General features: G+C 47.4%; 46 protein-coding genes and 1 tRNA gene (2 of these 47 cut by a window edge). 27 read left to right on the top strand and 20 right to left on the bottom strand.

The features are described 5' to 3' along the window. Nucleotides 1–2,428 carry the 3' portion of a caspase family protein gene (locus tag RIF36_RS09745; RefSeq protein WP_350120550.1) on the top strand. 1,136 nt of this gene lie to the left of the window's left edge, so the window shows 2,428 of its 3,564 coding nt (coding positions 1,137–3,564); its start codon lies off the left edge, out of view; its stop codon occupies nucleotides 2,426–2,428. A gap of 6 nt (nucleotides 2,429–2,434) precedes the next feature. Here RIF36_RS09745 and RIF36_RS09740 read toward each other — a convergent pair whose 3' ends face one another. Further along, the gene (locus tag RIF36_RS09740) at nucleotides 2,435–2,662 is read right to left on the bottom strand and encodes a hypothetical protein (RefSeq protein ID WP_350095721.1); all 228 of its coding nucleotides are present in this window, start codon (nucleotides 2,660–2,662) and stop codon (nucleotides 2,435–2,437) included. Nucleotides 2,663–2,993: 331 nt separating this feature from the next. On the opposite strand from RIF36_RS09740, the gene RIF36_RS09735 reads away from it, so the two are divergent. From RIF36_RS09735 to RIF36_RS09720, 4 genes are all read left to right on the top strand, one after another. Continuing rightward, complete coding sequence (locus RIF36_RS09735; protein WP_350095719.1) at nucleotides 2,994–3,713, top strand: orotidine 5'-phosphate decarboxylase / HUMPS family protein; 720 nt, start codon at nucleotides 2,994–2,996, stop codon at nucleotides 3,711–3,713. A gap of 89 nt (nucleotides 3,714–3,802) precedes the next feature. After that, nucleotides 3,803–4,837 (top strand): zinc-binding dehydrogenase, encoded by a 1,035-nt coding sequence (locus RIF36_RS09730; protein WP_350120553.1) that lies wholly within the window; start codon nucleotides 3,803–3,805, stop codon nucleotides 4,835–4,837. Between the two features lie 2 nt (nucleotides 4,838–4,839). Further along, entirely contained in the window at nucleotides 4,840–5,643 is an 804-nt protein-coding gene (locus RIF36_RS09725; RefSeq protein WP_350095715.1) for an SDR family NAD(P)-dependent oxidoreductase, read from the top strand. 3 nt (nucleotides 5,644–5,646) lie between these two features. Further along, nucleotides 5,647–6,534, top strand: coding sequence for a sugar phosphate isomerase/epimerase family protein (locus RIF36_RS09720; RefSeq protein ID WP_350120556.1), 888 nt, complete (start codon nucleotides 5,647–5,649; stop codon nucleotides 6,532–6,534). Nucleotides 6,535–6,561: 27 nt separating this feature from the next. Here the strand turns inward: RIF36_RS09720 and RIF36_RS09715 are convergent, their stop codons facing one another. The 6 genes from RIF36_RS09715 to RIF36_RS09690 form a co-directional block, all read right to left on the bottom strand. Then, nucleotides 6,562–7,683, bottom strand: a complete 1,122-nt coding sequence (locus RIF36_RS09715) for an AAA family ATPase (protein ID WP_350120559.1) — start codon at nucleotides 7,681–7,683, stop codon at nucleotides 6,562–6,564. A 580-nt stretch (nucleotides 7,684–8,263) separates the two neighbouring features. After that, nucleotides 8,264–8,962 carry a LytR/AlgR family response regulator transcription factor gene (locus RIF36_RS09710; RefSeq protein WP_350120562.1) on the bottom strand — a complete coding sequence of 233 codons (699 nt, stop codon included), beginning with the start codon at nucleotides 8,960–8,962 and terminating at the stop codon, nucleotides 8,264–8,266. A gap of 6 nt (nucleotides 8,963–8,968) precedes the next feature. Next, nucleotides 8,969–10,804, bottom strand: a complete 1,836-nt coding sequence (locus RIF36_RS09705; RefSeq protein WP_350120565.1) for a tetratricopeptide repeat-containing sensor histidine kinase — start codon at nucleotides 10,802–10,804, stop codon at nucleotides 8,969–8,971. A 370-nt stretch (nucleotides 10,805–11,174) separates the two neighbouring features. Continuing rightward, nucleotides 11,175–11,699, bottom strand: a complete 525-nt coding sequence (locus RIF36_RS09700) for a nucleotidyltransferase (protein WP_350120568.1) — start codon at nucleotides 11,697–11,699, stop codon at nucleotides 11,175–11,177. Continuing rightward, nucleotides 11,690–11,914 carry a hypothetical protein gene (locus tag RIF36_RS09695; RefSeq protein WP_350073743.1) on the bottom strand — a complete coding sequence of 75 codons (225 nt, stop codon included), beginning with the start codon at nucleotides 11,912–11,914 and terminating at the stop codon, nucleotides 11,690–11,692. Before RIF36_RS09695 ends, RIF36_RS09700 begins: the two co-directional genes overlap by 10 nt. A 390-nt stretch (nucleotides 11,915–12,304) precedes the next feature. Then, nucleotides 12,305–12,379 (bottom strand) — tRNA-Val (locus RIF36_RS09690). A gap of 256 nt (nucleotides 12,380–12,635) precedes the next feature. Between RIF36_RS09690 and RIF36_RS09685 the strand changes: the two genes are divergently transcribed. Further along, nucleotides 12,636–15,101 carry an AsmA family protein gene (locus tag RIF36_RS09685; RefSeq protein WP_350120571.1) on the top strand — a complete coding sequence of 822 codons (2,466 nt, stop codon included), beginning with the start codon at nucleotides 12,636–12,638 and terminating at the stop codon, nucleotides 15,099–15,101. Between the two features lie 46 nt (nucleotides 15,102–15,147). Here the strand turns inward: RIF36_RS09685 and RIF36_RS09680 are convergent, their stop codons facing one another. The 3 genes from RIF36_RS09680 to RIF36_RS09670 form a co-directional block, all read right to left on the bottom strand. Next, entirely contained in the window at nucleotides 15,148–16,692 is a 1,545-nt protein-coding gene (locus RIF36_RS09680; RefSeq protein WP_350120574.1) for an N-acyl-D-amino-acid deacylase family protein, read from the bottom strand. A gap of 44 nt (nucleotides 16,693–16,736) precedes the next feature. After that, nucleotides 16,737–17,189 (bottom strand): hypothetical protein, encoded by a 453-nt coding sequence (locus RIF36_RS09675; protein ID WP_350097148.1) that lies wholly within the window; start codon nucleotides 17,187–17,189, stop codon nucleotides 16,737–16,739. A gap of 104 nt (nucleotides 17,190–17,293) precedes the next feature. Further along, nucleotides 17,294–19,885: a tetratricopeptide repeat-containing sensor histidine kinase gene (locus tag RIF36_RS09670; RefSeq protein WP_350120577.1), complete on the bottom strand. Its 2,592-nt coding sequence runs from the start codon at nucleotides 19,883–19,885 to the stop codon at nucleotides 17,294–17,296. Between the two features lie 191 nt (nucleotides 19,886–20,076). Between RIF36_RS09670 and RIF36_RS09665 the strand changes: the two genes are divergently transcribed. The 6 genes from RIF36_RS09665 to RIF36_RS09640 all read left to right on the top strand — a co-directional run bounded on the left by RIF36_RS09665 (nucleotide 20,077) and on the right by RIF36_RS09640 (nucleotide 27,350). Then, nucleotides 20,077–21,492, top strand: coding sequence for a sugar MFS transporter (locus tag RIF36_RS09665; RefSeq protein ID WP_350120580.1), 1,416 nt, complete (start codon nucleotides 20,077–20,079; stop codon nucleotides 21,490–21,492). A 92-nt stretch (nucleotides 21,493–21,584) separates the two neighbouring features. Beyond that, nucleotides 21,585–22,919, top strand: a complete 1,335-nt coding sequence (locus RIF36_RS09660) for a Gfo/Idh/MocA family protein (RefSeq protein ID WP_350120583.1) — start codon at nucleotides 21,585–21,587, stop codon at nucleotides 22,917–22,919. Nucleotides 22,920–22,942: 23 nt separating this feature from the next. Further along, nucleotides 22,943–23,962 (top strand): Gfo/Idh/MocA family protein, encoded by a 1,020-nt coding sequence (locus RIF36_RS09655; protein ID WP_350120585.1) that lies wholly within the window; start codon nucleotides 22,943–22,945, stop codon nucleotides 23,960–23,962. A 37-nt stretch (nucleotides 23,963–23,999) separates the two neighbouring features. After that, the gene (locus RIF36_RS09650) at nucleotides 24,000–25,472 is read left to right on the top strand and encodes a sodium:solute symporter family protein (RefSeq protein ID WP_350120587.1); all 1,473 of its coding nucleotides are present in this window, start codon (nucleotides 24,000–24,002) and stop codon (nucleotides 25,470–25,472) included. Further along, complete coding sequence (locus RIF36_RS09645) at nucleotides 25,462–26,208, top strand: glucosamine-6-phosphate deaminase (RefSeq protein ID WP_350120589.1); 747 nt, start codon at nucleotides 25,462–25,464, stop codon at nucleotides 26,206–26,208. The genes RIF36_RS09650 and RIF36_RS09645 overlap by 11 nt, the downstream gene beginning before the upstream one ends. Further along, nucleotides 26,205–27,350 carry an N-acetylglucosamine-6-phosphate deacetylase gene (locus RIF36_RS09640; RefSeq protein ID WP_350120592.1) on the top strand — a complete coding sequence of 382 codons (1,146 nt, stop codon included), beginning with the start codon at nucleotides 26,205–26,207 and terminating at the stop codon, nucleotides 27,348–27,350. Before RIF36_RS09645 ends, RIF36_RS09640 begins: the two co-directional genes overlap by 4 nt. Before the next feature lie 53 nt (nucleotides 27,351–27,403). On the opposite strand, the gene RIF36_RS09635 is transcribed toward RIF36_RS09640, so the two are convergent. Beyond that, nucleotides 27,404–30,370, bottom strand: a complete 2,967-nt coding sequence (locus RIF36_RS09635; RefSeq protein ID WP_350120595.1) for a M16 family metallopeptidase — start codon at nucleotides 30,368–30,370, stop codon at nucleotides 27,404–27,406. A 234-nt stretch (nucleotides 30,371–30,604) separates the two neighbouring features. Here RIF36_RS09635 and trkA point away from each other — a divergent pair, with 234 nt between their 5' ends. The 4 genes from trkA to RIF36_RS09615 all read left to right on the top strand — a co-directional run bounded on the left by trkA (nucleotide 30,605) and on the right by RIF36_RS09615 (nucleotide 36,009). After that, nucleotides 30,605–31,945 (top strand): Trk system potassium transporter TrkA, encoded by a 1,341-nt coding sequence (trkA, locus tag RIF36_RS09630; RefSeq protein WP_350073720.1) that lies wholly within the window; start codon nucleotides 30,605–30,607, stop codon nucleotides 31,943–31,945. Next, complete coding sequence (locus tag RIF36_RS09625; protein ID WP_350120598.1) at nucleotides 31,942–33,402, top strand: TrkH family potassium uptake protein; 1,461 nt, start codon at nucleotides 31,942–31,944, stop codon at nucleotides 33,400–33,402. The genes trkA and RIF36_RS09625 overlap by 4 nt, the downstream gene beginning before the upstream one ends. A gap of 15 nt (nucleotides 33,403–33,417) precedes the next feature. Further along, nucleotides 33,418–34,497 (top strand): prolipoprotein diacylglyceryl transferase, encoded by a 1,080-nt coding sequence (locus RIF36_RS09620; protein ID WP_350120601.1) that lies wholly within the window; start codon nucleotides 33,418–33,420, stop codon nucleotides 34,495–34,497. Nucleotides 34,498–34,632: 135 nt separating this feature from the next. Then, nucleotides 34,633–36,009: an AGE family epimerase/isomerase gene (locus RIF36_RS09615; protein WP_350120604.1), complete on the top strand. Its 1,377-nt coding sequence runs from the start codon at nucleotides 34,633–34,635 to the stop codon at nucleotides 36,007–36,009. Between the two features lie 67 nt (nucleotides 36,010–36,076). Here RIF36_RS09615 and RIF36_RS09610 read toward each other — a convergent pair whose 3' ends face one another. Beyond that, nucleotides 36,077–36,844, bottom strand: a complete 768-nt coding sequence (locus tag RIF36_RS09610; protein ID WP_350120607.1) for a DUF6503 family protein — start codon at nucleotides 36,842–36,844, stop codon at nucleotides 36,077–36,079. Nucleotides 36,845–36,930: 86 nt separating this feature from the next. On the opposite strand from RIF36_RS09610, the gene RIF36_RS09605 reads away from it, so the two are divergent. Continuing rightward, nucleotides 36,931–37,746, top strand: a complete 816-nt coding sequence (locus tag RIF36_RS09605; protein ID WP_350120609.1) for a sterol desaturase family protein — start codon at nucleotides 36,931–36,933, stop codon at nucleotides 37,744–37,746. Here the strand turns inward: RIF36_RS09605 and RIF36_RS09600 are convergent. The 3 genes from RIF36_RS09600 to RIF36_RS09590 form a co-directional block, all read right to left on the bottom strand. Next, a complete protein-coding gene (locus RIF36_RS09600) occupies nucleotides 37,724–38,269 on the bottom strand; it encodes a hypothetical protein (protein WP_350120611.1) in 546 nt (181 codons plus the stop codon). The two genes, RIF36_RS09605 and RIF36_RS09600, sit on opposite strands and share 23 nt — an antisense overlap. A 27-nt stretch (nucleotides 38,270–38,296) precedes the next feature. Next, a complete protein-coding gene (corA, locus tag RIF36_RS09595; protein WP_193217723.1) occupies nucleotides 38,297–39,271 on the bottom strand; it encodes a magnesium/cobalt transporter CorA in 975 nt (324 codons plus the stop codon). Nucleotides 39,272–39,346: 75 nt separating this feature from the next. After that, entirely contained in the window at nucleotides 39,347–39,856 is a 510-nt protein-coding gene (locus RIF36_RS09590; RefSeq protein ID WP_350120614.1) for a YybH family protein, read from the bottom strand. 567 nt (nucleotides 39,857–40,423) lie between these two features. Between RIF36_RS09590 and RIF36_RS09585 the strand changes: the two genes are divergently transcribed. The 6 genes from RIF36_RS09585 to RIF36_RS09560 all read left to right on the top strand — a co-directional run bounded on the left by RIF36_RS09585 (nucleotide 40,424) and on the right by RIF36_RS09560 (nucleotide 46,880). After that, complete coding sequence (locus RIF36_RS09585) at nucleotides 40,424–42,601, top strand: T9SS type A sorting domain-containing protein (protein ID WP_350120617.1); 2,178 nt, start codon at nucleotides 40,424–40,426, stop codon at nucleotides 42,599–42,601. After that, entirely contained in the window at nucleotides 42,598–42,996 is a 399-nt protein-coding gene (locus RIF36_RS09580; RefSeq protein ID WP_350120619.1) for a hypothetical protein, read from the top strand. Before RIF36_RS09585 ends, RIF36_RS09580 begins: the two co-directional genes overlap by 4 nt. A gap of 126 nt (nucleotides 42,997–43,122) precedes the next feature. Next, a complete protein-coding gene (locus RIF36_RS09575) occupies nucleotides 43,123–43,452 on the top strand; it encodes a hypothetical protein (protein WP_350120622.1) in 330 nt (109 codons plus the stop codon). A 720-nt stretch (nucleotides 43,453–44,172) separates the two neighbouring features. Next, nucleotides 44,173–44,502, top strand: a complete 330-nt coding sequence (locus RIF36_RS09570; RefSeq protein ID WP_350073700.1) for a nucleotide pyrophosphohydrolase — start codon at nucleotides 44,173–44,175, stop codon at nucleotides 44,500–44,502. Continuing rightward, a complete protein-coding gene (locus RIF36_RS09565) occupies nucleotides 44,499–46,700 on the top strand; it encodes a DNA/RNA helicase domain-containing protein (RefSeq protein WP_350120625.1) in 2,202 nt (733 codons plus the stop codon). Before RIF36_RS09570 ends, RIF36_RS09565 begins: the two co-directional genes overlap by 4 nt. Next, entirely contained in the window at nucleotides 46,701–46,880 is a 180-nt protein-coding gene (locus RIF36_RS09560; protein ID WP_350120628.1) for an HU family DNA-binding protein, read from the top strand. 98 nt (nucleotides 46,881–46,978) lie between these two features. Here the strand turns inward: RIF36_RS09560 and RIF36_RS09555 are convergent, their stop codons facing one another. From RIF36_RS09555 to RIF36_RS09540, 4 genes are all read right to left on the bottom strand, one after another. Then, nucleotides 46,979–47,986: a hypothetical protein gene (locus tag RIF36_RS09555; RefSeq protein ID WP_350120631.1), complete on the bottom strand. Its 1,008-nt coding sequence runs from the start codon at nucleotides 47,984–47,986 to the stop codon at nucleotides 46,979–46,981. Nucleotides 47,987–48,362: 376 nt separating this feature from the next. Then, complete coding sequence (locus tag RIF36_RS09550; RefSeq protein ID WP_350149340.1) at nucleotides 48,363–48,548, bottom strand: hypothetical protein; 186 nt, start codon at nucleotides 48,546–48,548, stop codon at nucleotides 48,363–48,365. A gap of 2 nt (nucleotides 48,549–48,550) precedes the next feature. Beyond that, nucleotides 48,551–49,306, bottom strand: a complete 756-nt coding sequence (locus tag RIF36_RS09545) for a hypothetical protein (RefSeq protein ID WP_350120636.1) — start codon at nucleotides 49,304–49,306, stop codon at nucleotides 48,551–48,553. Then, a complete protein-coding gene (locus RIF36_RS09540) occupies nucleotides 49,306–50,865 on the bottom strand; it encodes a hypothetical protein (RefSeq protein WP_350120639.1) in 1,560 nt (519 codons plus the stop codon). The genes RIF36_RS09545 and RIF36_RS09540 overlap by 1 nt, the downstream gene beginning before the upstream one ends. A 568-nt stretch (nucleotides 50,866–51,433) precedes the next feature. On the opposite strand from RIF36_RS09540, the gene RIF36_RS09535 reads away from it, so the two are divergent. The 4 genes from RIF36_RS09535 to RIF36_RS09520 all read left to right on the top strand — a co-directional run bounded on the left by RIF36_RS09535 (nucleotide 51,434) and on the right by RIF36_RS09520 (nucleotide 55,917). After that, nucleotides 51,434–51,679, top strand: coding sequence for a hypothetical protein (locus tag RIF36_RS09535; protein ID WP_350120642.1), 246 nt, complete (start codon nucleotides 51,434–51,436; stop codon nucleotides 51,677–51,679). 7 nt (nucleotides 51,680–51,686) lie between these two features. Next, the gene (locus RIF36_RS09530) at nucleotides 51,687–52,406 is read left to right on the top strand and encodes a hypothetical protein (RefSeq protein ID WP_350120645.1); all 720 of its coding nucleotides are present in this window, start codon (nucleotides 51,687–51,689) and stop codon (nucleotides 52,404–52,406) included. 61 nt (nucleotides 52,407–52,467) lie between these two features. Then, entirely contained in the window at nucleotides 52,468–54,333 is a 1,866-nt protein-coding gene (locus RIF36_RS09525; protein ID WP_350120648.1) for a hypothetical protein, read from the top strand. A 99-nt stretch (nucleotides 54,334–54,432) separates the two neighbouring features. Then, nucleotides 54,433–55,917 (top strand): CehA/McbA family metallohydrolase, encoded by a 1,485-nt coding sequence (locus tag RIF36_RS09520; RefSeq protein ID WP_350120651.1) that lies wholly within the window; start codon nucleotides 54,433–54,435, stop codon nucleotides 55,915–55,917. Between the two features lie 454 nt (nucleotides 55,918–56,371). Here the strand turns inward: RIF36_RS09520 and RIF36_RS09515 are convergent, their stop codons facing one another. Further along, nucleotides 56,372–57,671 carry the 3' portion of a M48 family metalloprotease gene (locus RIF36_RS09515; protein ID WP_350120654.1) on the bottom strand. Its footprint extends 752 nt past the window's final position, so only the last 1,300 of its 2,052 coding nucleotides appear in the window; its start codon lies beyond the right edge, outside the window — the gene reads right to left on this strand; its stop codon occupies nucleotides 56,372–56,374.

The raw sequence follows: 57,671 nt of genomic DNA, 5'->3' as shown, positions 1-57,671 counted from the left end.
AACCAACCAATATCTGCTGGTCGGCGTGCAACAAAATGGAACTGTATCTGCCTGGGACACCAAATATGATGCAGTAGTATATAGCAGAGCTACGGGTGAGCAACTGACCTACCCCTACCTGGAAGTGACGTCCGACGACCAACGCATTATCAAAAAAGTAGACAATGGGACAGGCATTTTTTCAATTAAAAGTGGGAAGAAGCCTAAAGTCGTCAAGCTGAAAGAAAGCTTTGACCAACGGCTAACGCCCGACGGGAAGCTGTTACTGGCTCAGGACGCTTCAGCCGGCATCACCTTCTATGACACGGAGAACTTCAAAAAGCAGAATGTTATTAAAATTGAGGGTCTTCAATATTTCGAAGTAAGCGCCGACAGAAAATGGATTGGGGCCGTTGTTAAAAACAAAGGAACCAGCCTCCAGCTTTTCGATATGGCCAGTGGTAAGGCGGTGAAAAAGATTGCCGTACCTGATGGCAAAACAATTACAAGGTTGAAGTTTGATCCGACCGGCAGGCATCTTGTTACGCTTTCCAATGTGATCAGTAAGGGCAGCAGCCAGGGAGATTACAGCATCACTTTCTGGGATCTTGAAAAAGGTGCAGAAGCTTTCCAATTCAAAGGCCATTCGGCAGCTGTTTCAGGGCTGGCTTTCAGCAGCTCTGGAGAAGTGCTTTTTTCCTCCGGCTTCGATGGGCTCATCAAATGCTGGTCATTGAGCGACAAGAAAGAGCTGGCAACCCTCACGCCATTGAGTGCCACGGATTGGGCAGCGGTGGCTGACGATGGGCTGTTTGATGCTTCAAGAGAAGCCATCTCCCTAATGCATTATTCGGTTGGTAGGGAGTCCATTGCTCTGGATCAAATGAAAGACAAATTTTATGAGCCTTACCTTTTACCAAAACTACTTGGCTTTCATAAAGACCCCATCCGGCTATCTCCGAAGCTGGACGGCTTTGACCTGTACCCGGAAATCAAACTGTCACACCCTGAACAAAATGACGGTAAGCTGGGCATCAATCTGAATGACCAGGGAGGTGGCATCGGGCGAATTGTGATTTTCATCAATGGCAAGGAGGTTATTAATGAGTCGAGAGATGTGTCAACCACTACTGACGGTTTTGCCAGCTTCGATTACGGCATTGAGAATCATCCCTACATTAAAAAAGGAGGGCTTAACAAAATCACCGTAAAGGCATACAACGAGGATGGCTACCTATCGAGCCCTGAGAAGAGTGTGTACCTGATTGACGAGAACAAAGTTGGCGGTGCCATACCCCCTAAAGTATATGGCATAGTGGCGGGGGTTTCGGACTACCAGGGAAATGACATGGACTTGAAATATGCTGCGAAAGATGCCGAAGACTTTTATGGTGCCATAAAGCTGAGTTCTGAGAGTCGCTTTGGAAAAGAGAATGTGAGCGTCAAATTGCTTTCAACGCTCCCAGGCCACGACAAGCCCACAAAAGCGAACCTCGTTTCGGAGCTGGCAAAAATCAAAAATGTGGCTACGTCAAACGACTATCTCGTTGTTTATCTTTCGGGTCATGGTGTGGCTGACAAGGGAGAAGACGCTGACTTTTATTACTTGACAGCCGATGCTTCGAGCATGGAAGTTAATGGCAATAAAGAGAGAGCTAATTTTTCCCTTTCAAGCAAAGAGATCGCCAAGCTGATTATGGAAGTGCCTACTATACGGCAGGTGCTTATCATTGATGCCTGTCATTCGGGCCAACTGGCCCAGAATCTTTCGGGCAGCAGCTTCACCATGAGCTCCGAAGAAGCAAGAGCGCTTGAGACCCTGAAAGATCGGACAGGGCTCTATATCATTGCCGGGTCGGCTGCGGATGCAGTTAGTTACGAGGCTTCTGCTTTCGATCAAGGCCTGCTCACTTACTCCCTTTTATACGGAATGAAGGGTCCTGCCTTAAGAGAAGACCGATACATTGACATTATCAGCCTGTTCAACTTTGCTTCGCAAAAAGTACCCGAGCTGGCCTCAGAAATTGGCGGCATTCAAAAACCAGAAGTGAGAGTGCCTAACGACCTCAACACTTTCGACATTGGGGAACTCAACGGGGAGCAGAGAAAGCAAATTGCTTTGAAGGCCAACAGACCTGCCGTGGCGGCATCTCTTTTCCAAAATGAAGCTTCGTTTATTGACGACTTACAGCTAGGCGAACTGATAGATCAGCGTTTGAAGAAACTTGAGGGCCAGAATAGTCAGGCGGGTGTGATGTTTGTTGACGTAAAAACGTTCCCGGAAGCTTATGTGATCAGGGGAAGGTATACCGAAGACGGAGAGAATATATCAGCAATCGGTGCAGTGTTTCAGGGGAAAAAGAAGATTGCAGACGTAGAGGCAATCTCAAAAGACGCCAATCAATTGGCAGACATGATCATAGACAAGGCGCAGCTATCAATAAAATAATGGCTGCTAGTTGCAGATAACGCAGGTACCTCCTTCGGCTCTTTCGCAATCGGTTTGCGTAGCATAGCAGGTACCGGCTCCGGCTTTCGACCATGGGCTTGCCGCCGTGCAGCCTGTGCAGGTAGGATTTTCGTCATCCCCGCCACAAGAAGCGAAAATCAGCGTGCCCGCAATCAGTACAGCCAGGCTGACTGATGAAAGAATGCGCTTTTGACTTAAAAGATAGGCTTTCATATTATCGGTTGATTGTGCTAATATAGCTAAAGCCCAGAAATTTGTTCGTCACTTTTAAAAAGTGTTATTTTTCTTCCTACAAAACCGTGTGGCGCCTTTCCACATAATTTCAGGGACTTTCATGGAATTAGTTGCTAAATTATGACGTACCCTAATTTGCAACACCTATGAAATTTGCATTACTCCCAACAAGGCTCTGCTTCTTCGGTTTTCTCCAATTCGCTATGGCTTTAGCAGCCAAGCCAAAAAAAGCATCTCCAGCTTTCGGTTCAATTCAAGTCTGCTAAGGCCAGCCAACCTTTCCAACCTCAACTACAACGAACATCCTTCTATGACACCCATTGTACAAATCTCGCTTGACCTTACCGATATAGACGAAGCGCTCGAAACTGCTACCATGGCACTGCGGGCAGGCGTCGACTGGCTGGAAGCAGGCACTCCGCTCATATTAGCTGAAGGGCTGCACGGAGTAAGAAAACTGCGGGAAGCTTTTCCCGGCATACCGATAGTAGCTGACCTCAAAACCATGGACGGAGGCTATCTGGAGGCTGAAATGATGGCCAAAGCTGGTGCTACCCATGTGGTAGTAATGGCCAGGGCTCATGAAGAAACCATTAAATGCGTGGTGCAGGCTGGGAAAGACTTTGGTATCAAAGTAATGGGCGACAACCTTGGCTGCCCTGATATGGTAGAGGGGGCGAAGTGGCTTGAAGACCTTGGTTGTGACTATGTTGTCCATCATATCGGTTATGATGAACGAAGAGGCATAGCGGCGGCAGGAAAAAGAATGCCTAGTCCGCTGGATCAACTCAGGGCGGTGGTAAGTGCTGTGGCGATTCCAGTGCAAGCGGTGGGCGGATTAAGTTTGGAGCAAGCGATTCGGTGCCCTGAATTTGGAGCTCCGTTGGTGGTTTTGGGTGCTCCGTTGACAATTGACGCCGATGCCTTTAAAACGGCTGATGGCAATCTGGAAAGCTCACTGAGGCTGATTTGCGAGAAAGTGCACGGCTATGGGGAGGTAGAAATCAAAACTGCGGCCAATAGGCAATAACTGCAAAAGAAATACCATATCGAAAAAATGATCCGAGGCGTGTGGAGACACCCGCCTCAAACAAAACACACATCACAACAAATAAAATAATGGGAAGCATTAAATCTGCAGCCGTAGTCAACTACTCAGAGGTAAAAGGCTCGGTAGAAATAAGGGAGGTTGAACAGCCTGTGATCGGAGAAGACGAGGTGCTGCTGGAAGTGGCGAATGTCGGTGTTTGTGGTAGCGATCTCCACCAGTGGACGTCGGATCATAGCTGGGCTGTTAACTATCCGGTAGTGCTGGGGCATGAGTTTGGTGGGCATATTGCTCAGGTGGGGAAAAGAGTAGCTGATTGGAAAGAAGGCGACAGGGTAGTGAGCGAAACAGCTGCGGTGATCGATCAAAACAATCCCATGTCAAGAAGGGGTTTTTACAACCTTGACCCCAACCGCAAGGGCTTTGGCTATGGTGTGAATGGTGCCATGACAAAATATGTGAAGGTTCCCGCCCGTTGCTTGCACAGGGTGCCGGATCAGCTATCCTTCGAAGAGGCTTGCCTTACAGAACCTTGCTGTGTTGCCTACAATGCCGTAGTGGAAAACAGCCGTATCAAACCAGGAGACAGGATAGTAGTAATTGGCCCAGGCACCATTGGTATTCTATGCGCTGCTGTGGCTCAACTTTGTGGAGCTGAGGTAGCTATTATTGGGCTGGGGGCAGATAAAAAGAGACTCGAAATCGCTAAAAAATACGGACTCCAAACAATTATTGGCGACGCTTCTGAATGGGCTAAAAAGATCGACGGCATGGGTGTCGATTGTGTAGTGGATGCGGCTGGCGTCAGTGACTCTCTTCAAATCGCCCTTGATTTGGTACGGCCCAAAGGCCAAATTACAAAAGTAGGTTGGGGGCCTACTCCACTTGGGTTCTCACTAGATCCTATTGTGCAAAAGAATGTAACGCTACAGGGAAGCTTCAGCCACAACTGGCCTGTTTGGGAGAGAGTCATCGCCTCACTGGCCAGCGGCTCGCTCAATGTAAAACCTATCATCGGTGGTGTGTGGCCCGTTACCGATTGGCTGGAAGCATTTGAAAAAATGCACCACCACGAAATTGTAAAAAGCGTTTTGAAACCTGTTTAAACATGAGACTACAGGACAAAGTAATAATTGTAACAGGGAGCACCACAGGCATCGGCAAAGCCATTGCTTTGCGATGTGTGGCTGAAGGCGCCTCGGTCATCCTTCATGGTCTAGAAAAAGACTGGGGCGAATCCGTGTTGAAGGCCATTGGCAAGGAGCATGCGAGGCTGCACATAGAAGATATCAGCAAGGAAGGAGCACCACAGAGGCTGGTAGACTTTGCCATTAAGTCTTTCGGCAGGCTGGATGCTATTGTGAACAATGCGGCCAGTGTGCTGTCGTCCAACATTCACACGACCGACGCTGCCTTTCTTCGCAAAGTCATTGAAGTCAATACCATTGCACCATTTAACCTCATCAAAGCCGCTTTGCCAGAGCTAAGAATGAACAGAGGCTGCGCACTTAATATTGGCTCGGTAAACGCCTGGAGTGGCGAACCCAACCTCCTGGCATATAGCATTTCTAAAGGAGCGCTAATGACCATGACCCGCAACCTGGGCGACACACTCCACCGGGAGGACGGGGTGAGAGTGAACCAGATCAATCCTGGATGGGTGCTCACAGAAGTTGAAACCATTCGCAAGCGTGAGCATGGTTTGGCTGACGACTGGTACAAAGACCTGCCCGACGTGTATGCGCCGGCAGGTAGAATACTGGCGCCAGCAGAAATTGCCGCCGCCGCCGTTTACTGGCTTGCTGATGAAAGTGGGCCTATCAGCGGGCAGGTGGTGGATCTGGAGCAGTATCCCTTCATGGGCAGAAACCCACCTAAAGACACCACTACTATCAAACCAAAGAAAAAATAGATTATGCCTCAACTCGCTGCTTTCCCCAAAGCCTTTATGCAAGCCCTTTGCAAAGACGGAACCATGACAGTTTCGGAATGGATTGAGCTGGCTGTCAAACTTGATATCGACGGGCTGGAATGGTATGCCGGCTTTCTGGAAATGAATGACCAGAAAAACTGGCTTGAGTTCCGGAAGCACGTTGAAGGACATGGGAAGGTGATTCCGATGATGTGCTGCTCACCTGACTTCACCCACCCCGATAAAGCTTTTCGGCAAAAAGAGATAGAGAAGCAAAAACATTGGATTGACATGACTTATGCCCTGGGGGGAAGTTTTTGCAGGGTGCTTTCGGGCCAAAAAAGGCCAGAGTTGAGCATGGATGAAGGCGTAAAGTTAGCGGCAGACAGTATTGAGCAATGCCTGCCCTATGCACAGGAAAGAGGCATCACGCTGATCATTGAGAATCACTACAAAGACGACTTCTGGGAATACCCGGAATTTGCCCAAAAAGCTGATGTGTTCTGCCAGCTCGTCGAGAGCATTGATCACCCCTGCTTTGGTGTGAACTACGACCCAAGTAATACTTACCTGGCAGGAGAAGATCCAATAGACTTACTCAAGCGAGTTTCGCACCGGGTGGTGACCATGCATGCCAGCGACCGGTATTTGAAATATGGCTCCATTGAAGATTTGCGGAATGAAGAAGGGGGAGCCGTGGGATATGCAAAGCGTCTTAGTCATGGCGAAATTGGCAAGGGGCTGAATGATTATGATGCCATTTTTTCTGAATTGAAAAGAGTCAGCTTCGATGGCTGGATCAGCATTGAGGATGGCGTAGACGGCATGGATCAACTGGAAAGAAGCGTGGCTTTTGTGAGGAGAAAGATGAGAGAATACTGGGGAGAGTAATGACTGCCCAAGTGTTAGCGTTCTTTGCTACAGATTTTGCAGCCAGCGCATAAGTAAAGTATCGTGCAAGGTATGTCTTCCATCGTTTACAATGACGAACTCCTTCCTTGTCAGCGCCTGTAAGGCCGAACTCACTGAGCTTGCCGCTCCAAAGCCATACTTACCCAAAAATTCCTGAGAAAGTGGATTTTCCACCTCTTCAGATTTGGCAATAGCAATCAGCAACTTCCATTGAAAGGCAGTAAGCAATTGCTGGTACGTCGAAAAAATCGGCACCTCCTGATAGATAATCTCTGCAAGCACTTCATCGAGTACCTTCTGGTCGACAACATTACTCCTTCCATACAGCTTGTTACAAATCAGTTGTACATAGTAGGTTTGCCGCCTTGTCCACTCAAAAATTCTATCGATAAAGGCCGTGTCGATCACCTTCCCAGTGTTGCGGAATCGAACCGAAATAAAATCTGAATACTCCGCAACTGGAAGAGCCTCTAGTTTCAGCATTTGAGCACTTCTATAAAAAGGCCTCGATGCTTCGCTGAACATCGACTCCATCATCTGTCGATGGCTTCCACTAAATACGAAGCGTACCATGGGAAATTCCTGCATCCAGGTGCGAAACGTGGCTTCTGCGTGCTCCTCTTGATAATTAACTACTTGTTGAAATTCGTCAATGCATATCGTCACGGGCTTCTTCCTTGCTTCCAGGTATTTGCCCATAGCTTCTAAAGAGGATGGAACAGACTGAACTGGAACAAGGCCAAAAGTAACCTGCGGGGTTCCGCTAAGTGGGTCAACGCCAAAAGTGGCGCCAATAGAGCCAATGAATTTGAGTAAACCAGCCCCTATTCCTTTGCTGGTATCATTTAGCTGATGGACTATGGCAGTTGCAATCCGCTTGTTAGCTTCACCCAGTGTTGAGGTTCCCAAAAGATCAACAAATACGGTGTCTGCCTTTTTGTTCTTATTCAAGTGGTAGAAAAAATGCCTGATTAACGACGTCTTCCCCATGCGACGCCACGAATAAAGCACTGTGTTTCTCTCGTTATCAAATTGCTCCATCATCCAGGCTAACTCCTGAGCCCGGTCACAGAAGTGTTCAGGGCTATGATAACCTGAAACAATAAAAGGGTTCGCTGATGGCCTCATACTCATCTATTTATTACGAACCATTCGTTACGTAAAGTTCGTTACGTAAAGTTCGTAATAAAGATAAGAAATACCAAACAGCCGGATATACAAGTAAAATGTGTTTGGTATTGTGAAGCCGCAGATGCGGGCTATCTCATTTCAAGGCAAAAAAAGAAGGTGTTCTACCAGAACACCCCTTTCAACGCTGCCTATTCGCACAGTATTTCTACTTTACGATCAGACTGCTAATATTTTATGGGTTGGCCTAAGGGCCGCTCCCCTAAAAAAGGAGAGCGTCCTTAAGCCGAGGTCAGGTCGATGGCCTCATTGTTGTTTATGACTAAATCTTTTAAATCTGTTGTAGGAGAAAATGCCTCAAATCGTCTGAATGAGCACCTGATGAATCTGGCTTTGAACACTGCGGCTTTCGGAAATTGGCCGAGCAACAATATGTCATAAATATTCATTAGGCAGCTATAAAGCTCGTCTGATAAGACTTTCTCTGCTCTAAGGTGCTCAATTCTTACCTTGCGAAGTACTGCTATTTAGCCAACGACATGATTTTTTTAGTCATCGACAGAGGTAAACGAGAAAACAATTACAGAAGGGAAATTTTGGCCATAAAGTCAGGCTTATAGGCCCGGCCGATTGGGATTTTTGTTTTGTCAAAAAAAACGTACCCCTCACTGATCATGGTGATTCTGGAAAAGTTGATCAGGTAGGATTTATGCACCCGCTCGAAGCCAAAGGCCAGCAGTTTGTCTTCAATACTTTTCAGTGTGTGGCTGATAATGTGCGATTGCCCTGACACAAAAATTTTTGCGTAATTATCGAATGCTTCTACGTAATCAATGTGTTCCGGATCAATCGACACCAAACCTTCCTTGTCTTTTATGAAGAATTTTTCGGGTTTGATCCGCCTGGCAGACTGGATTTTATGAAAAGCCATTTCAACGTTCACCTGTATGTCCTGCTGGTTGAAAGGCTTCAGTATATAGGCCACCGGGTTCACTTCCTTTGCACGACTTAGGGTATCGGTATCGTAGTAGGAAGTAATAAAAATAAACGGGGTTGAATTTGTGCGATTAATGAACTTTGCCACATCTATGCCATCTTTTTCACCCGAGAGATTTACATCCAATAGTATCAAGTCAAATGTTGACTCTGTAAGCTTCCTGAGAGCATCTTCGTATTTGAGAGATATTTTGATGTCGCTGACACCAAGATCCTGCAGATGAAAAGAAAGGTCATCAGCGATAAGCGGTTCATCCTCGACTATAAGTACCTTTTTCTCCATGATTTTTTAGGCCAACTTAAAACTAGAAATGAGCAAAGAGGCTTCTGTGCCGTTATCGAAATTAAAGCTGACAGTGGCTTCCAATTTCATTGCAAGTGATCTGATCATTCGGATCCCAAAAGAATCAGATTTACTAATATCCCTTTTACTACCCACGCCATTGTCACAAACCTTCAATTCAAGCTGGTTGTTGGCTCTTTTCAAGGCAATTGAGATATTCCCCTCCTTTTCGTTGGGGAAGGCGTGCTTGAATGAGTTGCTTATCAATTCGTTCAGGATAAGCCCGATGGGTATGATGGTATCTACATCAATATTAAGATTTTCGATATCGTAGGTCACCGACACCCGCTCCGCTTCGACGCCATAGGAAGAACGAAGCGTGCTGGTAAGGTTTTCAATGTAATCCAGGGCTTCCACACCAGCCAGATTTTCGTTTTGATAGAGTTTCTGATGAATAAGCGCCATTGACTTTACCCTGTTCTGCCCCTCATTCACTGCGTCCTTGGCTCCTTTGTCTTCGATGTACCTCGATTGCAAACTCAGCAGGCTTGAAATAATCTGTAGGTTGTTCTTTACCCGGTGATGTATCTCCTTCAGAAGCAGTTCCTTATCCTTCAATGACTTGGATATTAACTTGTTGGATTTTGTCTTGGAGCGAATGAGCACCCCAAGAAAAACCGCACCCACAATTACTATGAGGGTAACAAAAAGATAAATGTTCCGCTGATTGACCGACTGCTGGTTTTCGAGCTTGAGTTCTGTAATTTCCTGCGCCTTCTTCTCACTTTCATACCTGGCTTCCAATTCTGCCAGGGCTTTCAACGATTTCTCATTGATGAGAGAATCATTTAAGGCCACATAGCTATTCAAGTATTCATTGGCTGTCTTATAATCTCCGGTGGCTTGATAAGATTGATACAGAAGCTGGGTAGCATCCACGGCCGAGGGAAGTGTTGCAGTTTCATTTGCAAGGCTCATAAGCCATTCCGCATAATCTATCGCTTTTGCATAATCTTCGAGCGTGAAAAGTATCTGACTTGCGTTTTTCAAAGAAGACGTCCTGATGTCTACGTCAGGGTTTGTGCTTTGCAGCATCTCATCGTATAGCGACAATGCCAGGGCTAGTTCGCCCCTATTTTCATGCAACTTTGCCAGATTTAGCGTATTATAATCTTTCAGATAGGGATCGCTATTCTCCCGTTCCATTAACAAAGAAGCTAAGCGGTGATACTCAAGCGCTTTTTCGTATTCTTTTGTCTTGTTATAAATTAAGGCCAGGCCAACATAGCTGTATTCCATTTGAGCCGTGTCACTGATCGATTTTGCATGCTCAAGCCCCCGCAGGCTATATTGCTCTGCTTTCTCATTGTCGCCGATGCTGAAGTAGATGCTCGCCAGGTTAGCAATAATGGAACCTTCAAAACTTTGGCTCATAAAGTCAGGCTTCCCTTCTACTGCCTTCAAAGCATTCTGAAAGCTCTCGAACGCAACATTATTATTTCCCTTTTGTCTGCTTACATTGCCTATACCGTTGTGAGCCCTGGATTTTAACAAATGCTGAGATACTGTGGCAAACTGCAGCGCTTGCTCAAAATAGAGTATGGAAGAATCGGCCTTACCGGAAATACCGTAAGTGATGCCGCAGCGCAGAAAAAACTCCGCTCTTATGGAGTCGCTTCCCTCCTGCTGGAGTAGGTTTTCTCCAAGTTTAATAAGCTTCAACTTGTCTCCAGGGTTTTGAATCGTGTCAATCTGACTGATCACTTCAGGGAGGGATTCCTGTGCATTGGCGATAGAGCAGCTAAGCAGCAACAGTGCTAAGAAGTGAGCTTTCTTTAACATATAATATAGGCAGTCGGTCGATTGAGTCATTCCGAAGAATCACTCAGCAGTGCCTAAGATAGTAAATTTGAGTTTTAGACGGTCGTTTGTGAGAGATGCAATACAGAAGTGGCAAAAAATAAAAAAGGTCATCCATGTCTGAATGACGTTTTAGCGTGCCTACCCGACCGGAGGGAAGGATTCGAAGTCAAAAATGGGCGTTTTCATCTGTATAAAATTTACTTTTTAGAGGCCAGATGGAATAGCCTGTACCATTACGGAATAGATCGTAGTCTGTTGACTGGTTATTCATTCCGTTGGGTAGGGTATTCCTTATGGCTATTTCATGTTTTCTTATCCTTGCACAGCATCAATTCTATCGCTAGGACGTTTATCCTTTTCCTTTTGATTTCCCTTTTGCTTGTAGCTTGAGGATCTTTTTTAGTTCATGGGCATCCACTAAGTCTTGCATAGAATCATCAAGTCGCTTTGTGTTTTCCTTCATCCGGATCAAGTGATTGATGTGAACAACGGGAAATTTAATGTCTTTCAGCTTAATCTCATTTGAATGCTGCTTGCACTCGTCCCAACTGAAAATCTTCTGAAATGTATTGGTCATCAAATCGACGTAGGTGGCCTCATCATCGGAGAAAAGTCTTATCGGTGTCGGGCTCTCAATAGGTCTGGTTTTTTTTATAGCTGCTATCGATGCGTGGTCATATCTTAACACGTCAACAAGCGCTGAATAAAGCTTATCCATGTTGCTCTCGGTAGACTTTATCCAAAGATCCATATCTCCGGTATACCTGTGGAATCCATAGTAGGCAACGGCGAGGCCACCAACCAGGATGTATTCTGTGCCCGTGCGGTTGAGCGCTTTTGCGATCTCGTAATAAAACGGATCGTTTATGTCCATTTTATGATTCTTTTCTCGAATGTAACGGCTGTCGTGCGACCTACATTAATTAGTCGCATCATGGCATTCCAATATTCATGATCGCTCATTGCCATGCAGCGAAGCCGGTCTTCGGTCTGAGGATCGCTCTCCGGATTCCAGGACAACGAAGACTTCATTCCGTTGGGCAACACGGTGGTGGAAGAAACCGCCTTTAATGTCTGCTTAGTCTTCATATTCTTTGTAGTCAGCACTCTTAAAGTTACAAAAACTGGCCTTTAAAAATTAATCATACTAAAGTAATGGGGAAATAGTTGTCAGAATCTCTCAAAAAAAGACGATTCATTTCTAAATGACCTTTTTCGTGCGCCCACCCGACCGGAGGGAAGGATTCGAACGGGCGTACCCGGAACCTTGGACTCTGTGCTTGCAAAAGAAATCAATACCCCAGAAATATTGCTTGATCCTCTTTCACGATACTCCCCAGATTTTCCGCTTGATCCCCAAAAGGTCACCACAAGTATGGCCCAGGTAGAATTTGTCTTTTGAAAAAGAAAATAATATGTAGAAGTAACAAGGCATGGATAAAAATAAAAAAGGTCATCCATTCCTGAATGACCTTTTAGTGGGCCCACAAGGATTCGAACCTTGGACCCCCTGCTTGTAAGGCAGGTGCTCTGAACCAGCTGAGCTATGAGCCCCACTATTTATTATTCTCACATTCATGGTCTTTGACCCTCCCGACCCGAAAGTCGGGATGCTCTGAACCAGCTGAGCTATGAGCCCCTTTTCAAAAAAGCTGTTGTTTTCACAACCTGCTTCCAGGTTAGGGAGTGCAAATGTAGTACCCTTTTGTATTTTTGCAAATAGGTTAATAAAAAATATTTCTTAGCTCATAAAATTTATATCCTCAGCGTTGTATCGTAGAAACGCCTTTGATTTGTTTAATTTTATCCTGTGAAAATTCCACGGCTAGCCGCACTGATACTTACCGGAGTAATTGCTTTTGTCACTGCCACGCTATTGGCATGCCTGCTGTATATTCAAATCAACCGTGATGAGTTTATTCAATACTTTCTCGACAACGTAAATGAGAGACTCACCACCCCGGTTAAAGTAGGGCACATAGACATTTCCTATTGGGACAGCTTTCCCAACATATCCATTGTCTTGCAAAAGGTTGAGGCAGGCACACCCGAACACCCACTGGTAAGCATCGGGCGGTTGTCATTTAGTTTTCACCTTTGGAACTTCCTTGACAAAAATTATCATATTCGTCAACTCAATGTAGAAAAAGCTGAAATCAACTTACTCATAGACGAGAACGGCATCAGGAATTTTGATGTGTTTAAGAAGAAAGTAGTGGATGAGGAGTCTCCCCAGCTAACTATTGGCAAACTGAGAATTTCCAACAGCAAGGTTCGCTATGAAGACCGACCTGCTGAGCTACTAAGCTATTGGGAGTTCAGCCAGGCGCACTTCGATATCCAATCCATCAATAGCCCTCAGGTTTTCTCGGGCCATTGGAAAGGCACCAATCTGAAAACGGTTTACCAGGGCTTCTCCTACCTGGAACGACGGCTCCTGGAAATAGAACTTCTGGGAGTTAGGATCGACAAAGGCCATCTGACCGAGATCAAGTCCTGGGAACTAAAGGAAACCAACCACAACCTGACCGGCAAGCTAACCTCATCAAGCCCAGACGAACTGCTACTGGAGTGGGCTGGCAGCACAAAGTCCCTGGCAGATTTGCTTGGTAACATACCCGCTGGATGGCCGACTAACTGGCCCAGCTACGGCCTGGATGGCGAGGCGACATTCAATGGAAGCTACACCAAACAAAATGGGAGGCCAACCCTGGACACTGACTTTAGCGGGCAGCATGTCCGGTTCCTTTACCCGAGCCGCCAGCTAACTTTTGCTGACTTTAGTTTGGATGGTCAACTGATAACGAACCTTCAGTCGGAAGGCACGAGTCTGCAACTGCAAAACCTATCGGGGACGATGAACAGCTTTCCCCTGAAAGGCAACGCCACCATCACCAACATGGCCACCATGCACACCAGGGCCGAACTGGAGGGCAATTTGGCACTGGCACAGTTTGAAAAAATCGTGCCCGATTGGGGCATCAAAAGCGAAAGCGGCACGCTGAGCTACCTGCTTGGCTTTGAGGGAAAGCTGGATGAAAAAGCGACAGGGGATTGGCTGATAGATGGGGAAACAACTATCCAGGATGCTACCTTTTCGTGGCAAAGCTACCCGCTGTTGTTCCGGGAGTGGAGTGGCATTTTACTTTTCAACGACCGTGACGTTGCATTTACAGAAACTACCGGCAAGCTGGGTAACAGCGATCTGCGGATCAATGGGCTGCTGCGAAACTTTCATTTTTTCTATGAGGAGAAAAACAACTTGCTACTGGTAGAAGGCAAGGTGTCAGCCAACAGACTGGATCTGAATGAACTGCTAGCCAATAAAAACACCTCTAACGGAGACGGCGGAGCTTATTCGCTTACAGTGAGCCCAAGGCTACGTGTGAAACTAACAGCTGAGGCTGAAACGGTGGTTTTTGACCGGTTTACTGGCAAAAATGTGAATGCAGAAGTGCTTATTCAAAACCGGCAGGTATATGTGAAAAAACTTGATTTCTCCACCATGGGTGGCGACATCAAGCTTACAGGTAACTTGTCCGACCAACCCGGGGACACCCTGCTCACCTACTTCTCAGGGGAGGTAAAAAACCTCTACATCGACAGCGTGTTCCACGTTTTTCATGACTTCGGACAAACCTGGATTCAAAGCAAGCACATCAAGGGGCAGCTCTTTGCCGACTTTGATGTCGACATGGCCGTTCACAACAACCTCAGCTTTATGTCTGACCTGTTCAGGGCACGCATCAATGCCAGGGGCGTTAACGGTCAACTCATAGATTTCGCCCCTATGCAAGAGCTTTCAAGACTTGTGAAAGAAGACAAACTAGGGCACCTGACCTTCGGAGAGCTCACCAATCAGTTCCTTATCGAAAACAGAAAGATCCTGATTCCAAGCATGGAGATTCGGTCAAACGTGTCAAACATAACGCTTAGCGGCACCCACACTTTCGATCAGCAAATCGACTACAGGCTGAAGGTTCCTTTATTCAACAGACAGCGCCGGCGTGACAACGATGAAAGCTTTGGTGCGATAGAAGAAGACGAAAGAGGGAATATCTACGCCCACGTGAAGATTGCCGGAACAACAGATGACTACAAAGTTAGCTACGACGCCCGAAGCGCCGCCAAAAGCCTGATCGAAAACATCAAAGAGGAAGGCAAAGTGCTGCTTCAGGAAATCAGGAAGGATCCGGCAAAAAAGCCCGGCACTTTACAGTTAAAGGAAGATGAGTTTTTCGAGTTTGAGGCTGACACCACAAAAAAAGGAAATTGACAGGAAGAACAACTCTACGGCAAATACGATATTAAGCAAACAGCAACTACTCCCTTCTCAAAAGTTTTCCATTTCGGCTTTCCACAAACTCTCCATTGCTTCTCGCCAACTTGCCATTGACCAAAACAAAATCGAAACCCTCGGTAAGGTGATGCGGATGCTGAAAATCGGCCTTTACCTTGATTTTAGCCGGGTCGAAAATTGCTACATCAGCTTTGTAGCCCACCTTTAGCAGGCCCCTGCCTTTTAGCCCGATAATTTCAGCTGTTTGTCCACTCATTTTATGGATGACCTGTTCTATCGTGAAATAGTTACTCTGCACTGTATAAGCCTCTATCATTTTACCAAAGCTGCCATAGCCTCTCGGGTGCCTCATGCCAGGGCTGCCGTCGGACGACACCACCACATAGTCGCTTTTCATTAAAGCCACCTGCAGCGAATCGTCCATCACAAAGTAGGCCGCACTTGCTCCTCTGGGCCCAATATCATCAATGAGGATGTCTTCAAAGGGCTTTCCGAGCTCTTTTTCAAGATCAGCCAGCGTTTTTCCTGCATAGGGAGCTGTGCCGAAGAGGGTTGCAGCCGGCCCATTTCTTTGAGCAATCTTATTTCGCAGAAACTCCTCCAATTCACCCCTTCTCGCCTTTTTAACTAAGTTGAAATTGGCTGGAGGAATGGCCCAGTCGGGGAACACAATACCTATGCCTGTGAAACTGGCCATGTATGGGTAAACATCAGCACTTACCCTGTAGCCAAGCGATTCATACTTCGCAAGAATGGAAGTAATTTCCACGGCTCTTTTTGTACCCTCTCCGTATACCGACTTGAGGTGAGACACATGCACCTGAGCCCATTGACCAAGGCCCAAAAACTCATCTAAAGAGGCTTCCAGCTTGTCGTTGTCCTCGTTGCGAATGTGAGCCATCAATACGCCCTGGTAACTGCCCACTATTTTTGCCAGCGCCTGCAACTCTTTTTCTCCCGAATACCGGCCCGGCACATACTCCAGCCCCATTGTCAGTCCAAAGCTACCCAACCGAAGTTGGTGATCCAGTTCCTCAGCCATCACGGCCATGTCTGCCTCACTTATTTCCTCTTCAAACGGTGCTTCTATCTCTACTCGCAATGAACCATGGCCAGTGAACGGAGCAATATTAAGTGCTGGCCTGACACTGTCGACGGAAGCCTGCCATGCACCAAATTCTCCTTTTGAGTCACTTGAGCCATCCTGCCCCAGGCAAATAGTAGTAACTCCCTGCGCAAGAAAGTTGTAAAACTGAGGCGTTTTGATCGGATCACCGTGCGCATGAGCGTCGATAAACCCAGGCGCAACCACCTTGCCGTTGGCATCTATCTCGAGCGTGGCAGTGCTGGTGGAATCGACCTCACCAATAAAAGCAATGGTGTCGGACTGAATGATGACCGACGCTGGATACCCTGGCTTGCCCGACCCATCCACAACCAGGCCATTTCTTATGATGACGTCAAACTTGTACAGCTCCCGGAGATTTTCGGGCAATGGGCTTCTGGTGGCACACGAGGACAACGCAGCGCATGCAAAAAAAAGTGGCCACTTCTCTTTAAATTTCATTTTTCGTGACGGTCAAACTTCATCGAAGGAAGAATAGGCCAGGCTTAGAACCGGAATAACCGAGCCGACTCTGACCAGGGGATTCGAGAAAGAATCAGTATCAATGCGATACCGAAAAATATGGTCTGGAGCTTGAATTTCTTCTTATCAACCGAAGTTTTCTTCACTCGGATGCTTCCAATTTGGGCTACAATCACGGCCACTATCATGATCGAGATATGCTCAACGGCCCAATATCTCACAGCACCCACTTTCATGGCGATCTTCATATTCTCCATTGCTGTAGTAGTGATAGGGCTATACACGAAATAAAGCAGCAACCCAATCAGCAGCTGAAGGTGAAGTGTTCCAATCAAAGAGGTTGTCAGTGTCTTGTCCTTTTTTAAGTATTCCTTGCCTCCATTCATCCCACCAAGGGAGTTAAAGAGCACTACAGCAAAAAGAATGAGGGTGACCCAACGAAGCCAGGAGTGAGTAAAAAGAAGTATTTCGTACATTATTCGAGTTATTTAGCGGAAAGGTAATTACTATTTGCCTATAGATCAAAAAAGTAGTGTGTTGCAGTGACGGCCAGGGCACGCAACACAGGCTTCCAGATCATTTAGGCCGACACTGCCTGCTCGGAGTCCACGCAGTCTGGAATTTCGACAATAAATCTGCTCCCCTTATCGAAAGCTGTTTCTACGTGCACAGTGGCAGATAGCTTCTCAGCGGCCTTCGAAACGATATAGAGACCAAGGCCATTCCCCTTTGACTTCTCGGTCGCTTTGAAGTACATGGCAAAAATGTTCATTTTATGGTCGTCGGGAATTCCATGGCCATTGTCTTCAACTTCAATAACCAGGCTGTCTCCCTTCAGGTAAGCATTGACTTTTACATACGGTTCCGATCTGCTGGAGAAATTCAAGGCATTCTCAATAAGGTTGTCCATAATGATTGAAACAAGTACAGGATACGTGGTAATGGGCCCTTCCACCTGAACATTTAGGATAACGTCAACACCCAAATCCTTTATTTCCTGCGCATGTTTTTCGAGGCAATTTTCAACAAGGTCCCGCACAATCACATTTTTATAGGACAACTCCATTGCACCTATGTCAGATATCGACTGCAACTTATACAGCATCTTGTCCAGGTTTTCGGCAGTCACCCTCACCATTTTGAACAATTCGATGGCTTGCTCGTCTTTGACAGTAATTTTGGCAACATCGGCCAGGCCCATCAGCGTTGTAAGTGGCCTTCTAAAGTCGTGTGATGACCTGTAGAAAAAAGTATCTAACTCGGCATAGGCTGCCCTGAGTTGACTTGTGCGATCATTCACTTTTCGCTCCAGCGTATTATTTGCCTCCAACACCGTGAGGTTTGCCTCTTTCAGCTGGCTGTTGGCCAACGCCAGGCTCTTTTGTACATGATTCAGCTTTCGATATAAGTGTATCATTATCGCCACAAACACAGAGACGATTGCCAGAAAAAAGACAGCGACATAAATCTGTAATTTCTGGTCTTGTATTTCGGTATTTTGCAGGAGCAACAAATCCTCGTGCATTTGTCGTTGATTTTTCAATGCCGCAATCTCGCTTTCTTTCTGTTTTAGGTTATACGTTGCCTGCAATACGGCAATCTTCGCCGAACTTTTGTCTGAGAAGATGCTGTCAGTAAGTATCTCATATTCTTTCCTGTAAGTTAAAGCCGATTTGAAGTCCCCTTTTGCTTCATGTAGCTGTGAATACAAAAGATAGCTGGCTCTTAGCGACAACCTGGACGCTGATCTGTCATCCATCCTGGTCGCCTTTTCAAGAAAATTCTCAGCCTCGTCAAAACGGCCCAATTTTATCAATAGCTTGGCAATTTGCTGATAGTAATTGGAGAAACTCAAAGCATTGTTTATCGGAGTGACAAGTTCGATCGCTTGCAATAGTTGCTTCAGCGCCCTTTCGTTTTCTCCCAGCTCTTCAAACACAAGTGCCTCGTTGTAAAGAGTTGCCACAATCCCCCTTGCGTAATTGATTTCCCTTCGCAGCGCCAAAGCCAGCCTGAACTGCCCGATGGCTTCCGGAAACTTCTTTTGAAGAAAATAAATAAGCCCCTGCGTGTTATGAACATAGGCAACGCCGTATTTGCTGCCAATTCTTTCATTTATCTCCATCGAGCGTTCTACAAAATCAAGCGCCAAATCCAGCTTTCGCTCTTCCTTGAACACCCAGGCGATTTCGATCAGGATATTGGCTGTCTCGGCATCCAAACCAATTGACTCACTGAGGCTGAGGGCCTTAAAATAATAGTCAAGTGCAAGATCAAAATCCGTCAACTGAAAATAGATCAACCCAGCCTGATACAAAATTTGCACCTGCTGCGCTGGGTAGTTGTAAACCTTGGTGATTTCCAATGCATCCCTGATATTCTCAAGCGCCTCTGGATAATTCCCTCTGTCATAAAAAAAATCCGCTTGCCGAAGCATGCACTTAATTCTGAAGTAGTTGTCGTTGAAGGATTCAGCAATGGAGCACATTTGGTCAAACGCCTGATGCGACTCATCTAGTTTGAGAAGGTTGTTTTGGGCCTCGCCATACAATGTCAGTAACTCCATATTTCTGAAGTCCTGTATGGAATCAGAAATCAACGACCTGGCGCTGTCGAGGAAAAGTAGTGCTCTGCTGTTCTCCCATTTTCTTAACGATATCCTGGCAAACCCCAGGTAGGCTCTGGGTAGCCAATATGAATTGGTGCTTTTCGCTTTGGCCAGCATTTTGTCAAATACAATTTCAGCTGAATCATATTTCGCCAATACTGTAAGGCACTCTCCAATCAGCGCCGAGGCGTAGAGGTCCATTTCACGGCTGCTTTCATCTTGAATTTCCTGCGACTCTCTGAATTTAAAAAGCGCTGAATCGTAAACAGCCCGACCGTAAAACCCAATGCCCTGCAAAAGAACAGCATACTTTAAACCTGCCTGATAATCTATTTTTCTACTAAGACGGGCTGCACTATCTGCGTAGGAGTTTGCGATTGTGTCATTGGAGTCAAAGTAGCTATATGATATCTCATTCATCAAATCGACCCTCTTTCGATTGTCGGTTTCAATCCTTAGCTTTTCAGTCAAATCCCTTCTCAAATCGTTGGGAGCAACAATTGCCTGGACAATGAAACTTTGTACAAGTAGACCTACAACAGCAAGGTATTTAGATCGGATCAAGATGGTTCAAGGTGATGAATGGATTGTATAATTTATCCAAAAAATATCAATTTTAAAAGTAAATGAATGACAAATGCCCCGATATGATGTCTTATCATAACGTGGATTAATTTCAGCTCGCCTACATTAGATAAACTTCTGAGCAAAACAGTATATTAGCCCACTTTTGCAATACCTAACAAACTACCATAGTGGCTTCAATCTCCTTAAATTCTACTTCAGGCACATCTCAGGGAGCATCCTCCGGCGGCCAGATACAGGCTCAAATCTCACTGTTCTCACTGTTCTTTATGTGGGGTTTCATTACCTGTCTCAATGATATTCTCGTCCCATATCTCAGAGGGGTCTTTACACTCAATAATTTTCAAGGTGCGTTAGTCCAGTTTGCTTTTTTTGGAGCATACTTTCTTGGGGCATTTATTTATTTTGTCTTTTCGGTTGGGTTTGGAGACCCGATTAATCGTATTGGTTACAAGAATGGAATCATCATTGGCCTGATCGTAGCTGGAGTTGGTTGCTTTCTGTTCTATCCGGCAGCGATATTTCTTCAGTATGGCTTATTTCTCGGCGCTTTATTCTGCCTGGGGTTAGGGCTAACGATGCTTCAAATTGCGGCCAATCCATATGTCGCTTTGCTGGGGAGACCGGAGTCTGCCAGCAGTCGGCTGAACCTTGCACAGGGTTTCAACTCCTTTGGAACAACAATCGCACCCGTCATCGGCGGATTCTTTATCTTTCAGTACTTTGTAACGGACGCCTCAGCTGGAGAAGTAGCTGTTAAGATTCCCTATGTGGTGCTGGCCAGTCTTTTCTGGCTGCTAGCTGTTATCATTTTCTTTATCAAACTACCAAAATTTGCCAATGAGGACGTGATCGAAAAAGGAGCCAAAGTGCTTGGATTCAGTCATTTGAGAGGCGGCATATTTGCTATATTTTGTTATGTGGGTGCCGAGGTTGCCATAGGAACTTTCTTAATCAACTTTATGGGATTAGAAAACATCACCGGAATGGAGGAAGGGGCTGCCAGCAAATTCCTTTCCTTTTACTGGGGTGGCGCCATGATCGGCCGGTTTATGGGTGCTATCATGATGAGTGACAAGTCAACGGCTGGAAAAAAGCTGATAGGTATGTTTGCCCTTGGCGTAGCAGGCTATGCCATAGTGTCACTTATCGCCGGTGTTGATTTCATCGACTCCCTGCCCTATCTGGCTGGCTTGGCACTAAACTATGTGATTTTTATGATTTTTGGGGCTCATCCCAACAAGGTGCTGGCGGCCTTCTCGCTGGCGGCAATTGTACTACTTTTGATTGCGGTGTTCATGAACGGCGCCATTTCAATGTGGGTACTACTCTTCATTGGCCTTTTCAACTCTATCATGTGGTCCAACATTTTCACCCTGGCCATCAAGGATTTAGGTCGATACACCAGTCAGGGCTCTTCTCTCCTAGTAATGGCCATATTGGGAGGAGCCCTTGTTCCGCCTTTGCAAGGGATTTTGGCTGATCAATATGGGATGCAGGCATCATTTCTCCTTCCTATCGTTTGCTACATCTACCTGTTCTACTATGGATGGAAGGGCTATGAGGTAAAACAAAAGGCCACCTGAGCCTACTTTGCATGGCCAACTGCTTGATAAACGGCCATGATTTTGGATGACCTTTTCAGTATATTGTTGACATCTACTAATACTACAATGTTATGTCAGCAAATCAGAACAGAAGAGACTTCCTGAAAAAAACCACGGCAGCCAGTGTTGGCATTGGCTTGCTGGGCAGCCACGGCTACAACGCCTTTAGTACACCCGCCAGCGACAAGCTTGTGGTTGGCATTATGGGTGTCAACTCAAGGGGCTCTGCGCTGGCGACGGGGTTCACCAAAACACCAGGGATAGAAGTCGCCTACATCTGCGATGTGGACGATAATGCCATGGCCAATGGGCTGAAGGCCGTGGCAGACGCTGGCCAGAAGAAAGCTCCCAAGGCTGTCAAAGATTTCCGGAAAGTGCTCGACGATAAAGGTGTGGATGCATTGGTCATTGCAGCCCCCGACCACTGGCATGCACCAGCCTCACTACTGGCACTAAGTGCGGGGAAAAATGTTTACGTAGAAAAGCCCGGAAGCCACAACCCCTATGAGGGAGAAATGGTCGCTTCGGCCTCCATGAAATATGGCAAGGTTGTGAAAATGGGCAACCAGCGACGGTCGTGGCCTTTTGTGGCTGAGGCTCTTGGAGAACTCAAAAACGGCATTATTGGCAATGTGTACCTGGCGAAAGGCTGGTATGCCAACACCCGGGCATCTATTGGCTACGGAAAGGCGGTGGCAGTTCCTGCTGGCCTCGACTTCGACATGTGGCAGGGCCCGGCACCACGAATGCCATACAAAGATAACCTCATTCACTACAACTGGCACTGGTTCTGGCACTGGGGCACTGGTGAGCTGCTGAACAATGGCACCCACTTTGTCGATTTGTGCCGCCTGGGTCTTGGCGTAGAATTTCCGGCCAAGGTTAGCTCGCAGGGCGGCCGGTATGCCTACAAAGACGACTGGCAAACGCCGGACACGCAAATGACGCTGTGGGACTTCGCCGACAATAAAACCATCTCCTGGGAAGGGAGAAGCTGCAACGGCCACCGGCTTGAAGGCGCCTCCACAGGTGTTTCCTTCCATGGAGAAAATGGCACACTGGTGATTGACGGTAACAGCTATGTGGTGTATGACAATCAGGACAAGCTCGTGAAGAAAGCAAGCGCCGAAAATACAGGCAAACCATTGGACGCTACAGGCCCCGGCTTCGACCTGGATGCTGACCATATCGCTGACTTCTACAAATCCATCAAGGAAGGAAAAACGCCTGTTTCAGATTATAAAGATTCCAGAAAAAGTGTTTTACTCTGCCACCTTGGCAATATTTCCCAAAGGGTGGGCCGGTCGTTGAACTGCAATTCTGAAAACGGAAATGTGATCGGCGACGATGAAGCCATGGCGCTGTGGAAACGCAGCTATGAGCCAGGCTGGGAACCAAAAGTTTAACTTTTACAAAAGACTTCCTTTTTATGATACCCTTCAATAGAAGAACATTTTTAAAGAAATCGGCCGTGGCGGGAGTCGGGTTTGGCATTTTGGCTAACGAGGCTTCCGCCCGGAGTTTGTTCCAGGCAAAACCAGTGCGGGTTGGTATTATCGGCCTCGACACCTCGCACAGTGTGGCCTTTACCAAATTGCTCAACGACCCGGAGGTGGTCGACGACCTGGCTGGTTACAGGGTAGTGGCAGCTTACCCCCATGGCAGCGCCGACATTGAATCGAGTGTGAGCCGCATTCCAGGATACATTGAAGATGTGAAGAAGCTGGGGGTAGAAATCACCAGCTCCATCAAAGAGCTACTTGATAAAACCGATGTCATTCTGCTTGAAACCAATGATGGGAGGCTACACCTTGAGCAGGCCAGGCAAGTAATCAAGGCGAAAAAGCCTATGTTCGTTGACAAGCCAGTGGCAGCCTCACTAAAAGATTGCGTCACCATTTACAAAGAAGCTGCCGCAGCCGGAGTTCCCATCTTCTCAGCCTCCTCACTTCGCTATATGAAAGACGCCAATGAGGCCAGAGAAGGGAAGCTCGTGGGCAAGGTACAAGGTGCAGACACTTACAGCCCGGCACATTTGGAGCCTCACCATCCCGACTTCTTCTGGTACGGCATTCACGGAGTGGAATCGCTTTTTACCGTGATGGGAGCAGGCTGCAAAGAAGTGACCAGGACGCAAACACCCGACACAGACATTGTGGTTGGTGTGTGGAACGACAACCGGATTGGAACATTCAGGGGTATGCGCAAGGAGAAAACAGGTTATGGAGGTACTGTCTTCGGCGAGAATGGCATTGCGCCAGTTGGGCCTTACGATGGCTACCGGCCCCTGCTGGTGGAAGTCATCAAGTTCTTAAAAACAGGGAAAGCACCGGTTAGCCCAGAGGAAACCCTGGAGATATACGCCTTTATGGAAGCTGCCGATGAGAGCAAACGACGTGGTGGCAGCAAGGTGACCCTGGCGGAAGTAATGGACAAAGCGAGAGGTTGATGACAACAGAATTCTTTTACCCTAACCAACCGCTACTTTGCAACTAAGCACTCCTGATTTTATCGTAATCGGCTTACTCTTCGTGCTTATGTTGGTGATCGGCCTGTGGTCGATGACCAGGAACAAAACAGCCGAAGACTACTTCGTGGCCAGTGGACAGCTACCCTGGTGGCTGTCGGGCATTTCCCATCACGTTTCGGGCTACAGCGGCGCAGTATTTGTAGCATACGCCAGCCTTGCCTACACGCACGGGTTCTCTATTTATGTGTGGTGGGCCTTTACCATCGGCATCACCGTCCTTCTAAGTGCAAGGCTATTTCCCGTCCTCTGGGTTCGGCTGCGAAAACGTCTGCAAATACAGTCACCGCTGGAATACCTCACTGTTCGCTACAACCTCCTCACCCAACAAATCATGGCCTGGAGCGGGGTACTGTTAAAGCTATTTGATGTGGGTGCCAAGTGGACAGCCATCGCTGTGTTGCTTAATGTATTTACGGGGCTTCCGCTCATTTATGGCATTCTCATTTCCGGAGGTGTTTCTCTCATTTACGTCACGTTCGGCGGTCTATGGGCCGTAATTATTACGGACTTCGCTCAGTTTATCGTGCAAATTTTAGCTGGTCTCATTATGCTGGTCATGGTTGTTCGGCACCTGGGAGGATGGAATGAGATTCTCACCTTTTGGAACGAACTGCCAGAAGGCAACAGTCAGCCTTTCAACAGTCCATATACCGTTGGGTTTGCACTGGCTTTTCTCTGCATCAATTTCCTCAGCTACAATGGCGGTACCTGGAACCTCGCCACCCGCTACATTTCATCGCCAAATGAAACCCAAGCCAAAAGAGCGGCCTACCTGTCCGGTAGCCTCTACCTGATCTGGCCTTTGATTCTATTCCTCCCTATGTGGGCGGCCCCTCTTATTTTGCCGGGACTAGAAGACCCAACCCAGTCGTATGGGCTGCTGACGTTGAAACTACTGCCCGCAGGCCTGGTCGGCTTGGTGGTGGCATCTCTTTTTGCCAATACAATGACGATGACTTCCTCCGACATCAACACCATTTCGGCGGTGCTCACGAGAGACATACTGCCCGTGCTGTCGAAAAGGCTGAAAGAAAAGCGCACCTCGCTGGTGGTGGCCAGAGCAACCACCTTCATCTTCACGCTGATGACACTGGTGGTGGCCTCCCAAAACGAACGCTTTGGAGGCGTGTTTGGTCTTATTGTCACCTGGTTTGGTGCTTTGGTAGGGCCTATTGCCGTGCCCATGCTGTTTGGTATGTTGCCTATGTTCAGGCACTGCGGGCCACTGGCTGCGATTGGGTCAATTGCGGCGGGTTTTGTCACTTTCATTGCCACCAAGAACATTGAAATTACCAGCCTGGCACTTGCTGTGGCCTTGCCATTGATTGTATCTTTATTCGTGTTTATCGGCCTCGGGCTGCTGAACCGGAGCAAACCGGTTTCTGAAGCCGTAAGCGGTCTGCTAAAATCATTGGAGCATGAAGGTTAAAGTATGCAAAGATAGAAGGGAGATGGGGGTTGCTGCGGGGAAGGCAGTAGAACAAGAGATACTAAACCTGTTAAAAAAACAAGGCGAAGTGCGGATGATATTTGCCGCTGCTCCTTCACAAAATGAGGTGCTCGACTTTCTGAAAGAGAGTGAATTTATTCCGTGGCAAAAGGTGGTGGCTTTCCACATGGATGAGTACGTAGGGCTGCCTGCCGGGTCGCCGCAGTCTTTTGGCTACTATCTGAAGAGCCATTTGTTTGATCATGTCCCATTAAAGCAAATCAACCTCCTCGACGGAAACGGCGGGGACAATGAAGTTGAAAGATACGCTCAGCTTTTGACCGAAAAGCCTATCGACATCATCTGTCTGGGCATAGGAGAAAACGGCCACATTGCCTTCAACGACCCACCTGTTGCGGATTTTAACGACCCTGAAACAGTGAAGGTGGTAGAGTTGGATGTTCCCTGTCGTCAGCAGCAGGTCAACGACGGGTGTTTCCCATCTTTCGACGCCGTGCCTACGCATGCACTTACGCTTACTATTTCCACACTAATGGCTGGAAAGAGCTTGTTTTGCGTAGTGCCAGGTAAAAACAAAAGAGCGGCCGTTGCAGCTACCCTTCATGGCCCCATTGCCACCACCTGCCCCGCTTCGATCCTGAGAAAGCACGGCGGCTGCCATCTCTTTCTTGATCCTGATTCATTTGGAGAAAGTTATATTCCAATTAACCGATGAAAGAAGCGTCATTTATAGAAGCTATCGACTGCCTTAATGGTCGCCACGTAAAAGTGAATGCCACCAACGGAATATCGGCTTTATCAAAATCACATTCCCTGTCTGACCAGGTTTTGTTTGTGGGCCCCGGCCTTGTGGATCTTCAGGTAAACGGCGTTAACGGCATCGACTTCAATGATACCTCTCTGACCGCAGACGATCTTTGGAATGCAGCTAAATACCTATTGAGCCACGGCGTAACCACTTTCTTCCCTACTATCATTACCAATTCCGACGAAAACATCTGCCAGCTGCTGGCCACCATCAACGAAGCCTGCCGTCAACATGACTTGCTTGGCCAGTGCGTTGCTGGCATCCATCTTGAAGGGCCTTTCATTTCGAAAGAAGAGGGGGCCAGAGGTGCACATAATAAAAAATATGTGAAAGCACCGGACTGGGAGCTGTTCATGCGGTTTCAGAAAGCTGCCGGCAACCGGATCAAGATGATTACCCTTTCCCCTGAGTGGGACAACTCGGCAGCGTTTATTTCCAGCGCAGTAAAAAGTAGAGTGCTGGTGTCAATAGGTCATAGCCTGGCTTCCCCACAACAAATTCAAAAAGCAGTTGCTGCCGGGGCCACCTTGTCAACGCATATCGGCAATGCGGTTCCACTTATGCTACCGAGGCACCCCAATATTATTTGGGAGCAACTGGCTCAGGAAGGGCTTTATGCCAGCATTATCGCCGATGGTTTCCACCTCCCTGATAGTTTCATGAAAGTCGTTATCAAGGCAAAAGGCAAGAACTGCTTTTTAGTGAGCGATGCCACCCTATTTACTGGCATGAAGCCTAGTGTTTACAACACTCATATTGGTGGCCAGGTGAAGCTCGAACCTAATGGTCGACTGAGTATGGAGGGTGGAAACGGACTGCTTGCAGGTGCCGCCATGACATTGCTTCAGAATGTGGAATGCCTGGTAACACATCAAGTGGCAAGCTTAAGCCAGGCCTGGAAAATGGCATCGGTCATTCCAGACAGTTTGATGAACACCTACAGAGAGCCCAACAAACTAGCTTGGGAAGACGCTGTCATCTTTACTTTTGAAGAAAAGATAAGTGTTCAAAAGGTCTACAAGTGCGGAGCATTGGCTTTTGAAACGTAAAAAAACGGAGCTCCCGACCTGGCTGGGCGAAAGCTCCGGCAATCAATAATGCTTTACTGAATATTAATCTTCTCTACCTTGTCGTAGCCAAATAGCTCTTCCAGGGTCAACTGCTTCACTTCACCGTATTGCTGAAGACCCTTGAAGTCGATCTTGTCCTTGTCGCCCAGCACCATCATGTTATACTTCTTTCCTTTCACATATTGCTTCTGAAAGGCGACGACATCCTCCATGGTCATGGTCGGAATCTTTTCGTAAATATCCTGTCTGATATCATGATCCAGCCCCATATCTCTGGCACTCTCGTAATTAAAAAGCTTGCTCCCACGAGTAATTCGTTCGCTCTCGATTTGGCTCATGATTGACTTTTTTGCAGTTGCCAAACCATTTTCTGATGCTGGAAGGTTTTCAATAATATTTAGCAAAGCTGGCACAGCTTGGTTTTGCTTGTCGGCTTGTGTGCCTATGTAAGCAAAGAAGTGATCGCTTTTGCCTTGTTCATCAGCGGTTGAATAATTGGCCCAAACGGAATAGGCCAGACCTTGTGCCTCTCTTATCTCCTGAAAAACAATAGAGCCCATGTTACCTCCGAAATACTCATTGTAGAGCTCTGTTTCCGGCATTAGCTGCACGTCAAATTCCTCGCCTTTTGTCAGGAACAGAATTTCTTCCTGCACCATGTCGTAGTCGGCCCAGAAAACTTTTGGCTTGTCAACCTCCTGCTTGGCGAATTCCTTTGGCTCCGGAAGCGGCAACATGGTTTCTGGCAAAGTATGCCTGGTGTTCAATATATTCACAAGCCTTTTCGAATCTACTGGCCCGTAATACAACACCTTGTGTGTCGTCTTGGTGAAGTTTTTGGTGAGGCCAAGCAGTTCCTCCGAATTGAGGTTCATCAGTTCAGTATTGGACACCACGTTGGTAAATGGCGACTGATCCCCGTAAAGTCCGTAGTTCATTAGCCCGCTGAAAAGTATGGCTGATTTGTTCTTTTTCTGATCTTCTCTTTCTTTCAGTATCCTGTCTTTCAGTTTGGCCAGCGCCTCCTCGTCCGGCTGGGCGTTGGCGAGCAAGTCTTCGAAGATTTCCATCGCCTTTTCCATGTGTTCAGAAAGCCCTGTAAGCATTACATAGCTTTCCTCAGCCGAAGAAAATACTGAGAAGCTGCAACCGAGTTTGAAAAGCTCCTTCTGGATTTCTTCAGCAGAATGAGTTGGCGTACCAACAAACTCAAGGTAGTCAACAGCTACTTTTATTTTCGGGTCGATATTCGTACCAAAGTTTGCCTTATAGTACAAGTCGAACAAATCGTTCTCATCATTGCGGGTATAGAGCACCTCCAGGTCATTTTTCATTGTCAGCTTTTCAATGTCTTTGTCGTAGTCCACGAACAACGGCTTCAACTTTGGCGGTTCGTTGTTGATAATTGCTTCATGAAAAGGAGACTTGGCTTCCCGGTTCAGTTCCACCTTTGTGATCTCAGGTTTTTCCACCTGCTGCGCATTCGGGTCTTTACCCGTCCGTTTGTAAACAAGCGCATAGTTGTCACCAAAATTAGCTTTGGCGTAAGCCATCACATCTTCTTTTGTCACTTTCGACATCCGGTCGAACTCCGACACAAAGTCGCCCCAGGGCATGTTGCCAGTGAAAGCCACCACCAGGTCGTTGGATCGTGCCCAATTGTACTGGTACTGATTGAGCTGGTTCTTTTTCAGGTCGTTCACTACAGCCGAAATCAGCCAGTCGTCGAAGTTGCCTGTCTTAATTTTCTCAAGCTCTTCCAGAAAAAGGTCACGGAGCTGATCCAGTGTTTGGCCGTCTTTGGGGCTGGCCATCAGCACCTGCATGCTATAATCATTCATGTCGTACACGAAGGTGGACGCCTCCAGTACTTTTTGTTGTTTCACAAGATCAAGGTCTACCAGACCAGCCTGGCTGTTGCTGAGCATATTATCTATTAACCTCACCATCACATAGTCTTTACTAGATCTGCCGGGTAATCGAAAACCCATCATGATGCGTTCCGCATCTGGCCCCAACACCTCAGTTACAATTGGTGCTGTGAGAGGCGCTTCCTGCACAGGCTTCCATGTCGGTAGCGTTTCATTGGCCTTCCAGCTTCCAAAGTATTTGTCGATCAATGCAATGGTGGCATCGAAATCCAGATCGCCACTTAGGCAAATGCCCACGTTGTTGGGCACATAATACTTATAGAAATAGTTTTTGATCTCAGTAATGGATGGATTCTTGAGGTGATCGATGGTGCCAATCACTGTTTGGGTACCGTAAGGATGCTCTTTGAACAAAGCACTCAGCATTGCCTCAAATCCCTTCCAGATGTCGCTGTCGAGGCTGCGGTTTTTCTCCTCATACACTGCTTCTAATTCTGTATGAAACAGGCGATTGACAATCATCTGAAATCTGTTAGACTCAATTTTCAGCCAGTTTTCCAGCTGATTGGCAGGTATGTCGTTAATGTAAACTGTGCGGTCATTAGTCGTATAAGCATTGGTGCCCTTGGCTCCGATACCGGAAACCATCTTATCATATTCATTGGCTATCGCATATTTAGATGCTTCAATCGACACCTGGTCAATGATACTGTAATGCTTTTTGCGTTCATCCGGGTCAGAAATTTCTTTGTATTGGTTGAAAAGTGCTTCCACACTGTCGACCAGCACGCTCTCGGTTTCCCAGTCTTGTGTGCCAAAGGTGGCTGTGCCCTTGAACATCATATGCTCCAGATAGTGGGCCAGGCCAGTATTGTCAGCTGGATCGTTTTTACCACCAGCTTTCACGGCTATGGCTGTTTGAATGCGAGGCTCATTTTTGTAATCGCTCAAATAGACTTTGAGCCCATTGCTCAGGGTATAAATCCTTGTTTTTAAAGGGTCGCCATCAACGTATTCATACGTGAAGCCGCCGCTTTCCGCCTTTTTTAATTCGTAATTTGTTTCCTTGTTTTGCGTGCAAGCCGCCAGGGCCAACAGGCAAATAATAATTCCAAGCTTGGTTTTCATGGATTTTTGTTTGGTTAATGAATGAGTATTTGAGTGTAGAGTCTTCTGAAAAAAGTAATTTTTGTTACGTGTTAAACCATGAAGATAATATTTTCCGAACTATTATTAGCCAATTAATGTCCCGTATGGATCAGTTCGCTCTGGCTCAAATGTGCCGTGTTAACAATCTGAAGGTTTTACACAGGCTATGGTTTATTTTCTATATTTGCAGTCACTTTTTGATCAGAGTATCAAATGAGAATAATAATAGCAGGGGCAGGAGACGTAGGATTTCACTTAGCAAAGCTGCTCGCCTACGAAGAACAAGATATCATTCTGATTGATCTTGACCAGGAAAAACTAAAGTATGCTGCCAACCATTTGGACGTGGCAACTATCAGGGGAAGTTCGACATCCTATAGCGTTTTACTGGATGCGAACATAAGCAAGGCAGACCTTTTGATTTCGGTTACTTCCAATGAGGAAACCAATATTGCCACATGCATTATTGGCAAAAACCTCGGTGCCAAGCGCACTGTTGCCAGGATCAGCAACATAGAGTTTCTTCTCGGCAAAGATATCCTCGACCTCAAAACAATAGGCATTGACGAAATCATTTCTCCCGAATCGTTAGCCGCAAAAGAAATTAAACGACTCCTTCGTGAGTCAGCCCTCACCGACACATTCGACTTCGACAACGGCCTGCTTTCGCTGGTCGGTATCACGATCGATGACAATGGGGAGCTGGCTGAAAAAACGCTCAGCGAAACCGCTTACCTCAACCCCGACAATAGCTTCACCACGGTGGCCATTTTGAGGAACAACGAGACCATCATCCCTCATGGCGAAAATTCGTTCAAGGCCAATGACCACGCCTATTTCATTGCTCAACCCGACGGCGTCGACAGAGTGATGGATCTTTCAGGGAAAAAGAGAACAGACATCAAGAATATCATGATACTTGGCGGTTCCAAAGTAGGCATCAACACCGCCAGGCGCCTTTCTAAAAAGTATAATATCAAGCTGATTGAGCAGGACAAGGAGAAGTGCTTTGAGCTGGCCGACATGCTACCCGACACCCTGATCATCAATGGCGACGGACGTGATATCGACTTGCTGATGGAAGAAGGCATCACCGATATGGATGCTTTCATTGCAGTAACAGGAAACTCAGAAACCAATATTATTTCTTGCCTTGTGGCCAAAAACCACGGCGTGAATAAGACCATTGCCCTGGTAGAAAACATCGATTATATCCACCTTTCACAGAATATCGGCGTGGATACGATGATCAACAAGAAGCTGATCGCTGCCAACTTCATTTTCCGGTACATTAGAAAAGGAGAAGTGCTCAACCTAACGAGTATTCACGGCGTGGATGCGGAAATACTGGAGTTTGAAGTAAAGCCGGAAAGCAAGATATTAGCAGATGAATTGCGCAATCTTGACTTTCCTAAGTCTGCCGTTGTGGGTGGCGTGATCAGGAGAGGGAGAGGACACACAGTGAGAGGTTCTTTCCGTTTCGAGCCAAAAGATCGGGTTGTCGTTTTGATTCGCCCCGAATGTCTTCATAAAGTAGAAAGTTTCTTTAAATGAGATTCAATGTACCGGTGATGGCGAATATCCTGAGCGTTTTGCTCATTATGAATGGGATATTGATGCTACTCTGTATTCCGATTTCCCTTTCTTACAACGAGGGTGACCTACCGGGAATTTCGCTTGCCAGCGCCATCACACTTGGCACCGGCTTTATGATGTGGTTTTCGACCCGAAAGATCAAAGACAAAGAACTAAAAAAACGAGACGGATATCTAATAGTAACACTTGGTTGGTTTTTGATGTCCCTTTTTGGCTCCCTCCCCTACATCCTCAGCGGTGCCATTCCCAATTTCACCAATGCCTTCTTTGAAACTATCTCGGGCTACTCTACCACAGGCGCCTCCATTCTCACTGACATTGAGTCGGTACACAAAGGCATTCTTTTCTGGCGAAGCCTCACTCAGTGGATCGGTGGCATGGGAATTATTGTGCTGGCGGTAGCCGTGTTGCCAATACTGGGCATCGGTGGTATGCAGCTATTTGTAGCGGAAGCTCCGGGCATTTCTCCCGACAAACTACAACCCCGCATCAAGGAAACTGCCAAACGTCTTTGGCTGATTTACATCGGACTTACCGGCATAGAAACAGTGTTGCTTTGGATAGGTGGCATGACCTTCTACGATGCTATCAACCACGCCCTGACAACCATGGCCACTGGTGGATTTTCTACCAAAAACGCCAGTATCGCCTACTACACTTCACCTTTTATACAGTATGTGATCATTGTGTTCATGTTTTTGGCAGGTACCAATTTCACCATGACGTACTTTATTTTTAAAGGATACTTCAAAAAGGTTTTTTCCAACGAAGAGTTTAAATACTACGTGCTGTTTTGCTCTTTCAATGCGCTCCTGGTGGCACTCACCATCTATTTTGTCAGTGATTCCTCTTTTGAAAAATCCTTTCGTGACGGACTCTTTCAGGTGGTGTCGGTGGTGACAACCACTGGCTATGTATCAGCGGACTATACCTCATGGACACCGTTTCTCACCGTGCTCTTCTTTGTGCTAATGTTCTTCGGCGCCTCGGCTGGTTCCACGGCTGGCGGAGTGAAAATTGTGCGCCATGTGATTCTTTTCAAGAACAGCGTGCTTGAGCTAAAAAGGCAGATTCACCCGTCGGCAGTGATTCCGGTGCGATTCAATAAAAAGGCTATAACCAGGGACATTACCTTTAATATCCTTGCCTTTATCATGATCTACATCAGCGTGTTTGGCGTTGGCTCGGTAGTCATTGCCGCCACCGGCGTCGACTTCATGACGGCCATTGGCTCTGTGGCCACCTGCCTGGGTAATATCGGCCCGGGCTTGGGTACCGTTGGGCCGGTCGACAATTTCGCTCATCTGCCCGTCGTTGCTAAGTGGATACTTTCCTTTTTAATGCTTGTGGGCAGGTTGGAATTGTTTACTGTTCTTATGTTATTTACGCCCTACTTCTGGAGAAAACACAGTTAAATCAACGTCAAAAGAATGCTATCATACCTTATTTGGAATCCCGATCCCGCAATTTTTAATATTGGAAGTTTTGATGTGCGCTGGTACGGATTGCTTTTCGCACTCGGCTTCATTGTAAGCCAGCAGGTGATGTACAAAGTGTTCAAGGCTGACGGCCGGGATGAAAAGGAAGTAGATACGCTTACCCTTTACATGGTAGTGGCGACGATAGTTGGTGCCAGACTGGGCCATGTGTTCTTTTATGACCCGATTGAGTATTTAAGTGACCCCATCAGAATTTTATATATCAGAGAAGGCGGACTTGCCAGCCACGGCGGGGCTATCGGTATTTTCATCGCCTTGTGGCTGTTTGCCAGAAAAATGAAGGGCATGTCGTACTATTGGATCCTCGATAGAGTGGCCATTGTAACGGCATTAACAGGTGCCTTTATCCGGTTCGGCAACTTTACCAATTCCGAAATTCTTGGCGAGCCGACTGATTCCAATTACGGTGTTGTGTTTGCTACTCCTGCGGCAGATTTCCTCAAACAATATATCGTGCGGTCTGAGGAAATAGACATCAGTCGCACGACCAAGATCACCAGCGATGTGCCCGGCAGAGCACCCATCGACGTGCTGGTGAAATACAACGAAGTGCCGGTAGACGAAGAGGTAACCCATAGCTTCTACCAAACTAAAATGCCTACCATTCTCGGCAACTCCGCTTATCTGGGCGAATACATTTGGCACAATCCCGGCGACGGTCTGAAATACGAACTCTACAAAGCCAATGGCACCACTTATGCTGAATTCTACACCTATGGCATTGTACGGCATCCGGCTCAGCTTTATGAGTCCATTTTCTGCGTGTTTCTCACCATATTCCTCTACTATCTCTGGAGTAAGAAGAGAGCTAAAATGCCTGAAGGACTCCTTTTCGGCATATTCATGACGCTGCTCTTTACGTCCCGCTTTCTCATCGAATTCGTAAAAGTGTGGCAGGAAGAATTCAACAATCCACTACCTATCAACATGGGACAGATATTGTCTATCCCAATGATACTGGCTGGACTGATAATTATTTGGAGCGTGACCAGGAAGAAGAAACTGGCCTAGTATCCTCATCCTGAACCAAGGTCTCATTTTCCGATCCGCCTGACTATCGTCCGGCGGTGTATAATGCTTTTCAGGTGCGCACATATGCGCAATAGTCTTAGTATATTCACCTACCTAAGCAATACCCTGACTACTATGAAAATGAAATTCCATCTTCCCAAAGCGCTGTTCGCTCCATTTGTATGGCTCCTATGCGTGTATTCCTGTTCTTCCCCTGACCCTATCCAAAAAGAAAAACTTGAAATTGCTGATGCAATGGAGAAGTCGCTCACTACCGAGCTGCTCGACAAATGGTACCCCATGGATGTCGACAACGAAGATGGCGGGTTCTTGAGTAGCCTTACCTATGATTTTAAGCCCGGAGAAAATCAGGACAAAATGATTGTAACGCAGGCCCGCCATGTATGGACCAATGCCAAGGCTTTTCAGCGCTACCCTGAGAAAGCCTATTATAAAACAGGCGCCGAGCATGGTTTCAAATTTCTCCGTGACAAGATGTGGGACAAAGAAATGGGCGGTTTCTACCAGCTGGTAGACAAGCAGGGCAACCCCAAAACCATGGACAAAACGGCCTATGGCAATGCATTTGGCATCTACGGCCTGGCCGCCTACTATATGGCCACCAAAGACGAAGAAGGCCTGGAGCTGGCGAAGAAAGCTTTCTACTGGCTTGAAGAGCACAGCCACGACCCCGACAAGCTTGGCTACTTCCAGCATCTGGAGCGTGATGGAACGCCGGTGGTTCGACCCGACACCATCCCCTCCACCTCTGACCTGGGCTACAAAGACCAGAACAGCAGCATCCACCTGCTGGAGGCTATGACGGAGCTCTACCAGGTATGGCCCGACCCGTTGGTAAAGGAACGACTGGCTGAATTGCTTTATCTAATCAGGGACACCATCACCAACCCCAAAGGCTATCTGGTGCTATTCCTCACGCCTGACTGGCAGCCCGTTTCTTTCACGGATTCTACGGAAGAGGTAATCCTTCGCCATCACAACCTCGACCATGTTTCGTTTGGTCACGATGTGGAAACAGCCTTCCTGATGCTGGAAGCAGAACATGTGCTGGGCGTGCACGACGATCCAAAAACCCTGGCCATGGCTAAAACCATGGTCGATCATGCGCTGAGCATTGGCTGGGACAACGAGGTCGGCGGCTTTTACGACGAAGGCTACTACTTCAATGACGGCTTCCGCATTATCAGGGACACCAAAAACTGGTGGGCTCAGGCAGAAGGCCTCAATGCGCTGCTCATGATGTCGCAGCTATTTCCCGAAGATGAGCACCAGTACTATGAAAAATTCAAGCTATTGTGGTCATACGTTGACACCTACCTGATCGATCATGAAAATGGTGGCTGGTATTCTGGTGGCCTCGACAAGCAGCCCGACATGAAACCACGGGGCAAAGGCAATATCTGGAAATCTGCCTATCATAACTTCAGAGGCATGTCGAATTCGGTGGATATGTTGAGGGGGAAGAATCTGCTGGAATCAACGCAGCATTGAGATCAAACGGGCGCTTTTTCTAATAGCCCGGGGTTTAAACCCTGGGCTATTAAAAAAGCATTCACCATCACTTCAAACTCTCCAGCTTCTCATTCTCTATCCTGGACAGCTCTTTAAGCAAGCCCTTTTCAAGCTGGTCGTCCGTTTGGTGAACAGTAATTGTTGAATCAATCGGTGCGTAATTGATGTAATCCTGGAAAAGAATGCCGTCGACCGTCTGGCGATTATACGCCTCCCGGAAGCGGATGCCGGTTTCGTCGGTATTGTAGTAGTAAGCCAGATAATCCAGCTGATAGGTGTCCTTGTCGAACCAGTAAATGAAGACATCTTCGAAGTCCTTTCCGCCACCCTCCTGCTGGAAAGTGATCTGCACTTTGTGGTAAGACTTGCCTTTGATAGCCACCTCTCCAAGATATTTTTTTATCACTGCGGCGTCGTTGAGGCCGTAGGGAAGAAGAGCGAAATAGAGTACTGAGTTTACCGAGTTGGCATATTTGAACGCCCACTCGTCGGTAAGCTCCACCGTGTCGCCATCTACCGTGCGGGTAAGCTGTGTGCTGTTGACGAGAATATCTTCCACATAGCCAATGGAGTCCTGCCACGACCGGGTGTAGACATACCGGTCAGGAAATCGTTCTACTGTATAGTGCTTTTCCCGAAAGTCGAAACCAACTGCAACAGATTCATAGGCAGTACCTCCATGCTTTGCGATAGCATTGTCCACGACCTCCTGGGCCTTTGGATCGGCGTTGGACTGCGCTTGCTCAACTTTGGTGGAACATGAGGTGACATATAATGTGATGATCAGGCTGACGGTTAGTATGTTTCTTGACATTCTTTTTTCTTTCTTAACGGAAACGTTCCGGGTCAAATTTAGTTAAGTAGTTATAGTCTTGCAGCAGACAAACAGTATTTCTTCCAATGGACGAACGACTTGAAATCATCGACTTTAGCCAACCCAACGAGGTAATAGGCTTCACTCTATTATTATTCCTGATCGTTTTTATCCGCTATGTGATCGTCTCTGCTATCTTTTTTGGAGTCTTCTACCGATTGGGTGGGCAGAAGTTTGCCACCAGAAAAATATCCACTGGCACCTGGAAGAAAGGTCAGTTCAAAAAAGAAATCTTTTACTCAGCCCTTACCTCCTTCATCTTTGCTCTCTCAGGTGTGGGAATGCTGTGGGCATGGCAAGCAGGGAAAACTACCATTTACACTGAGCTGTCGACCTACGGTTATTGGTATTTGCCAGTTAGTTTGGTCATCGCCCTGTTTGTACATGAAACCTACTACTACTGGGCGCACCGGCTTATGCACCTGCCCGGGCTGTTCAAAGCCGTTCACAAAACGCATCACGAAAGCCTGATTTCCTCTCCGTGGACTGCCTTTTCTTTTCATCCGTGGGAAAGTCTGCTACAGGCCATTATTGTGCCGCTGATTGTGTGGTTTCTGCCCATGCACATTTATGTCATCCTTGCCATGTTAGTGATCATGACGGTGAGCGCAGTTGTGAACCACCTTGATATTGAGATTTTTCCCGAGAATTTTGATGAGCATTGGCTGGGCAAATGGCTGATTGGCGCTACCCATCACAGCCTGCACCATTCGGAGTTCAACACCAACTATGGATTGTACTTCACTTTTTGGGACAAATGGATGAACACCGAAAGCGGGAAATACGAAAGGCTTTTCAGAGAAAAAACGTCAGGAAAAACTAGCGGGGTCGCTCACCAATAAAGGTAACGCAGGGGAAGGAGTTCCACGAACACGGTTTGTGAAAAGTAACATTCAGTGGCTCATTGGCCTCCGCCAGCACCTCAAACACCAGGTTGGCTTCTGCCACCCACTTATCCAGGCAGCCCTTGTCGACAGCGGTATAATTCTCTGTCTTCTCAGCAAAATTGGACATCATGTAGTTGTACGAGGCTTTGTCCACTCTCTTCTCATCTACCATTACATAAAACCCTGGTTCCAGGCTAACCGAAAACTCCCCTCTTTCGTCCGCTGTCACCTCAGCCACCACTGGTGCCTCCGGGTTGTTGACCTTTCCGGACTTCAGGTAGATTACTTTCCCGGCAAGTGGTTTTGGTATTTTCATTTGGGCCAACCTATCCTCGCTGGGCGCAGCTCCTCCGCAATATGACTGCGTTTCGAATACTGTGCCGGTAACCACAACGGCATTTGATTGTTTTGCCGCTGGGCGTTTGCAACCAAAAACAGACAGCGCTAGCGCCAGGGAGAGAATTTTGAAAAATTGCATGGCCTCAAGATACTAAAATAGATCGCTTTACAACCACTTTTTGTGTTTCATGTACACCACCATCACCACGCTGCTCACAATCATAAAAGTCCACAGCATTGGGTAGCCATAGGGCGAATCAAGCTCAGGCATGTATTTAAAATTCATGCCGTATACCCCGGCGATAAAGGTGAGCGGAATAAAAATAGCAGCCACCACCGTCAGGGTTTTCATCACCTTGTTCATGTCGTTGCTGAGGTTAGACAAATGCAGATCCATGATGTCTTTCAGCATTTCACGGGAGGTTTCAAAAGAGCTGATGAGGTAGTGAATGTGGTCGGCGACGTCCTGAAAATAATTCACCGAAGTCTTCTGGATAAAGTGGGAGCCCTCCACCCTCATCTTATTGAGTGCGTCCCGCAGCGGCAAGGTATATTTCCTCAGCGTGTTGATCTCCTTTTTGATTTCCATGATCTCCTCCACCACATGGAAAGAAGGATCTTTGATAATTTCAGCTTCCAGCTTCTCTATTTTGTCTCGCAACCGCTCCATAATGGTCATATAGTTGTCCACCACAGAGTCGATGATGTTGTAAAACAGGTAGTCGGCACCGTACTTTCTGATTCGCCCCTTGGCCAGTGCTATGCGGTTCCTTAGCTCATCAAACACGTCGCCTGGCAATCCTTCCTGAAAGGTGATGATGAGGTCCTCGCCCATCACAATGCTGAGGTGCTCCTGGGTTATTTTATTGGTCTCAGGGTTAAACACCAGCATTTTCAAAGTAAAGAAAAGGTACTTATCAAACACCTCGAACTTAGGCAGCTGTTCCAGGTTTTGAATATCTTCGGCCATCAGGTGGTGAATGCCAAAGAACTGAGCGGTGTCTTCTACCAGGATCTTGTTGGTGATTTCCACATCAAACCAGTTGATGTGGTTGGGCTTCAAAAGCTTTGAAGCTTCGGCGGGACTAAGCCCGTCTCTCGTGGTGTAGCCCGGGTCGTTGTATTGTATAAGTGTGATCAAGGTTGGTGCAATTATGCTGTTAATTTACACCAACGTTTTGGAATCCGTGCTAGCCGCTACTCCCCCGGAAGCAATTTATTTTTGCGCACTTTGAAGAGGATGGCATTTATAGAATTGACTATCAGAAAAGTTGTCAAGTACCTCATCCTCATCTATATATATTTTCCATTCCCCGTCAACCCGTTTGAGGGTAGCATGAAACATACCGTAAAGCACCTGAGGGGGGCTTTGGGGCTTGTGCAGGCTGACACGATAATAACCGACCTCATAGGCTATGGCACCTTCCACCAGCCGGTCAATAAACCGAATCTCCAGGTTTCTCTCCCAGTCTTTCGATTGAGAAATAGAATTACGTCGGTACTCATTTTTCCGGTAGGCAGTACCTACCATGATCTGACTACTTTCCCTTTTTACCCTGATTACGTCCGGTGTGTGCAAAGCCATGAAGGCCCGGGTGTTAAATTCATTGTAGGCCTTGATATAGGGTATCCACAACTGTTCATCAATTTGCTCAAATACTCTGTCCTGTTGCGCCCAAACGTCAACGGAAAGTGTACATAGCAAGACCAATACCATGCGCTTCATTCTTTCCTCCTTCTTCTGCCTGTGTGTTCTACAACACTTAAAGGACATAAAGCCAGCACAATACAACCCATCGAACTGGGGGGAATTTTAGGGGGATATGTGTGAGGAGAGGATTTGAAAGCTGAGGAACTGAGGATTCGAATGAACGTTGGACTCCCGGGTCTCAACGCACCTTGTACGGATGGAACAAAACTCCTTTTGGGGTCTCTCGCAGAGGACCCTGAAAGAGTTTTACCCTTGTCAGGACAGGGCTCCACCACCATCCTTTTGTTATGTCGCCCTTTCAGGGCTTGGAAGTTTTCGTTTTACCTCTTTTTGGGGTCTCTCACCAAGAATCTTGAAAAGAGCCAATGCTTGCGTACCGTGTCCGACTTCGGTCTTCGGTCTCCTGTCTTCCGACTCCTGTCTTCCGCCTCCCGTCCGAGCGTCTGAACGTCTGAGCGTCCGAACGTCCGAACGTCCGAACATCCGCACATCCGAGTGTCCAATATCTGCCTCCCCCTTTCTTTTAAAACTAATTCCTCCCCATTTTTGTCTTAACCAAAAGCAATATCACTCAAAACCCTTTTGCACCATAGTTTTCTCCATATCGTGCTCTCTACCCTGTTAGCCGTGGCCGCCACCGCCCAGGACATCCCTGTATTCCGGCCGGCTGAGGATCTCACGCTATCCACCATTGGCACGAAGCTGCGTCAGCCTTTTGCAGGTGGCATGCACTCCGGGCAGTTTATTATGTTTGATGCCAATGCCGATGGCGACGAAGACCTCGTCGTTTTCGACCGGGCTGGCGACGTCGTTAAAGTGTTCACCACTATGGCCGGGCAGTATGTGTACCAGCCCGACCTTGCTCAGTTTTTCCCGTCTGACCTTGAGAACTGGATCATTCTGGTCGACTACAATTGCGACGGACAAAAAGACCTGTTCACCTATTCCTCGTTCGGCGTGCGGATTTTCGTTAACACCTCCAACGCCGACGAATACCCTGCCTGGGAGCTAACCGAAGATCCGCTCTTTACACAATCGGGCAATAACACCGTGAACCTCCTGGTCAATCCTTCCGACATCCCTTCCATACAGGACATCGATGGCGACGGCGATGTCGACATCCTTGCCATCAACTTCAGCTCGGGGCAAACGGCAGAACTATATGAAAACCGCAGCGTCGACAACACCGGCAACTGTGGTCTCGACTATGTGCGGACTAACCAGCGCTGGGGTGGTTTTTCTGAGTGCAATTGCGGCAACTACCAGTTTGAGCCGTTTACCTGCGCCGATCCATCAAGCCGCACAATGCACATCGAAGGAAAGGCTTTCCTTGTTGCCGACATCAACGGCGACGGAAAACGGGATGCACTCATTGGCCAGGAGACCTGCGACGGACTGACCTACCTGATCAACCAGGGTACCGATACCGACCCCAGCTTCGTGGAGCGGAACCTGTACCTGCCTGATTTCGCACCCAGCCAGGGCGCTTTTTTTCCGTCCACTTTTCTCGCCGACTTCAATAAAGATGGCCAGGCCGACCTGATCCTCTCGTCCAACCACCGGGAAGACCTGACAGGCCTCGACTATAGGCAGTCGAGCTTTCTGCTTGCCAACGAGGGAACCAGCACAGTGCCTGACTTTGCCGCCCCGGAGCCTTTTTTGCAAAATGAAATGTTTGATGTGGGCGAAAATGCAGTGCCCGTTGCCTATGACGCCACCGGAGACGGGCGGCCTGACCTTCTCATCGCCAACAAGGGGCTGCCAGCTGTGGACGGCAGCTTCCGGTCGACCATCACACTGCTCCAAAACAAAGGCAATGGCAGCTTTGAGCAAAGCACGGCCGATTGGATGGCCCTCAGCCAGTTGGGCCTCACCAACCTCAGCTTTCAGCTGGTGGACATGAATGGCGATGGCAACGCCGACCTGGTGCTCAAAGGCTATGGCCTCAATACTTTCGGCCTCAAAATCTTCTGGATTCCAAATCAAGACGACACCTTCAGCGCTTCAGCAGCCCTGCCGCTCACTGTCGAAATCAACGCCACCGACTACCCCTATTTCTACGACATCAATGGCAATGGCAGGCTGGACTTGCTCCTGGGCCAAAGCAACGGCCGCCTCTCACTGTGGCTCAACAGCGGCACCAATATCGCCCCGGTATTCAACACTAAAACCGACGCCTACCTTGGCATCGACCGCACCCCTGACCGCACGTTTCTTGTACCCATGGTGGTAAATGAAGATGGAAATAGTTCTCCCGACCTCCTCCTGGCTGATAACTCCGGCGGACTAAGAGTGATTCACGACTTTACCTCAGCAGGCACCACCGCACCAGAGGTCATCCAGCTTTACAATGCCACCCTCGACGCCACCCAGCCGCTAAAAGCCGGCCGCCGGCTGTGGCCAGCCCTCGCCGACCTCACCGGCGACAATGCCAACGAGCTGATCTTAGGCACCGCCCAGGGCGGACTTTTGGCCTTCACCGCCACCAACGAGCAGGGCAATCCTGGTGAAGAGGTGAAGCTTCAGGTCAACGTATTCCCCAACCCACTTGAAACAGAAAGGACGCTCCGGCTGACCACCAACCTGGAGGCTACAGGCGTGCTCTACAATGTATCGGGGCAACGATTAAGTGGAGAGCTACACTTTAGCCGCACTGCCACGGCAGAGATCGACCTGAGCAACTTTCCTACTGGTCTCTACTTGCTGAGGATCAGGTCTGGCAGCCATGCCATTACCAAACGCATCATTGTAGGGCCATGACGAAAGCACTGTTTTACATCCAGCTGGGCGCCAGGGAGCAAATTGGCTTCGGCCACCCCTTTGGCCCGTTGCCAGCCTGGCAGGTGTACGACCTCGACAACCACGCCGACGCCACCACGCTAAAATATGCCAGCCATTTACTCAATGAAACGGAAGAAGTAGTGCTGGTATTCAACCAACTCGGGCCTTACGAGTCCCTGGGCGGCATCACCGGTTTTCTGGAAAGCATGATGCGAAGTAAAAAGGCAAACCCAACCGCCTATTCGTTGGGGCCGGTAATGTTGCCCGTTCTTGTCAACAAAAGGTTGAGTGTGCAGGAAAAGGATATTAAAAGCATAAAAGCACTGCTCGATAAACCTCTCGAACCGCCGCAAGACGCACCGCCCGCCTCTTAAAATAAAGACTGTAGCGCCAATTTTTGCAATAAGCCAAAGAATGGTACATCTGTAGAAAGTACAGCACTTCTGCGAAAAAGGCCGGAACGAGGCGTGTTACCTTTGTCTAACACCAAAGGAAAGCACATGAAGGGAACCTACACCATATTCATACTTCTTATCACCACTCAATTGTCATTCGGCCAAAACATGGCTGCCGAAGCTGTCCAACCCGACGCTCTACCCGTGGCACCCCATACCAGCGACACCGCCACCCCGGAAGATAACCAGAGCACAAACACTATCGCTTACAGCCCCACAAGCACGCCCAACAAGGCAGCTGCCGAAGAAACCGCCACCCTAAGCCGCCAGGGAAAACGAAGGGCCATTCAAACACAGGAACGCTACGCCATTGCCCGCTCTAAAACTTCACATAAGAAAAACAGAAAGAAGAAAAAGCAAGGAGCGATAAGATAAACCTCTTGCCGGCTGATCGATTACCCACCGGTTGCTGCCACCCATAAAAATAGCCTACCAGCCCTCGCCATTCGAAGCAACCCCCTTCCGCAACACCATCAAATGAAAGGAGGTTACTCTCTGCACCCTTGCAACGGAAACGCATTAAAGAGGTTACTCTCTACGCTCCTGCAACAGAACCAAATTAAAGAGGTTACTCTCTGCGTTTCTGCAGATAGTAACCTCTTTAATCGTTGCTGAATGCCAATCTCCCAATCAACAAATCCTTCAATTGCTTGGGCGTGCCCCCTTTGCCGCCGGAATGTTCCTACTAGCCTAACCGATAGTTGGACGGCGGCAGGGGTCAGGCCTTCGCCAGTCGCCGACCAGCGCACGAAAAAACTAACAGCGGGCTCCCACCCCGAAAGCTTTCGGGGCTCTGTCCCTCCCGCCAAAGGTCGGGCAGGCACCAAGGAGGCATCCGTCAATCGAAGCCACCGACCACCACCTGATCGTCACTTCGAACCGAGGGAGAAGTCTCCCAGTAGTAGCTACAATTCTTAGTGATTGATTCAACTATGGCAAAAAACTAAAGTAAGGCATCTGACGCTAAGCAAATGCCATCTTTTGACTCATCAGCAATTCAAAGCGTCGACATTGCCTCTCAAATATTTATTTAAGTCATTCTTTGCGGTATATTTAAAAACGTAAAGAATCGTCTTGCTTCCAACTATCAAGTTAATGGCAGAAATTCAGAAAATTATTAGCGAATTGATTCAATTCAGAGATGAAAGGGATTGGGCCCAATTTCATAATCCTAAAGATTTGGCTCTGGCAATTAATGTAGAGGCTGGGGAACTATTGGAGTTGTTCCTCTGGAAGAGCCCGGAAAATGCCAATAGGAATAAGGTTAAGGAAGAATTAGCAGATATTCTTGCTTATGCTTTTCTGCTTGCTGAAAAATACGAGTTCGATGTCAAGGAAATTGTCCTTGAGAAAATCAAGATCAATGGTCAGAAATACCCTGTGGATAAGGCAAAGGGAAATGCAAAGAAATACAATGAGCTATGATATTACCCAATAGCTTCGAAATCAAGCGATACGAATTTTCTTCAGATTTAACTAGAGTTCTAAGCAGTGAATACTTCGCTAAAGACCTTTGGCCAATTGTTTACATTATAAGTGATGGTAACGTCAAAGAAGCCTATGTGGGGGAAACTACTGACGTGGACGCACGAATGACTGCCCATTTAAAAAATCAGAGAAAAAAGACGCTTACCACAGTTCACTTAATATCAAGCGTCAAGTTTAATAAATCTGCCACACTTGACATTGAATCAAATCTCATCAAATACATCTCAGGAGATGGTGTATACACATTACTTAATGGCAATCTGGGATTGGCAAATCACACCTACTTCCAGAAAAGAGAACTTTACTGGGATACCTTGAGGTCGATTTGGAATAAACTACGGGGAGAGGGAATAACAGAACATTCTATTGAATACATCGACAATTCAGACTTATTCAAATATTCTCCCTATAAGACGCTTAGCAAAGACCAAAAGGATGGGCTACTGGCAATAATTAATAGCTTGCTCAGCGAGTCCTACAAAAACACGATTGTTCAGGGCGGGGCTGGGACAGGAAAGACCATCTTAGCTTTGTTCCTTTCTAAAATTCTGAAATCACCTGACAACTCATTCAATTTTAGGGAATTTCAGGAAGTAGAGGAGTTTACTGACCCTTTAAGCGAATTGAAAGTCAAGTTCCCCGATCCAAAAATTGGACTTGTTGTTCCAATGGCTTCATTTCGCAACACCCTAAAAAAAGTTTTCAAGAATGTAAAGGGACTCAATTCGTCAATGGTCATTGGGCCCGCAGAAGTTGTAAAACAGAAGTATGATATTTTGATTGTTGACGAGGCACATCGATTACGCCGAAGAGTCAACTTGGGTACATATTTTGGCTCATTTGATTCGGCATGCGAAAAATTGGGACTCGATAAAGCGAATTGCAGTGAATTAGACTGGGTGCTTCTTCAATCAAGGAAGTGTATACTTTTCTACGATGAGGCGCAATCGATCAAACCTTCGGATGCAAAAACAGAAGACTTCCAAAAGTTGAAGAACAGCCCAAACACCACTCTCTTAGGGTTGAAATCGCAGCTGAGGGTAAATGGGGGGAATGACTACGTCGAGTTTGTCAATGACTTGTTAGACTGTCGGCTAGCGACTATTAATCAGTTTCAGAACAACGAGGAATTTGAGGTCTTGCTTTTCGAAAGTATAGATGATCTTGTAAGCGAAATAAAAACCAAAGAATCACAATACGGTCTGTCTCGCCTGGTCGCCGGCTATTCCTGGGAATGGGTATCCAAGGGTGATGACACTAAAACCATGACCGATATCGAGATTGAAGGCACCAGGCTTCGTTGGAATAGTGTCGCATCCGACTGGATAACTTCCGAAGGTGCTATCGATGAGGTGGGCTGTATTCATACGACCCAGGGATATGACTTGAATTACATTGGAGTGATTTTTGGAAACGAAATCACCTACAATCCAATCAAGAAAGAGATCGAGGTAATTAAAGAAAATTATTTCGATCGAAACGGCAAAATGTCGATCAACAATATCGAGCAGTTGAGGGCATACATTATCAATATCTACAAGACTATTATGCTAAGGGGAATTAGAGGTGCCTATGTGTATATCTGTGATGCTGAACTCCGAAAATATATGGCTCAGTACATTCCAGAGGCACTTCACCATAAAAAACCGCCCCTGAGAATACTGACACAAGATGAAGCCAAGCCGTTTGAAAACTGCATCCCGATTTACAACCTGAGAGCAGCGGCTGGCAACTTCAGTGAGTCCCAAAAAGTGGCCGAGTTAGATTGGCTTGAGTTGCCTTCAGATTTGCACCCGAAAACGGATATGTTCGCATGTCAGGTTGTAGGCCGGTCAATGAATGTTGTAATACCTGACGGCGCCATATGTTTGTTTCGTAGATACCAGGGCGGATCGAGAAACGGAAAGATTGTGCTTGTCGAAAGCACTTCCCTTCAAGATGCCGACACAGGTTCTAGCTATACCGTAAAAGAATACCATAGCAGCAAAACCATCGATGGAGATGGTTGGCAACACAATTCTATTACCTTAAAACCGTTGTCCGACGATCCGAACTATACTGATATTGTACTGGCCACAGATGCCGCCCAACAGCTTAGAGTGATTGGAGTCTTTGAACGGGTTTTGGATAGTTGAATGAAAATCAGCAGCAAAGGCTACGACACGCCTGATGAGGTTGGTAACTACAGCATCAAGCGCAACAAGATCAGCTTTTTGCCCAGCGCAGAGATGAGGGAAAATATGGGTACAGTAAGGTATACCAAGTATACTGAGCTATCAAGTGCCCTTTTGTCGAACGAATCTGACGATGTATGATACGTGCCCTAGGGTGTAAAAACCCAACCTAGAATCCCGCATGAGAATGCGGGATTTTTTTTGTTGGGCTCCGACGTACGCCGACGTACAGGGAGTACTTATACCGGCGCTTCTTTCTTCTTCTTCCGACCTTTCCACCATCCCACCAGGAAGGTAACAATGGGGATGATAATGGATGTCAAAGCCCATTCCGGGTTCTCTCTTATAAACACCCATATGTTAACGAAAAAGCTACTGGCCTTTACGCCCACCTCTATCTCTCTGCGCTGAGCGGGGATTCTCTGTAGCCATTCCCCGTTGCTGCCGAGATTCTCCAGCACAAACACCAGCTGCTTATTGGAACCGGGGCGCAGCGGCTTGATGTACCAATCAAACCACTCTTCCCTGCCCTCAGAGAGCGTTCGCTCAAAGCTTTTGGCCCCACTCAATAATTCGAAATCAGCCGGATCGAACTCAACGGAGAGGCGAATTTTGTCTGTGAGCACGACCCTAAAGGCAGTGGTATTGTCAGCCGATTCATCGATAGTAATATTTTGAGCCGTCGCAATGGCCCCAATTATCTCCTGACGGTTTAATACCTTGCTCACTACGGCAGTAATAGTTTCTGGCACTGTCTCCAGCATTGTCGAAGGGCAATTCACCAATAGCTCTCCATCAAATTCCACCTCGCTTAATTCGCTGATCTGCTGTCTAAGGCCCATTTGCCTGGCAGCCAGTGTGTCTGCCAGGTATTGCTCCTGCCTGCTAATTTCGCCATTAGCCACCACGTATCGCTGCCGGTAGAGCCTGGAAACAGCCAGCAGGGAATCATACACCTCATCTATTGGGTTGCCGGCAACTATTGGTTCTGCCAATTCATTTCTAAAGCGCTCCATCATTGCCCTTGCCTCGTCTAATTCCGCTTCAGTGGCTAAAAGCATGGTCTCAATCGACGCTTTTTCAGTTTTAGCAGCATCAAGCTCAATCAAACGAATGGAATCGTTCTCCATGAGGAATCGGAGGTCTTTCGCATGCGCCTCGCTCACATCTCTCTGCATTCTGGGGCTTGCACAGCCGATTAGCAGCAAGGGCAGCAAGGCACGTGTAAACAGTTGTGACAATTTCATAGCTGTGGTGGTTTTAGGTTATCAATTTGCAAACGAACGCACACCTGCAACAGGCTAACAGAATGGTGTTGGTTCGGTGTGTTTACCCAGGACAAACCGCCCTATTCCAATGGGTACATTTACATAAAAATAGCGTCTCTTCTTAATCGAACCAGGGCCAGAATAATGGGTTCGATCAATTGCTTATCAACCGGGCATTTCCGAATTTGAAATGAAAATACAAAATATTAAAAACTTAACAGAGGCCTTCGTTGCAAGATCAGCCCCTCCCCAAGATTTTCGCCAGGGCATTGGAACGGATTCGCAGTTAATAGTCTATGAGACAGATGGCCCCGACGCATGCCGACGACATTCTGCGCATTGCCGCCCAATAACCTCACATGCACACATAGGTTACCTTGCCGTCAGGCCCCACCACCCTTACCTTTTTTTGGCCTTCCGGGCATTCAACCGCTGCAGTGGCTCCTGCTTGCTTTTTTCTGGATTGTACCACAGCTACGCTGCTGATACCATGCTTTTCCAGTAGTTTTTTGTAATCCTTGATTAGCTCTTCCATGTTCATGGTCATTCAGTTTTTAGCTTTACATATACTTTTAGCGAGTCTTTTACATTTTCAAGCTCGTTGCCGGCAGCGTCAAGGGCGGTAGCCACCAGCCATATATACTGATCGGGCGAAATAGCCCCGGGGGAATAGATGGCAGAGACTTTTGACTCTCCGTCACTGCTGAGCGACTCCGCCCTGAACGAACCACCCGGACTGCCGCCGAAGTCTTCGAAGTAGTCCATCAACTGCACTTTTGTGCCCTTGTTCACCCCGTTGCCCTCTTCGTTGCGCATCCGGCCCGATAAGCTTAGCTCACTATCAAAGTTGGTATAAACGCTGAAAGCATCGGCCGTTAGAGAAATAGTTTTGGGAGGAGAAGCAACCACGGCGATGGTGTCGCTTACCACGTAAAGCCCTCCAAACTCAGGCAGCTCAGGTTCGGCCCAAATGCCCACTTTGCCTGATGACGCTGGCGCCCGCCAGAATACCTCTGCCAGTACTTTTTCATTTCTCTTGATGGCCTTCGTAGAAATCTTGGTTCCCTCACCATCGACAAAGCTGCCTCCGGTGGACTTTACCACTGCCGTTCGCAGTGTGGGATCGGTATCGGCATTTAGCTCAAGAGTAACTTTTACGGTGGATGACCCATCGGCCTTCACCTCCGACTTTGAGAGCTTCATGGTGATGACGTCACTGATGGCTGGTGCCTCGTCCTCAACACAAGCGGTGGCGAGCACGCAAAATAACATCATGGGGTAGTATATATTCTTTTTCATCAGAGACCGAATTTTCCTGTTAGTTTCGAAAGTTGTGCGCCAAAATCCACATCGAGGCTAATACCTGCATAGTATCGCAATACCAGGTCGTTGTCGATAATGAGAGGAATTGGGTTTTTCTTGTTGAGCAAGGCCATACCGGTGGTGAATGAGAGTGAACGAGTCAGTTTATAGTTGGCACCTCCCAGTAATGACATTTTGCTATAGAAATCGCTATACTGATCATCTGTTATTTCAATGGCAGAAAGCGCAAGACTAAATGAAAAGCGGTGCAAAAATTGGTTTTTCAGGTGCTTATAGGGAATCTCCTTGTTGACTTGCCTCAGGTAGAAAGATACACCAAATGTGGGGCGGACAAATAGCTGGTCGGTATTGGTGCCATTGGCAAAGATGCTTACCAAGCCTATTTCCGGAATAATGAAATAGGTGCCTCTTGTTTTCAAGCTTAGCACTTCATTGGTGCCAGAAAACCAGGTGGTATAGCGGATCTGGTCGCTTGAGTCCAGCTTTTCCATCAGTTGATCGTTGAGGTCGGACAAAAACATTCTGTTGGATGTCAGCTGCACAATGATCGCCCGTAAATCAGTGAGCAGGCCGGTATACACTGAGGTGTTGACGTTGTCCCTCAACTGCAACCAATCAGCCATCGCCCTCAGCTCGTTGAAATATTTCAGGGAGCTGGAGAGGTTTCCTATACGCTTTTCTAGTTCGTAAATTTTGGCAGGCTGCACACCGGCGCTATTGATAGGTCCATAGCTGCCCAAGTAAACACCTTGAAGCTTGCCCGCATCCAAAAGACTCCAGAGCAATGCCACCAGCTCGGGGCTAAGCTTACTGACAGCGGCGTCTTTTTCAAGGATAGCAAGATTGCTTTTATTCAGGTGGCTAACAGCTGGCGAAAAAGTGGCGGAATATAAAGAATTGAATGCGGGTGCAATATTGGCACTGTAGAAGTCCTTGATTGCTTTGTGATAGGCCTTGAGCAACTCCTGACCTCTTACTTCAGGCGAAAGGTTCAGTTGGCCCACTTCCCGGTTGGCGTCAGTTATCCACGTTGATCCAAATGATGTGACAGGGACGTCCTTAAAGGTGGGCTGTAATTTTGTAAGAAGGACATTCAACTTTTTGTATGCCTTATCGTCCTCACCACTCTTGAATTCATTAAAAACGCCATAAAGCTCCATGAGGGGGGCTTTCCTGAACTTATGTATCAATCTGACCTCCAGTGTCAGGTCTGGAGGAAGCGCTTCAATATCCAGGAAGGCATAATTTTCAAAATGTCTGGCCTCTTTCTGGTAAAAGGGCTCAATGGTCTGGGGTTTTATTTGAATTAGGGGATTCTTTTCGTCGGTTAGTTCGCCTTTTTTATAATATAGTCGATATAGCAACACCTTCTCGATTGACTGGTGCTTGTCTTGTACTTTCAAAATAAAAGGTTCATCAAATGGCAGCTGTCCCTTTACAGTTTTTGTGAGCGAGTCCACTACATACACTTTCTGTCCGGGAGAAAGCAGCGGCAGAAGCAAAAGAAAAAATAAATAGATTAGCGCTGGTTTCATTTTTTTACCTTTAAGATACTGGGAGTTCCTTTCAAGGTCAATACTCATTATTCTGTATTTAATTGAGATCCAGCTGAATTGATGGCCGAATGGCGCTTCTACTCCGAGTGGCTCGGGTTGGCAAAGCATCGTTCCCACTTCTATTGCGCCAGGTGGCGCTTCTATATACCGTACCTACGGCCCTCGCTCTTTTTCACTCCTCCTCCCGATAGCTATCGGGATGGGGTTACCGCCATGTCGTCCCTGATGAGACTGGCTTTTGTTGAGCACTGAGTAGTCTGCTTGCTCTCACTCAAAAAGACGGCATCGTAACATCGTCAATTTGGATGAAGGGGCTCGATGTCATCAAAAAAACACCATCAGAAGCATTAATGTGTTCATTAACAGACAAATACTCATATTTTGGTATTGACATCCATTTGAATAATCACCAAATTAGTTGGCGTTATAACAGTAAAATTAGGCTAAGCAATCGCAATCGCCGACGATACTCTCCGCCTTACTTATTCTGAGTTTCACTAACGCCGTCTGGTGAAAGCGGCTATCATTCACTCACAAAAAGACAACTATGAATTCAGACTGGAACAAAAAATCGCTAACCCTTGAAGTATTTGAAAAACTTCAGGCAGCCAAGGGGTCTATGAAGGAGAAGGAGATTTTTGATGTCTTCCCCCGACTGGAAACGCAGGTGAAAAGTGCACTTTCCGAGCTTGAAAAAAGCCTAAAGATTGAGCGGGTGGAAAAGCAAGTAACGATCAAGAAACACGGCGATGGGCCGTTTAAGGTGCGAGATTTTGATGACTATTTTAAATGAAAATGCTATGTCAAATTTTTTAATTCCAAGCTACGCTTTCTTAATCCTTGGCTGCATGGGCGCCTTCTTTGGGGGCTATCTGGCAAAATCAATTGAGCTCAGCAGCGAGTATGGCGATTACTACTATTACCTCAGGGGCACTCGCAGGCTAAGAAAATACTGTGCTGTCTACGGCCTGGTCAGCGCTGTGTTTCTCATGCTGCTTTCCTATTCAAAAGTGGTGCAGCCTGACTACCTCCCGGATTTTGAAACAGCAATATTTCTAGACACCCCCATGGAGGCTGGCATTGCAACATTTGGAGCAGTGATGATGACATCGCTTTTAATTGGCTTTACGTCGAAGGGCTTTTTAGACATGCCCATCAGTAAGTACGCCAAAAGTGCCGAAAACCACATCAAGGTGTCGGACCTGCTGGCTTTCATTTTCCCTAACGTCAGGCAGTCATTCACCAATGAAATCCGCTCCAGGGAGCTCAACTACTTTAATGAGATCATTAGTGCAATGGAACAGCAGGCTGATGTGAAGGAAATTGCCCGGTTGGCCTATTTGTACCTGCGGGACAACCTCGATTGGCAGTCAGAGGAAAAGCAACGGCAGCTCGATATTATGATGACGGAGATGTCGGCCATGAAATCAGTCAATGAAGCCCTGCAATACCTCTATAGAAATGTTGGCCGTGATACTTTTAACCATATTATGAAAAGCCAGTCAGCACCTCTGGAATGACCTGAACCTACTCACCATTGCGCCTCACTAGCTATTTTTTAACCTCTAATTCAATCTCTCCATGGCTCAAAAAACCACTTCCCAACCTACTTTTCACCTGGGTCTCACTATGGCCGGCGCTGTGTCGGCAGGCTGCTATACAGCTGGCGTTATCGACTACCTCATAGAAATACTGGATCTTTGGCAACGAGCGAAAGAAGGTAAGGTAGAAGGTATTCCAAAAGAGCTCATTCCACAACACAACGTAGTGATCGACGCCATGGGGGGTGCGTCGGCAGGCGGCATGGCCACGATCATGACGTCGCTTTATGCGCTGGAAGGCCAGGTGAACCCGGTAAAAAAGGTGCCCGCCAACCCCATGCAGTCGTTCAATGTGCTTTACGACAGCTGGGTGCACCTTAATGATGACACACGGCTTACTTTTGAGAAGATTTGGGACACCGATGATCTCGAAGGCAGCGACGCACATATTTCGTCGCTTTTCAATTCCAAGGTGATTGATGCCATCGCCAGCAAGGCATTTACCTTCGCCGAAGGCAGAATGCTTCCTACACAGGTGAATGGATTGGCTCCTTATTTCTCTAAAGATCTGGAGGTGCTACTTTCCCATACGCTCCTCCGTGGCATCCCTCTTGAAGTAGACTTTGCCACCACAAAAGGAAGAAAGCATGGCCCAACGCATACCACATTCGAGCATTTTTTAGTGTCGCATTTTAAGCTCCATGGAGGGCAGCCTGTAGACGAAGATGCGTATATGTGGCTCAATCCGTATACCGATAGCTACGCCCGTCAAATGCAGCTGTCAACCATCGCCACTGGTGCCTTCCCTATCGGCTTAAAATATAGAAGGTTTGACAACACACAGTTCAAAAAGGAGTACATCAAGGCTGTAGTGAAGCGTATTATTTACGGAGATTTTGGCACTGAAAACCCCGACGACGACAATCTGATTACGATCAATGGCCTCGATGACGGCTTCGAATCGGTGGGCGTGGATGGCGGCGCTATTAACAACGAGCCCTACAAGGAGGTAGCGAGCATTCTCAAGCAAAAATCTAACACAGAAGACTATGGGCTGGTGATGATCGATCCTTTTCCTGACCGGCTCGACAGTGCGCCGAAATACAAGATACCCGGCGATCTTATCGGTGTGGTTCCCCAAATTATAGGCACCCTGTGGGACCAGTCGAAGGTTAAAAGAAGTGAGGTGATTGATCAGTTCAACGGCGACTATCAGCGGGGAGTTATTTTTCCAAAGCGTTACTACACCGATGAGAACGGAAAAAAGACCACAGAAGAGGAATATCCCATCGCTTCTGCTTCGTTTAATGCCTTTGGAGGTTTTCTTGACGTCAACTTCAGAGTGCACGATTTTTTTCTCGGCCGAAACAACGCTCGGAATTTTTTCAGGTACTGGTTCAGTAAGCCATATACAGAGGGCAACAAGCACCCTATTCATGAAGGCTGGACGAAAGAAAGTGTTAAAAAGTACGAGGTGACCATCGGGGGAGTGAAGCACCTTCCCATTATTCCTGATCTCAACATCGTTCTCGACAATCTTGCTAACCCTGGTATTCAACGTTTCCACTACGATGTTTCGGAAAGGCCACAATATGATCCCGGGGTGCTTTTTGATCTGGAGTCGAAAATGCAAAAAAGGGTGCTGACACTACTGAAGCTGGCGAAAAACAGAACCGCCGACCCTAAGCCAACGATGGCACATGCCACGGCGGACAAGTGGCTGGAAAACCACTACAAAAGTAACTGGTTCAGAAGGCTGGGGGCCTGGGCCACCGGAGTCGGTATCAATGGAGTATTTGCCGTTACCGTCGGAAAGCTGGCAAAAGTGCTCACAAAGAAAGTCGTAGGGTATATTCTGACCGACCTCGACAAGAAGAGGCTTTTGAAGACCCCGCCAAACAAGTGAACACTAAGTGACCTTTTGGCCACTAAACCATTAAATCAACATGGCAAAACGCATGTATTCACAGCAACTTTTTGTAAAGGCTCAAACAATCTAATAACCATGAAACCAACTCAGCTTTTTCTGGTAGCCTTGCTGCTATGCGCCACGGCGCAAGCGCAGGACTTAAAAGTCTACTTTGGCAACCTCCACTCCCACACCTCCTACAGCGATGGCTCCGGCACGCCCGATGAGGCCTACAAACATTCCCGTGATGTGGCCGGTCTCGATTTTCTGGCGGTTACCGAGCACAACCATAAAAGCGCCAGGAGCAAGATTGCCGATAGCCCTGAGCTTTATAATGGCACTACCCCCATTTCCCTGAAGTCGTATGCCAACAGCTACACGAAAAACGGGGAATTTGTGGCTATTTATGGGCAGGAGTTCTCTTCCATCTCCTCCGGCAATCATGGTAATGTGCTGGAGGCAGACGCCGTCATACAAACGACCGATGTGCCCAATGGCGAGTGGGATAAGCTGTTGACCACCTGGCTGCCAGCGCATAAGGATTCCAGGGGCAAGGATGCCATATTATTACTGAACCATCCCGCCACTAGCAGCAGCCCCAATGCCATAGAGTATGGCATTGATGACTTTCCTACCCAAGCCGAATGGCTTGCCTCACTGGATCAATATGCCCAACTGATGAACATCATCAATGGCCCCTCACACCAGGGAAGCAACCCGGCAAAGCCATCGGAAAGTGAATTTAAAAGGTACCTGAACATGGGTCTTCACGTGGCCCCCACCGCCGACCAGGACAACCACCGCAGAGACTGGGGCTCAGTGGCCGACACAAGAACGGCTGTAATAGCCCCCAGCCTCGACAAGGCTTCCATTTTGGACGCCTTGGCGAGCAGGCATGTATATGCCACACAGGACAAAAACCTTGAAATAGTGGCCACCATCAACGGACAGCTTATCGGAAGCATCCTCAGCGATGATCAGTTGCCCTCGGTTGGTAGCGAACTAACGGTCAGCATAAGCATCAACGATAGCGACGAGCCAATGGCCTACTACACAGTAGATGTATATGCCGACAAGCCAGGCGGCGCTGAGCAGGCAGACGTGATCAAGGAGGAAAGATTTTCTGGTAATGGCACCTTCAACATCAGTGGCGTGAAGTACGCAGGCGGTAGTCAGTATTTCTACATCAAGGTAATCCAAACTGACGACGATGCTGAGGTGTTTGACATGGCCTGGCTGGCACCAGTATGGTTCGAGCCCAGTACAGCAGCACCGGCAACAGCCGCCACACATGTCACGCTTTCGGTGAATCCGAGAACGGAAGTGGCCACGATCACCAATATCGGTTCCCAGGAGGTAGACCTGAAAAAATGGAAGCTGGTGAGCACCGTGGGCGACCAGCAGTTTGAATTCCCTGCCTGGAAGCTCAAGCCGGGCGAGTCTGTCGACGTGGTATCTGGCAGCCAGGCAGCAGCCAGCAGCACGGCTATCCTATGGAAAAAGCAATACATCTGGAACAATGACGCCGACCCGGGGGAGCTGTATGATAAAAATGGCCAACTGGTTGCGTCGACGAATTGATCAAAGAGGAGGCGGGGCACCTCTTTTAATCCACCAGTGTCTTTTGTTTGCATGAAATACACCCTCCCTGTACACGAGATAGTAGAACCAGTTCATGGCGGGTGTCATTTGACCGCACTAGAAACTACAGCGCAAAACCGGAAACGTCTGTGATATCGGTGCCGCAAACAGGCTTTTCTTTTCGCTGAGATACCTCTTTATATTTTGATAGCAGCGCCGTAGCGCTCCTGGTGGTCGGTTGTGTGAAGCTATATAGGCTTGTTGCCCCGGCGAGTTTGGAACAAAACAACCACACTAACCCTGCCGTCGCTGTGGCGCTGCCATGTTTTATATACCGTACCTACGGCACTCGCTCTACTACACTCCGCTACTTTTGACGTTTACCGCCATACCGTCCCTAACGGGACTGGAGGTCCTTTGGCGGCCACTCTCCTGCAACTTCTGAAGGCCCCCGCTACTTCTCCAGCAACCCAGCCTGATAGTCCACCAGTGCCTTTTTTCTAAGGAAGTAAGCCCTCGATACCAGGTAGTAAAAATAATTGGCGGCCTGGAATAGCTTTTGCAAGTTGGCATCTATGTACTGTTCGTTAAGGAAATAGATCAGGTCTTTGGCCACATATGCCTCCAGGGTCTCCCTCATTTCTGTGGACATCTCATTGACATACCTGGGGTCATCCAAAAACTCCCTGAGATGCACCTTCATTTTATCCTCTAACTTTCTCACCGACTTGAAATTCATGTCGATGACATCAAACGGGGTGGTAGTGCTCACAAACTCTGTAGCATTGATCAGCTCGCTATACAATTTGACTCTTTCGTCTCCTGCTTCTTCATAAGCGAAAATGTCGGAGTATAGTCCAGCCAGCTTTCTATCGCTTCCAGCTGCAGCTTCTTGCTGCCGGAAGAAAGCGTAAATCTCCACATCGTTATGCCTAATGGCTGCATCTACTTGCTCCTGTTCTACCTCTAGCTCTTTTACCAAAGCATATCCGTCAGCCCTCTTGTACTTTTTGCCATCATAGTCAAAGGTTTTCATCGGATAGGCTCCTGTGGCTATTTGGGTGATCATTTCAATATCATTTTGCAACGCAATGGACGTATACACCATTTCTAACTTATCGTCGGCAAACAAGAGACTCATATCAACGATCACTTCCTTCTTGGCTTCGTTCAAATCAAACTTGACCGGGTTCTTTCGGTCGTAGTATCCGTTGAAGCGTTTGTCGAAAGAGTTTTTGATTTGCTCGGCTTGAAAGCTATCTGTGAAAACGTCGAAAGGCTGGTACTCCGTGGGGCCAGCATACTGCACCCCACTGAACAGCTTTTCAGTTAATTGTTTTTGCCTGGCCTCGGGGTCTTTAAGAATGGTAATCGCTGGCTGAGGAGGCCCCGTCGGCACCTTAATATTGGTCTTCTCAAGCCTTTCTACCCGCTCCTCGGTGATGGGGTGTGACGCCCATTGATCTTTGATAACCAGCTTCGACTTATTGAACTTCATTTGCTCGTCAAGTGTCACCTGAGGAAAACCGTTAACGATAGGCGCTCCCGTTTCCCGTGCAGTAAGCTGCATCACATAGGTCTGCTCTTTGTATAGGTTTTCGCTGGTGATTTTGTCGCCTACCTTTTCGCCGTAATAGTTAAGTACCGTCTTGTAGGAGTTATCAGCGAGTTCAAGTCTCAGCAGCGCATTTCGCAGCGGGGCATATCCTGTAACATGGGCAGCTATTTCATCGGCATGAAACTCCATTTGCCGT

The sequence above is a fragment of the Imperialibacter sp. genome, assembly GCF_040222815.1.
Taxonomy (GTDB): domain Bacteria; phylum Bacteroidota; class Bacteroidia; order Cytophagales; family Cyclobacteriaceae; genus Imperialibacter.
Note: the sequence above shows the minus strand (reverse complement) of the source record. Positions and strands in the feature narration are given on the sequence as shown.

What these genes read in the sequence shown, in the direction of transcription:
- RIF36_RS09740 (WP_350095721.1), bottom strand. Translation starts at nt 2,662, where the DNA reads ATGAAAGCCTATCTTTTAAGTCAAAAGCGCATTCTTTCATCAGTCAGC.
- RIF36_RS09735 (WP_350095719.1), top strand. Translation starts at nt 2,994, where the DNA reads ATGACACCCATTGTACAAATCTCGCTTGACCTTACCGATATAGACGAA.
- RIF36_RS09730 (WP_350120553.1), top strand. Translation starts at nt 3,803, where the DNA reads ATGGGAAGCATTAAATCTGCAGCCGTAGTCAACTACTCAGAGGTAAAA.
- RIF36_RS09725 (WP_350095715.1), top strand. Translation starts at nt 4,840, where the DNA reads ATGAGACTACAGGACAAAGTAATAATTGTAACAGGGAGCACCACAGGC.
- RIF36_RS09720 (WP_350120556.1), top strand. Translation starts at nt 5,647, where the DNA reads ATGCCTCAACTCGCTGCTTTCCCCAAAGCCTTTATGCAAGCCCTTTGC.
- RIF36_RS09715 (WP_350120559.1), bottom strand. Translation starts at nt 7,683, where the DNA reads ATGAGGCCATCAGCGAACCCTTTTATTGTTTCAGGTTATCATAGCCCT.
- RIF36_RS09710 (WP_350120562.1), bottom strand. Translation starts at nt 8,962, where the DNA reads ATGGAGAAAAAGGTACTTATAGTCGAGGATGAACCGCTTATCGCTGAT.
- RIF36_RS09705 (WP_350120565.1), bottom strand. Translation starts at nt 10,804, where the DNA reads ATGTTAAAGAAAGCTCACTTCTTAGCACTGTTGCTGCTTAGCTGCTCT.
- RIF36_RS09700 (WP_350120568.1), bottom strand. Translation starts at nt 11,699, where the DNA reads ATGGACATAAACGATCCGTTTTATTACGAGATCGCAAAAGCGCTCAAC.
- RIF36_RS09695 (WP_350073743.1), bottom strand. Translation starts at nt 11,914, where the DNA reads ATGAAGACTAAGCAGACATTAAAGGCGGTTTCTTCCACCACCGTGTTG.
- RIF36_RS09680 (WP_350120574.1), bottom strand. Translation starts at nt 16,692, where the DNA reads ATGAAATTTAAAGAGAAGTGGCCACTTTTTTTTGCATGCGCTGCGTTG.
- RIF36_RS09675 (WP_350097148.1), bottom strand. Translation starts at nt 17,189, where the DNA reads ATGTACGAAATACTTCTTTTTACTCACTCCTGGCTTCGTTGGGTCACC.
- RIF36_RS09660 (WP_350120583.1), top strand. Translation starts at nt 21,585, where the DNA reads ATGTCAGCAAATCAGAACAGAAGAGACTTCCTGAAAAAAACCACGGCA.
- RIF36_RS09655 (WP_350120585.1), top strand. Translation starts at nt 22,943, where the DNA reads ATGATACCCTTCAATAGAAGAACATTTTTAAAGAAATCGGCCGTGGCG.
- RIF36_RS09645 (WP_350120589.1), top strand. Translation starts at nt 25,462, where the DNA reads ATGAAGGTTAAAGTATGCAAAGATAGAAGGGAGATGGGGGTTGCTGCG.
- RIF36_RS09640 (WP_350120592.1), top strand. Translation starts at nt 26,205, where the DNA reads ATGAAAGAAGCGTCATTTATAGAAGCTATCGACTGCCTTAATGGTCGC.
- RIF36_RS09635 (WP_350120595.1), bottom strand. Translation starts at nt 30,370, where the DNA reads ATGAAAACCAAGCTTGGAATTATTATTTGCCTGTTGGCCCTGGCGGCT.
- trkA (WP_350073720.1), top strand. Translation starts at nt 30,605, where the DNA reads ATGAGAATAATAATAGCAGGGGCAGGAGACGTAGGATTTCACTTAGCA.
- RIF36_RS09625 (WP_350120598.1), top strand. Translation starts at nt 31,942, where the DNA reads ATGAGATTCAATGTACCGGTGATGGCGAATATCCTGAGCGTTTTGCTC.
- RIF36_RS09620 (WP_350120601.1), top strand. Translation starts at nt 33,418, where the DNA reads ATGCTATCATACCTTATTTGGAATCCCGATCCCGCAATTTTTAATATT.
- RIF36_RS09615 (WP_350120604.1), top strand. Translation starts at nt 34,633, where the DNA reads ATGAAAATGAAATTCCATCTTCCCAAAGCGCTGTTCGCTCCATTTGTA.
- RIF36_RS09610 (WP_350120607.1), bottom strand. Translation starts at nt 36,844, where the DNA reads ATGTCAAGAAACATACTAACCGTCAGCCTGATCATCACATTATATGTC.
- RIF36_RS09605 (WP_350120609.1), top strand. Translation starts at nt 36,931, where the DNA reads ATGGACGAACGACTTGAAATCATCGACTTTAGCCAACCCAACGAGGTA.
- RIF36_RS09600 (WP_350120611.1), bottom strand. Translation starts at nt 38,269, where the DNA reads ATGCAATTTTTCAAAATTCTCTCCCTGGCGCTAGCGCTGTCTGTTTTT.
- RIF36_RS09590 (WP_350120614.1), bottom strand. Translation starts at nt 39,856, where the DNA reads ATGAAGCGCATGGTATTGGTCTTGCTATGTACACTTTCCGTTGACGTT.
- RIF36_RS09580 (WP_350120619.1), top strand. Translation starts at nt 42,598, where the DNA reads ATGACGAAAGCACTGTTTTACATCCAGCTGGGCGCCAGGGAGCAAATT.
- RIF36_RS09575 (WP_350120622.1), top strand. Translation starts at nt 43,123, where the DNA reads ATGAAGGGAACCTACACCATATTCATACTTCTTATCACCACTCAATTG.
- RIF36_RS09570 (WP_350073700.1), top strand. Translation starts at nt 44,173, where the DNA reads ATGGCAGAAATTCAGAAAATTATTAGCGAATTGATTCAATTCAGAGAT.
- RIF36_RS09565 (WP_350120625.1), top strand. Translation starts at nt 44,499, where the DNA reads ATGATATTACCCAATAGCTTCGAAATCAAGCGATACGAATTTTCTTCA.
- RIF36_RS09560 (WP_350120628.1), top strand. Translation starts at nt 46,701, where the DNA reads ATGAAAATCAGCAGCAAAGGCTACGACACGCCTGATGAGGTTGGTAAC.
- RIF36_RS09555 (WP_350120631.1), bottom strand. Translation starts at nt 47,986, where the DNA reads ATGAAATTGTCACAACTGTTTACACGTGCCTTGCTGCCCTTGCTGCTA.
- RIF36_RS09550 (WP_350149340.1), bottom strand. Translation starts at nt 48,548, where the DNA reads ATGAACATGGAAGAGCTAATCAAGGATTACAAAAAACTACTGGAAAAG.
- RIF36_RS09545 (WP_350120636.1), bottom strand. Translation starts at nt 49,306, where the DNA reads ATGAAAAAGAATATATACTACCCCATGATGTTATTTTGCGTGCTCGCC.
- RIF36_RS09540 (WP_350120639.1), bottom strand. Translation starts at nt 50,865, where the DNA reads ATGAAACCAGCGCTAATCTATTTATTTTTTCTTTTGCTTCTGCCGCTG.
- RIF36_RS09535 (WP_350120642.1), top strand. Translation starts at nt 51,434, where the DNA reads ATGAATTCAGACTGGAACAAAAAATCGCTAACCCTTGAAGTATTTGAA.
- RIF36_RS09530 (WP_350120645.1), top strand. Translation starts at nt 51,687, where the DNA reads ATGTCAAATTTTTTAATTCCAAGCTACGCTTTCTTAATCCTTGGCTGC.
- RIF36_RS09525 (WP_350120648.1), top strand. Translation starts at nt 52,468, where the DNA reads ATGGCTCAAAAAACCACTTCCCAACCTACTTTTCACCTGGGTCTCACT.
- RIF36_RS09520 (WP_350120651.1), top strand. Translation starts at nt 54,433, where the DNA reads ATGAAACCAACTCAGCTTTTTCTGGTAGCCTTGCTGCTATGCGCCACG.